Origin of the sequence: Bacillus sp. FSL H8-0547 (assembly GCA_038002745.1) — a bacterium.
Taxonomy (GTDB): Bacteria; Bacillota; Bacilli; order Bacillales; family Bacillaceae; genus Bacillus_P.
The window spans coordinates 1441786-1499456 of sequence record JBBODD010000001.1 but is presented as its reverse complement, the minus strand read 5'-3'; the positions used below and the strand labels follow the sequence as shown (position 1 = coordinate 1499456).

Genomic DNA, 57671 nt, shown 5'->3' with positions numbered 1-57671 from the left:
GACATTAGAGATAACATTGCTCTTATGATGAATGCGGAATGGATGGACATAACATCGCCATTCAGGACGCTGCTGTTCTTTGTCCTGCTTTGGCTGCTTGTGTATCTGATCAATTATTGGATCGTTGTCCAGAAGCGGATCATGTTCTTTTTTATCATCACGCTTGTGTATGTCACTGTTCTTGACACGTTCACAGAGTATGATGCAAGCATCGCCATTGTAAGAATTGTCGTGATCGGCTTTGTGCTGATTGGTCTTTTATATCTGGAAAGGCTGCGTATTCTTGAACGGATCAAGAGGGAGCGCTATATGACAGTCAAGTGGGTTCTGCCGCTTACTGCTTTGATCGGTTCTGCCGTATTTATCGGAATCCTTGCCCCGAAAGCGGAGCCGCAGTGGCCGGACCCCGTTCCTTATTTGACGGCTTACGGAAGTCAGGATGAAGGACCGAATGGAGGAGTAAATAAAATTGGCTACGGCCCGAATGATGAACAGCTCGGGGGATCCTTTGTAGCAGACAATACCCCTGTTTTCACCGCTGTTGCTGAAGACCGTCACTACTGGAAAGTGGAGACAAAAGATGTTTACACAGGGAAGGGATGGGAACTGTCAGATCCTGAAGCGGATAATGTGCAGATGGATCCGGATGAAATCACTGTCCTTTCAACAGAAGAAGGGACAGAGACCGTTCCGATGACAGCCAGTGTGGAAATTGACCGCAGGTACAGATATGATCACATTATTTACCCTGCAGGCGTGCAGTCTGTCAGCCTTCCTGAGAATGCCGTTCTTGATGTGAACCCGGTTTCTGAACAGATGAGACCGCGCATTTCAGAAGACAGAGGCTACTTCCCGCCCGGCTCCTACGAAACGGCATACAATTTTCCTAACTTTAAAATTGACGAACTGCGGAAAGTCACAGCAAATGCAGGACTCTCAGAAGAGGAGATTGCCCGGTATACACAGCTGCCTGAAGAGCTTCCGCAGCGTGTCCGCGATCTTGCGCTTAATCTGACGGAGAGCAACGGCAATTACTATGATAAGGCAAAATCAATTGAGACGTACTTGGGCGGTTCGCAGTTTTCCTATGAAACAACGGATGTTGCGGTTCCGAGAGGAGAAGAGGATTACGTTGACCAGTTCCTTTTTGAGACGTTTAAAGGCTACTGTGATAACTTCTCCACTTCCATGATCGTTCTGCTCCGTGCTGCGGATATTCCTGCCCGCTGGGTGAAAGGCTATTCAGACGGTTCCTTCGTCCAGAGTCTTGGAGGCAGCAAAAAAGAGTATACAGTGACAAACAATAATGCCCACTCCTGGGTTGAAGTTTATTTCAGCGGCATCGGCTGGGTGCCGTTTGAGCCGACGAAAAGCTTTACAAACCCCTATGATTTTACGTTTAACCTGAATACTTCCGAAACGCCTGAAGCCGAAACACCAGAACAAAGAGAACCTGAGCGGGAGCCGGTTCCTGAAGATAGCCGGACGGAAAATTCAGGAGGAACATCAGAAAACCCTCTTCCGTTCAACATTCAGATCGGCAGTACTGCTTTTTATCTCATTCTGGCAGCAGCTGCGGTCATTGCGTTTGTTCTATATAAAACAAGATTAAGATGGATGCCGTACGTTATCTTGTTCAGGTATAAGCACCGGAAGGACGAAAAGGTCTACGGTGAGGCCTACAATGCCCTTCTTAAACAGCTTGAACGATACGGTCTGAAGCGTCAGGACGGGCAGACCCTGCGTGATTATGCCCATTACATCGACTCGTTTTTTGATATGCGGGATATGACCCAGCTGACGGCCAGCTACGAAAAATCGCTGTACAGGGGAGACAGTTCGAAAGAAGAATGGATAAAATCCATGAAGTTGTGGGAAAATTTAATTAAAAAGATAGCATCTTGACCGAATTGCGGGAGATTGTTAGAATAGGGAAAAATTAATAGTGCTTACCCTTCATATATCCTCGATAATATGGTTCGAGAGTCTCTACCGGATTGCCGCAAATAATCTGACTATGAAGGCAGAATATACACCTGTAAAAGCTGGAATTCTGCCTTCTTTTCTTTTTGGATTGGAAGGTATAGTTCCAGCTTTTTTTATGCCCAGTTTCTGAATCCTATTTTTATAGGGTATCTTTTAAATGAGGTGAACATCCGTGAACAACTTGCAAGATGAAATGGTAGTCGTATTGGATTTCGGAAGTCAGTACAACCAGCTGATTACGCGCAGAATCCGTGAGCTTGGCGTATACAGTGAGCTTCATCCCCACACGCTGACAGCAGAAGAGATCAAGGAAATGAACCCTAAAGGAATTATCCTTTCAGGCGGACCGAACAGTGTATACGGCGAAAATGCTTTCCGCTGCGATGAGCGGATTTTCGACCTGGGCATCCCGGTTTTTGGGATTTGCTACGGTATGCAGCTGATGACTCACTACCTTGGCGGGAAAGTAGAAGCTGCCAATCACCGTGAGTATGGAAAAGCAACATTGAACGTTCAAACAGAAACAGCCCTTTTCGCAGATCTTCCTAAACAGCAGATCGTGTGGATGAGCCACGGCGATCTTGTAGCTGATATCCCGAATGACTTTATCGTTGATGCAACAAGCCCGTCATGCCCGTTTGCTGCAATCAGCAATGAGGAAAGACGTCTTTACGGCGTTCAGTTCCATCCGGAAGTGCGCCATTCAGAATTCGGAAACGATATGCTCCGCAATTTCGTATTCGGAGTGTGCGGATGCAGTGGTGAATGGTCCATCGAAAGCTTTATTGAGCTTGAACTTCAAAAGATCCGCGATGAAGTCGGCGACAAAAAAGTGCTTTGTGCACTGAGCGGCGGCGTAGATTCTTCTGTTGTAGCCGTACTTATTCATAAGGCGATCGGCGATCAGCTGACATGTATCTTTGTTGACCACGGACTTCTCCGTAAAGATGAAGCTGACGGCGTAATGAAGACGTTCAGCGAAGGCTTTAACATGAATGTCATTAAAGTGGATGCAAAAGACCGCTTCATGGAAAAACTCCGCGGAGTATCCGACCCTGAGCAGAAACGCAAAATCATCGGCAATGAGTTTATTTATGTATTTGATGATGAGGCAACAAAGCTTGAAGGCATCGAATTCCTTGCGCAGGGTACGCTTTACACAGATATTATCGAGAGCGGAACGGCAACAGCTCAAACAATTAAATCTCATCATAATGTAGGCGGACTGCCGGAGGACATGCAGTTCAAACTGATTGAGCCGCTTAACACTCTATTCAAGGATGAAGTGCGCGCGCTTGGTTCAGAGCTTGGCATTCCTGATGCAATCGTTTGGCGCCAGCCTTTCCCGGGTCCTGGACTTGGTATTCGCGTATTGGGTGAGATCTCAGAAGAAAAACTTGAGATTGTTCGTGAATCAGATGCAATCCTTCGTGAAGAAATCGCAAAAGCAGGTCTTGAGCGTGATGTATGGCAGTACTTCACCGTTCTCCCTGATATCCGCAGTGTAGGTGTTATGGGGGATGCAAGAACGTATGACTACACAATCGGCATCCGTGCCGTAACGTCAATCGACGGCATGACCTCTGACTGGGCACGTATTCCTTGGGAGGTTCTCGAGATCATCTCTACTCGCATTGTAAATGAAGTAAAACACATAAACCGCGTAGTTTATGACATCACGAGCAAGCCGCCAGCAACAATTGAGTGGGAATAAACGAACAAAAACGAACATTTTATATAAAATGTTCGTTTTTTTTGTTGACGACTTTATGCCTATGCTGATAAGATAGACCTATCAAAAATATTGTCTAAATACGTCGTATAAAGTTGGGGATATGGCCCAAAAGTTTCTACCAAGCTGCCGTAAAGAGCTTGACTACGAGGTGTTATATAGTTCGGTGCATTCGGATAACTCTAACATGTGCCAACCTGTCTAATATCCATGTCGTCAAGCGCTCCTCTGCAGCAGGAGCGCTTTTTTGCACTTATCTGTTTGTTTATACACGGGCCCCCGGCAAGGCGTTAAGATACAGGAGGATTTAACATGAAAAAGTATTTTCAGTTTGAAGAGCTTGGCACGAACTACCGCCGCGAGTTTATCGGCGGACTTACAACGTTCCTTTCTATGGCTTACATCCTGTTCGTCAATCCGCTGACACTTTCTCTGGCGTCAGTGCCTGATTTTCCGAATGAATTAAGAATGGATCAGGGAGCTGTGTTTACGGCAACTGCTCTTGCTGCGGCAATTGGATCCCTTTTAATGGGGCTCATAGCCAGGTATCCGATAGCGCTTGCTCCGGGAATGGGGCTGAACGCATTCTTCGCCTTTACAGTTGTTCTTACAATGGGCATCCCTTGGCAGACAGCATTGTCCGGCGTTCTTGTTTCGGGTCTGATCTTTATCGTTTTAACAACGTCAGGTCTCCGCGAAAAAATCATTAATTCAATCCCGGAGGAACTAAAGTACGCTGTTGGAGCCGGTATTGGATTGTTTATTACTTTCGTAGGTTTTCAGAATGCAGGAATCATAACAAATAATGACGCTGTGCTTGTAGGACTCGGCAATTTAAAAGACGGAAACGCATTGCTTGCGATTTTCGGAGTGTTTGTGACTGTGATCTTTATGGTTAAGCGAATCAACGGCGGAATTTTCTACGGAATGATCCTTACGGCGATTGTGGGAATGATCTTTCAATTAATCGACGTTCCAACACAGGTGGTTGGAGCTGTTCCGAGTCTTGAGCCGACATTCGGTGCTGCTTTTGCAAATCTGGATCAATTGTTCACTCTTCAAATGCTTGTAGTTATACTGACTTTCCTTTTTGCAGATTTCTTTGATACAGCCGGAACGCTTGTAGCAGTAGCTAACCAGGCTGGTCTTATTAAAGAAAACAAACTTCCTAGAGCAAGCAAAGCGCTTTTCGCGGACTCTGCTGCAACGGTTATTGGATCGATTTTAGGTACATCAACAACGACTTCCTACATTGAATCATCTGCAGGAGTTGCAGCAGGTGCGAGAACGGGATTTGCATCCGTCGTTACAGCCGGACTGTTCCTGCTCGCCTTGTTCTTCTCGCCGCTGCTCGGTGTCATCACAGCGCCGGTAACAGCACCTGCACTTATTATAGTAGGAATTCTCATGGTTTCATCTCTCGGAAAAATTGACTGGAACAAGTTTGAGATTGCTGTACCGGCATTCCTGACCATCATTGCCATGCCGCTCACGTACAGCATTGCAACAGGAATCGCGATTGGATTTATCTTCTATCCGGTAACAATGATCGTGAAAGGAAAGGCGAAAGAGATCCATCCGATCATGTATGGATTGTTCATCATCTTCATCCTCTACTTTGTCTTTTTGGCAGGATAATAGAATAGAAGTAAAAAAGAGGTGCTCCGGCATCTCTTTTTTTATTGACTTTACCTGCGGGTGTTGGTATATTAACTCTTGTGCTTTTTAAGAGAAAGGCGCGGAGCTGAAAAATACCACTAAAAAAACGTTGACGCATCAAAGTTATCGTGGTATATTAATATCTGTTGTCGCGAACGAATGACAACACAGCTTCTAAAAAAAGATGTTGACTTTATGAATCTAGTATAGTATGATTTAAAAGTTGCTCTTGAAGCAAAAAAATGATCTTTGAAAACTAAACAAAACCAAAAGCGTACCAAACGTTTTAAATTTTTTAAGTCAGCAACATTTATGAGTCACAAATTTTCTTCGGAGAGTTTGATCCTGGCTCAGGACGAACGCTGGCGGCGTGCCTAATACATGCAAGTCGAGCGGACCTCTTCGGAGGTCAGCGGCGGACGGGTGAGTAACACGTGGGCAACCTGCCTGTAAGACTGGGATAACTCCGGGAAACCGGAGCTAATACCGGATACTATGTCAAACCGCATGGTTTGACATTCAAAGACGGTTTCGGCTGTCACTTACAGATGGGCCCGCGGCGCATTAGCTAGTTGGTGAGGTAACGGCTCACCAAGGCGACGATGCGTAGCCGACCTGAGAGGGTGATCGGCCACACTGGGACTGAGACACGGCCCAGACTCCTACGGGAGGCAGCAGTAGGGAATCTTCCGCAATGGACGAAAGTCTGACGGAGCAACGCCGCGTGAGTGATGAAGGTTTTCGGATCGTAAAACTCTGTTGTCAGGGAAGAACAAGTGCCGGAGTAACTGCCGGCGCCTTGACGGTACCTGACCAGAAAGCCACGGCTAACTACGTGCCAGCAGCCGCGGTAATACGTAGGTGGCAAGCGTTGTCCGGAATTATTGGGCGTAAAGCGCGCGCAGGCGGTTTCTTAAGTCTGATGTGAAAGCCCCCGGCTCAACCGGGGAGGGTCATTGGAAACTGGGAAACTTGAGTGCAGAAGAGGAGAGTGGAATTCCACGTGTAGCGGTGAAATGCGTAGAGATGTGGAGGAACACCAGTGGCGAAGGCGACTCTCTGGTCTGTAACTGACGCTGAGGCGCGAAAGCGTGGGGAGCGAACAGGATTAGATACCCTGGTAGTCCACGCCGTAAACGATGAGTGCTAAGTGTTAGAGGGTTTCCGCCCTTTAGTGCTGCAGCTAACGCATTAAGCACTCCGCCTGGGGAGTACGGTCGCAAGACTGAAACTCAAAGGAATTGACGGGGGCCCGCACAAGCGGTGGAGCATGTGGTTTAATTCGAAGCAACGCGAAGAACCTTACCAGGTCTTGACATCCTTTGCCACTTCTAGAGATAGAAGGTTCCCCTTCGGGGGACAAAGTGACAGGTGGTGCATGGTTGTCGTCAGCTCGTGTCGTGAGATGTTGGGTTAAGTCCCGCAACGAGCGCAACCCTTGATCTTAGTTGCCAGCATTCAGTTGGGCACTCTAAGGTGACTGCCGGTGACAAACCGGAGGAAGGTGGGGATGACGTCAAATCATCATGCCCCTTATGACCTGGGCTACACACGTGCTACAATGGATGGTACAAAGGGCTGCGAGACCGCGAGGTTTAGCCAATCCCATAAAACCATTCTCAGTTCGGATTGCAGGCTGCAACTCGCCTGCATGAAGCTGGAATCGCTAGTAATCGCGGATCAGCATGCCGCGGTGAATACGTTCCCGGGCCTTGTACACACCGCCCGTCACACCACGAGAGTTTGCAACACCCGAAGTCGGTGGGGTAACCGCAAGGAGCCAGCCGCCTAAGGTGGGGTAGATGATTGGGGTGAAGTCGTAACAAGGTAGCCGTATCGGAAGGTGCGGCTGGATCACCTCCTTTCTAAGGATATGAGGTCGCTTTTGGTTTTTGTTTAGTTTTGAGAGATCATTCTCTCTATATGAAAGAAGGCAATCATTCTTGATTTGCCGGTTGTTCTTTGAAAACTGGATAACGTAATTGATAACAAGTAATTCACTGAGATTTACGCTTACCATAGTGATTTTCTTAGACTTTACAGTCTAAACAAACGATTGACCAATTTTGGTTAAGTTATGAAGGGCGCACGGTGGATGCCTTGGCACTAGGAGCCGATGAAGGACGGGACTAACACCGATATGCTTTGGGGAGCTGTAAGTAAGCTTTGATCCAGAGATTTCCGAATGGGGAAACCCACTGTTCGTAATGGAACAGTATCTTTACCTGAATACATAGGGTACTGAAGGCAGACCCGGGGAACTGAAACATCTAAGTACCCGGAGGAAGAGAAAGCAAATGCGATTTCCCAAGTAGCGGCGAGCGAAACGGAATCAGCCCAAACCAAGAGGCTTGCCTCTTGGGGTTGTAGGACACTCTATACGGAGTTACAAAGGAACGGGGTAGATGAAGCGGCCTGGAAAGGCCTGTCATAGAAGGTAAAAACCCTGTAGTCGAAACTTCGTTCCCTCCAGAGTGGATCCTGAGTACGGCGGGACACGTGAAATCCCGTCGGAATCCGGGAGGACCATCTCCCAAGGCTAAATACTACCTAGTGACCGATAGTGAACCAGTACCGTGAGGGAAAGGTGAAAAGCACCCCGGAAGGGGAGTGAAAAGATCCTGAAACCGTGTGCTTACAAGTAGTCAGAGCCCGTTAACGGGTGATGGCGTGCCTTTTGTAGAATGAACCGGCGAGTTACGATCCCGTGCAAGGTTAAGTTGATGAGACGGAGCCGCAGCGAAAGCGAGTCTGAATAGGGCGAATTAGTACGTGGTCGTAGACCCGAAACCAGGTGATCTACCCATGTCCAGGGTGAAGTTCAGGTAACACTGAATGGAGGCCCGAACCCACGCACGTTGAAAAGTGCGGGGATGAGGTGTGGGTAGCGGAGAAATTCCAATCGAACTTGGAGATAGCTGGTTCTCTCCGAAATAGCTTTAGGGCTAGCCTCGAGTATGAGAGTCTTGGAGGTAGAGCACTGATTGGACTAGGGGCCCTCATCGGGTTACCGAATTCAGTCAAACTCCGAATGCCAAAGACTTGCTCCTCGGGAGTCAGACTGCGAGTGATAAGATCCGTAGTCAAGAGGGAAACAGCCCAGACCGCCAGCTAAGGTCCCAAAGTATACGTTAAGTGGAAAAGGATGTGGAGTTGCTTAGACAACCAGGATGTTGGCTTAGAAGCAGCCACCATTTAAAGAGTGCGTAATAGCTCACTGGTCGAGTGACTCTGCGCCGAAAATGTACCGGGGCTAAACGTATCACCGAAGCTGCGGACTGTTCTTACGAACAGTGGTAGGAGAGCGTTCTAAGGGCGTCGAAGCCAGACCGGAAGGACTGGTGGAGCGCTTAGAAGTGAGAATGCCGGTATGAGTAGCGAAAGAGGGGTGAGAATCCCCTCCACCGAATGCCTAAGGTTTCCTGAGGAAGGCTCGTCCGCTCAGGGTTAGTCGGGACCTAAGCCGAGGCCGAAAGGCGTAGGCGATGGACAACAGGTTGATATTCCTGTACCACCTCCTCACCATTTGAGCAATGGGGGGACGCAGGAGGATAGGGCAAGCGCGCTGTTGGATATGCGCGTCCAAGCAGTTAGGCCGGGAAGTAGGCAAATCCGCTTCCCATATAAGGCTGAGCTGTGATGGCGAGGGAAATTTAGTACCGAAGTTCCTGATTCCACACTGCCAAGAAAAGCCTCTAGCGAGGTGAGAGGTGCCCGTACCGCAAACCGACACAGGTAGGCGAGGAGAGAATCCTAAGGTGAGCGAGAGAACTCTCGTTAAGGAACTCGGCAAAATGACCCCGTAACTTCGGGAGAAGGGGTGCTTTTTAGGGTGAATAGCCCTGAAAAGCCGCAGTGAATAGGCCCAGGCGACTGTTTAGCAAAAACACAGGTCTCTGCGAAGCCGCAAGGCGAAGTATAGGGGCTGACGCCTGCCCGGTGCTGGAAGGTTAAGGGGAGAGGTTAGCGCAAGCGAAGCTTTGAACCGAAGCCCCAGTAAACGGCGGCCGTAACTATAACGGTCCTAAGGTAGCGAAATTCCTTGTCGGGTAAGTTCCGACCCGCACGAAAGGCGTAACGATCTGGGCACTGTCTCAACGAGAGACTCGGTGAAATTATAGTACCTGTGAAGATGCAGGTTACCCGCGACAGGACGGAAAGACCCCGTGGAGCTTTACTGCAGCCTGATATTGAATTTTGGTACAGCTTGTACAGGATAGGTAGGAGCCTTGGAAACCGGAGCGCCAGCTTCGGTGGAGGCATTGGTGGGATACTACCCTTGCTGTATTGAAATTCTAACCCGCAGCCCTTACCGGGCTGGGAGACAGTGTCAGGCGGGCAGTTTGACTGGGGCGGTCGCCTCCTAAAATGTAACGGAGGCGCCCAAAGGTTCCCTCAGAATGGTTGGAAATCATTCGCAGAGTGTAAAGGCACAAGGGAGCTTGACTGCGAGACCTACAAGTCGAGCAGGGACGAAAGTCGGGCTTAGTGATCCGGTGGTTCCGCATGGAAGGGCCATCGCTCAACGGATAAAAGCTACCCCGGGGATAACAGGCTTATCTCCCCCAAGAGTCCACATCGACGGGGAGGTTTGGCACCTCGATGTCGGCTCATCGCATCCTGGGGCTGTAGTCGGTCCCAAGGGTTGGGCTGTTCGCCCATTAAAGCGGTACGCGAGCTGGGTTCAGAACGTCGTGAGACAGTTCGGTCCCTATCCGTCGTGGGCGCAGGAAATTTGAGAGGAGCTGTCCTTAGTACGAGAGGACCGGGATGGACGCACCGCTGGTGTACCAGTTGTCTTGCCAAAGGCATCGCTGGGTAGCTATGTGCGGAAGGGATAAGTGCTGAAAGCATCTAAGCATGAAGCCCCCCTCAAGATGAGATTTCCCATCACATTTGTGAGTAAGAACCCTGAAAGATGATCAGGTTGATAGGTCTGAGGTGGAAGCGCGGTGACGTGTGGAGCTGACAGATACTAATCGTTCGAGGACTTAACCACAGTCTAACTAAGCGTAAATTGCACGTGAATCTTGTTATCAAACGTTACTCAGTTTTGAAAGAATAACTTCTTTCAACCAATTGCATATTGTCTGGTGATGATGGCAAAGAGGTCACACCCGTTCCCATGCCGAACACGGAAGTTAAGCTCTTTAGCGCCGATGGTAGTTGGGGGTTTCCCCCTGTGAGAGTAGGACGTTGCCAGGCTGTAGCAATGATTCTGATCAGCTTATGCTGTGAAGCATCAGCGGTTTTATCCGCAAGCTATAAAACTTCAAAAAAGATGTTGACTTTATTAATCTAGTATAGTATGATTTAAAAGTTGCTCTTGAAGCAAAAAATGATCTTTGAAAACTAAACAAAACCAAAAGCGTACCAAACGTTTTAAATTTTTTAAGTCAGCAACATTTATGAGTCACAAATTTTCTTCGGAGAGTTTGATCCTGGCTCAGGACGAACGCTGGCGGCGTGCCTAATACATGCAAGTCGAGCGGACCTCTTCGGAGGTCAGCGGCGGACGGGTGAGTAACACGTGGGCAACCTGCCTGTAAGACTGGGATAACTCCGGGAAACCGGAGCTAATACCGGATACTATGTCAAACCGCATGGTTTGACATTCAAAGACGGTTTCGGCTGTCACTTACAGATGGGCCCGCGGCGCATTAGCTAGTTGGTGAGGTAACGGCTCACCAAGGCGACGATGCGTAGCCGACCTGAGAGGGTGATCGGCCACACTGGGACTGAGACACGGCCCAGACTCCTACGGGAGGCAGCAGTAGGGAATCTTCCGCAATGGACGAAAGTCTGACGGAGCAACGCCGCGTGAGTGATGAAGGTTTTCGGATCGTAAAACTCTGTTGTCAGGGAAGAACAAGTGCCGGAGTAACTGCCGGTGCCTTGACGGTACCTGACCAGAAAGCCACGGCTAACTACGTGCCAGCAGCCGCGGTAATACGTAGGTGGCAAGCGTTGTCCGGAATTATTGGGCGTAAAGCGCGCGCAGGCGGTTTCTTAAGTCTGATGTGAAAGCCCCCGGCTCAACCGGGGAGGGTCATTGGAAACTGGGAAACTTGAGTGCAGAAGAGGAGAGTGGAATTCCACGTGTAGCGGTGAAATGCGTAGAGATGTGGAGGAACACCAGTGGCGAAGGCGACTCTCTGGTCTGTAACTGACGCTGAGGCGCGAAAGCGTGGGGAGCGAACAGGATTAGATACCCTGGTAGTCCACGCCGTAAACGATGAGTGCTAAGTGTTAGAGGGTTTCCGCCCTTTAGTGCTGCAGCTAACGCATTAAGCACTCCGCCTGGGGAGTACGGTCGCAAGACTGAAACTCAAAGGAATTGACGGGGGCCCGCACAAGCGGTGGAGCATGTGGTTTAATTCGAAGCAACGCGAAGAACCTTACCAGGTCTTGACATCCTTTGCCACTTCTAGAGATAGAAGGTTCCCCTTCGGGGGACAAAGTGACAGGTGGTGCATGGTTGTCGTCAGCTCGTGTCGTGAGATGTTGGGTTAAGTCCCGCAACGAGCGCAACCCTTGATCTTAGTTGCCAGCATTCAGTTGGGCACTCTAAGGTGACTGCCGGTGACAAACCGGAGGAAGGTGGGGATGACGTCAAATCATCATGCCCCTTATGACCTGGGCTACACACGTGCTACAATGGATGGTACAAAGGGCTGCGAGACCGCGAGGTTTAGCCAATCCCATAAAACCATTCTCAGTTCGGATTGCAGGCTGCAACTCGCCTGCATGAAGCTGGAATCGCTAGTAATCGCGGATCAGCATGCCGCGGTGAATACGTTCCCGGGCCTTGTACACACCGCCCGTCACACCACGAGAGTTTGCAACACCCGAAGTCGGTGGGGTAACCGCAAGGAGCCAGCCGCCTAAGGTGGGGTAGATGATTGGGGTGAAGTCGTAACAAGGTAGCCGTATCGGAAGGTGCGGCTGGATCACCTCCTTTCTAAGGATATGAGGTCGCTTTTGGTTTTTGTTTAGTTTTGAGAGATCATTCTCTCTATATGAAGGAAGGCGATCATTCATGATCTGCCGGTTGTTCTTTGAAAACTGGATAACGTAATTGATAACAAGTAATTCACTGAGATTTACGCTTACCATAGTGATTTTCTTAGACTTTACAGTCTAAACAAACGATTGACCAATTTTGGTTAAGTTATGAAGGGCGCACGGTGGATGCCTTGGCACTAGGAGCCGATGAAGGACGGGACTAACACCGATATGCTTTGGGGAGCTGTAAGTAAGCTTTGATCCAGAGATTTCCGAATGGGGAAACCCACTGTTCGTAATGGAACAGTATCTTTACCTGAATACATAGGGTACTGAAGGCAGACCCGGGGAACTGAAACATCTAAGTACCCGGAGGAAGAGAAAGCAAATGCGATTTCCCAAGTAGCGGCGAGCGAAACGGAATCAGCCCAAACCAAGAGGCTTGCCTCTTGGGGTTGTAGGACACTCTATACGGAGTTACAAAGGAACGGGGTAGATGAAGCGGCCTGGAAAGGCCTGTCATAGAAGGTAAAAACCCTGTAGTCGAAACTTCGTTCCCTCCAGAGTGGATCCTGAGTACGGCGGGACACGTGAAATCCCGTCGGAATCCGGGAGGACCATCTCCCAAGGCTAAATACTACCTAGTGACCGATAGTGAACCAGTACCGTGAGGGAAAGGTGAAAAGCACCCCGGAAGGGGAGTGAAAAGATCCTGAAACCGTGTGCTTACAAGTAGTCAGAGCCCGTTAACGGGTGATGGCGTGCCTTTTGTAGAATGAACCGGCGAGTTACGATCCCGTGCAAGGTTAAGTTGATGAGACGGAGCCGCAGCGAAAGCGAGTCTGAATAGGGCGAATTAGTACGTGGTCGTAGACCCGAAACCAGGTGATCTACCCATGTCCAGGGTGAAGTTCAGGTAACACTGAATGGAGGCCCGAACCCACGCACGTTGAAAAGTGCGGGGATGAGGTGTGGGTAGCGGAGAAATTCCAATCGAACTTGGAGATAGCTGGTTCTCTCCGAAATAGCTTTAGGGCTAGCCTCGAGTATGAGAGTCTTGGAGGTAGAGCACTGATTGGACTAGGGGCCCTCATCGGGTTACCGAATTCAGTCAAACTCCGAATGCCAAAGACTTGCTCCTCGGGAGTCAGACTGCGAGTGATAAGATCCGTAGTCAAGAGGGAAACAGCCCAGACCGCCAGCTAAGGTCCCAAAGTATACGTTAAGTGGAAAAGGATGTGGAGTTGCTTAGACAACCAGGATGTTGGCTTAGAAGCAGCCACCATTTAAAGAGTGCGTAATAGCTCACTGGTCGAGTGACTCTGCGCCGAAAATGTACCGGGGCTAAACGTATCACCGAAGCTGCGGACTGTTCTTACGAACAGTGGTAGGAGAGCGTTCTAAGGGCGTCGAAGCCAGACCGGAAGGACTGGTGGAGCGCTTAGAAGTGAGAATGCCGGTATGAGTAGCGAAAGAGGGGTGAGAATCCCCTCCACCGAATGCCTAAGGTTTCCTGAGGAAGGCTCGTCCGCTCAGGGTTAGTCGGGACCTAAGCCGAGGCCGAAAGGCGTAGGCGATGGACAACAGGTTGATATTCCTGTACCACCTCCTCACCATTTGAGCAATGGGGGGACGCAGGAGGATAGGGCAAGCGCGCTGTTGGATATGCGCGTCCAAGCAGTTAGGCCGGGAAGTAGGCAAATCCGCTTCCCATATAAGGCTGAGCTGTGATGGCGAGGGAAATTTAGTACCGAAGTTCCTGATTCCACACTGCCAAGAAAAGCCTCTAGCGAGGTGAGAGGTGCCCGTACCGCAAACCGACACAGGTAGGCGAGGAGAGAATCCTAAGGTGAGCGAGAGAACTCTCGTTAAGGAACTCGGCAAAATGACCCCGTAACTTCGGGAGAAGGGGTGCTTTTTAGGGTGAATAGCCCTGAAAAGCCGCAGTGAATAGGCCCAGGCGACTGTTTAGCAAAAACACAGGTCTCTGCGAAGCCGCAAGGCGAAGTATAGGGGCTGACGCCTGCCCGGTGCTGGAAGGTTAAGGGGAGAGGTTAGCGCAAGCGAAGCTTTGAACCGAAGCCCCAGTAAACGGCGGCCGTAACTATAACGGTCCTAAGGTAGCGAAATTCCTTGTCGGGTAAGTTCCGACCCGCACGAAAGGCGTAACGATCTGGGCACTGTCTCAACGAGAGACTCGGTGAAATTATAGTACCTGTGAAGATGCAGGTTACCCGCGACAGGACGGAAAGACCCCGTGGAGCTTTACTGCAGCCTGATATTGAATTTTGGTACAGCTTGTACAGGATAGGTAGGAGCCTTGGAAACCGGAGCGCCAGCTTCGGTGGAGGCATTGGTGGGATACTACCCTTGCTGTATTGAAATTCTAACCCGCAGCCCTTACCGGGCTGGGAGACAGTGTCAGGCGGGCAGTTTGACTGGGGCGGTCGCCTCCTAAAATGTAACGGAGGCGCCCAAAGGTTCCCTCAGAATGGTTGGAAATCATTCGCAGAGTGTAAAGGCACAAGGGAGCTTGACTGCGAGACCTACAAGTCGAGCAGGGACGAAAGTCGGGCTTAGTGATCCGGTGGTTCCGCATGGAAGGGCCATCGCTCAACGGATAAAAGCTACCCCGGGGATAACAGGCTTATCTCCCCCAAGAGTCCACATCGACGGGGAGGTTTGGCACCTCGATGTCGGCTCATCGCATCCTGGGGCTGTAGTCGGTCCCAAGGGTTGGGCTGTTCGCCCATTAAAGCGGTACGCGAGCTGGGTTCAGAACGTCGTGAGACAGTTCGGTCCCTATCCGTCGTGGGCGCAGGAAATTTGAGAGGAGCTGTCCTTAGTACGAGAGGACCGGGATGGACGCACCGCTGGTGTACCAGTTGTCTTGCCAAAGGCATCGCTGGGTAGCTATGTGCGGAAGGGATAAGTGCTGAAAGCATCTAAGCATGAAGCCCCCCTCAAGATGAGATTTCCCATCACATTTGTGAGTAAGAACCCTGAAAGATGATCAGGTTGATAGGTCTGAGGTGGAAGCGCGGTGACGTGTGGAGCTGACAGATACTAATCGTTCGAGGACTTAACCACAGTCTAACTAAGCGTAAATTGCACGTGAATCTTGTTATCAAACGTTACTCAGTTTTGAAAGAATAACTCTTTCAACCAATTGCATATTGTCTGGTGATGATGGCAAAGAGGTCACACCCGTTCCCATGCCGAACACGGAAGTTAAGCTCTTTAGCGCCGATGGTAGTTGGGGGTTTCCCCCTGTGAGAGTAGGACGTTGCCAGGCACGCAGAAAAAAAGGACAGCAGAGATGCTGTTCTTTTTTTCGTTTTCATAAAAAGAGAATCCTGAAACCCGGGAGGGTTTGGGAAGGGTGAGCAGGAATGCTGTTCGACTTCCATCCGGAGGGTTGGGAGGAGCGAGCAGGTCGAGGAAGCGAGGGAGAGAAGACCGGAGCGTACGAATGTACGTGAGGATCTGAACGAGTGAAGCTGACGAAGAGATGCGAAGCTCATCGCAGGCCGGATGCCGAAGCACGGAAGTTAAGCTCTTAGCGCCGATGGTAGTTGGGGGTTTCCCCCTGTGAGAGTAGGACGTTGCCAGGCACGCAGAAAAAAGGACAGCAGAGATGCTGTTCTTTTTTGTTGTTCAGAAGGAAATCATGGGTACTTAGTATAAACAAACGCCTGAATCGTACCCTCTAAATCTGTAAAACGATATTAGAGGGTAAGCAAAGTCTCGAATCGTACCCTGTAAAACCGTAAAACGATATCAGAGGGTAAGCAAAGTCTCGAATCGTACCCTCTAAAACTGTAAATCGATATCCGAGGGTAAGCAAACGCCTGAATCGCACCCTACCAAACCGTAAAGCGATATCGGAGGGTAAGCAAAAAGCTAAAACACTTTAATCTGCCCGCCGGTTTTGACCAAAGCCCTCTCACTTTTGTTCTTCTTTGCTGAATCGTCCGACAGCTATCTCGCCACCTTCATAGTAGCAAAACAAAACACCCACTATCCGCTCCTGTTCCATTGTGTCTTTCCCAAATCTTTAGTAACATATGACCTGTTACCTTTAATATGAGCAGTTTGCAGCTCGCAGAATGAGGGTTATCATGTTAGGAGGAAAATTCATTGCTGTCCAATAGTTTGATGATGATTTTAATCATCTTGGTAATTAATATTGTTTATGTATCTTTTTTTACGATACGAATGATCTTGACGCTGAAGGGCCAGCGGTATCTTGCGGCTTTTATCAGTACGATAGAAGTTGTGATTTATGTCATCGGTCTTGGTCTAGTGCTTGATAATTTAAATGAGATTCAGAATTTGATTGCGTATGCGGTCGGGTACGGAATTGGCGTTATTGTAGGGATGAAGATTGAGGAAAAGCTTGCTCTAGGGTATATTACGGTTAACGTGATTTCGACTGAAAGCGAGAAGGACCTGCCCGGTATTTTGAGGGACAAAGGGTATGGGGTAACGGACTGGATGGCAAATGGCCGTGAGGGTGACCGGCTGGCGATGCAGATCCTCACTCCGAGAAAATATGAACTGAATTTATATGCAGCAATAAAAGAGCTGGATCCTAAGGCGTTTATTATTGCGTTTGAGCCGAAGACAATCCACGGCGGCTTCTGGGTGAAGGCGGTAAGAAGGGGTAAGATTGAGGTATGACGGACAAGCCTAAAAAGCGAAAGTTTGAGGTTGGAGAAGGCGAAAGCATCGACAGCTGCCTTTCCCGCATGCAGAGTGAGGGCTATATGCCTGTAAGAAGAATGGAAGAGCCAATTTTTAAAGAAGAAAAGATAAATGGTTCAATTGAAGTGGTACCTTATGGGAAAAAGATTGTTTTTGAAGGAAAGTTAATCTAAATACGAACGTTTTAGACGGAAGTTATTACATTGTTCGATTTTTCGTTGACAACTTCCGAACCAGGCTGTTATGATTATGTTGGATATGAAAACGAATGAATGACCTCATATAAAGTCGGGAATATGGCCCGAAAGTTTCTACCCGATAACCGTAAATTATTGGACTATGAGGGAAAGTGATCGTTGACCAGACATGGAACAGCTTTTTTTATTAATGTTCTTATGACCGGTTTGCAGTGCTTTCTCTTGTAGAGAAGGTTTGCAGACCGGTTTTTTTCATGGAGAAAAAATGCAGGGTGTCTTGCTTTAAGACGCTAATACAGCTGGATAAGAGGCGGGGGATATAGATGGAACCATTGGTTGGAATTATAATGGGCAGCACGTCAGACTGGGAGACGATGAAGCACGCCTGCGAAGTTCTCGATGAGCTTCAGGTGCCTTATGAGAAAAAAGTGGTTTCCGCTCATCGCACTCCTGATTATATGTTTGCTTATGCAGAAGATGCAAGAAATAGAGGGTTGAAAGTGATTGTGGCCGGAGCAGGAGGAGCTGCTCATTTGCCTGGCATGGTTGCAGCCAAAACAACACTCCCTGTAATTGGAGTACCTGTTCAATCAAAAGCGCTGAACGGCATGGACTCGCTGCTGTCTATCGTGCAGATGCCTGGCGGTGTTCCGGTAGCAACGGTTGCCATCGGCAAAGCCGGTGCAGTCAATGCAGGCCTGCTTGCAGCCCAGATTCTCTCAATTTCAGACAGTTTACTTGCCGGAAAACTTGACGCAAGACGGGAAAAAACACGGAACACCGTGCTGGAAAGCAGTGATGACCTTGTCTAAGCAAACGATTATGCCAGGTTCAACAATCGGAATTATCGGCGGCGGCCAGCTCGGCAGGATGATGACAGTGGCTGCAAAAAGCATGGGGTATGACGTTGCAGTCCTTGATCCCACTCCGAACTCACCCTGCGGTCAGCTCGCAGACTATGAAATAACGGCTTCCTACAACGATTTGGAAGCTATTAAGAAACTTGCAGAACTTAGCGATGTGATTACGTATGAGTTCGAAAACATAGATTACGAGGCTTTAAAGTGGATTGAAGCGAATGCCTATTTGCCTCAGGGTTCTGCACTTCTGTCATTGACACAGGATCGCGGCACAGAGAAAAAAGCGATCACTGATGCCGGATGCACTGTTGCAGACTACCGGATTGTCGAAACAGAAACGGAGCTTGCATCGGCAGCTGAGGAACTTGAGCTTCCTTGTGTATTGAAAACGTGCCGCGGTGGCTACGATGGTAAGGGGCAGGCGGTCATCAGACAGGACGAAGACCTTAAAGCCGCTGTAGAGCTTCTGAAAAACGGAACCTGTATCCTTGAAAAGTGGGTGCCGTTTGTAAAAGAAATCTCGGTTATTGTCGCCAGAAACTCAGATGGCGAAATCCGTTCTTTCCCGATTGCGGAGAACGTTCATGTCAACAATATTCTTCACCAGAGCATTGTACCTGCAAGAATTGGGGAAGGCACAGCCCGTGAAGCAGAGAAACAGGCTGGTAAGCTCGCTGCTGCTTTTAACCTTGTAGGCACGCTTGCAGTTGAAATGTTTGTCACAGAAGAGGGAAGCATTTTAATTAACGAGCTTGCGCCAAGACCTCATAATTCAGGTCATTACACCATCGACCTCTGCGAAACAGATCAGTTTGAGCAGCATATCCGTGCGGTGTGCAATCTGCCGCTCGGGAAGCCAGTTTTGCTGCATCCAGGCATCATGGTGAACGTTTTAGGCGAACATATGCCTCTGATTTCAAATAATCTTTCGTTATTCAGTGAAGGTAAGATATACTTGTACGGTAAAAAAGAGGCAAAGCACAGACGGAAGATGGGGCATGTCACTTTTTTAACAGAGAGCATTGACCAAAAAGAAAAAGAAATCAATTACTTATGGGGTCAACAATAGAACGGAGGATTTATCAATGATTGAACGATACACAAGACCTGAAATGGGTGCGATCTGGACGGAGGAAAACCGTTTCCAGGCATGGCTTGAAGTAGAGATACTGGCTTGCGAGGCATGGGCTGAGCTTGGACATATTCCAAAGGAAGACGTAAAACTGCTCCGCCAGAATGCATCTTTTGATATGAACCGCATTAAGGAAATTGAAGAAGAGACGCGCCATGACGTTGTAGCCTTCACAAGAGCCGTTTCTGAAACGCTTGGCGAGGAGCGCAAGTGGGTTCATTACGGATTAACGTCTACTGACGTAGTTGACACTGCATTATCCTATCTTCTGAAACAGGCAAATGCGATTCTCTTAAAAGACATCGAAAACTTTGTTGAGATTCTGAAAAACAAAGCGATTGAGCACAAATATACAGTCATGATGGGACGCACACACGGTGTGCACGCTGAGCCTACTACCTTCGGCCTGAAGCTTGGCTTATGGTATGAGGAAATGAAACGGAACCTAGAGCGCTTCAAGCGTGCAGCAGAAGGCATTGAGTTTGGAAAAATGTCAGGTGCTGTCGGTACATATGCAAACATTGATCCTTTTGTTGAAGCATATGTGTGTGAAAAATTAGGGCTTCAAGCTGCGCCAATCTCGACTCAGACTCTTCAGCGTGACCGCCATGCCGATTATATGAGCACACTTGCTCTAATCGCGACATCCATTGAAAAGTTTGCGACGGAAGTGCGCGGTCTGCAAAAGAGTGAAACGCGTGAAGTGGAAGAATTTTTCGCAAAAGGCCAAAAAGGTTCTTCTGCTATGCCGCATAAGCGCAACCCAATTGGTTCTGAGAATATGACAGGTCTTGCGAGAGTCATTCGCGGACATATGCTGACAGCCTATGAGAACGTACCTCTTTGGCATGAGCGTGATATTTCTCATTCATCTGCGGAGCGCATTATTCTTCCTGATGCAACGATTGCCCTTAACTACATGCTGAACCGTTTCGGCAATATTGTGAAGAACTTGACGGTGTTCCCTGAAAACATGAAGCGTAACATGGACCGCACACTTGGGCTGATTTACTCGCAGCGCGTTCTTCTTGCCCTGATTGATTCCGGCATGACTCGCGAGCAGGCTTACGATATCGTTCAGCCAAAAGCGATGGAAGCATGGGAAAGACAAGTGCCGTTCCGCGAGCTGGTAGAAGCAGACGGAACGATCACAGACCGTCTGTCAGCTGAAGTGATTGCTGACTGCTTTGACTATAACTATCACTTAAAAGGTGTCGATACGATTTTTGAACGCTTAGGTCTGTAAGCTTACATTTTAACGGAAGAGGTAAATAGAGATATTTGCCTCTTTTTTAAAAATACCGGGCGATTCCGCACTTCGATAATTCCCAATATTCAGTCGTTACAAGGAGGATAAGGCATGACAACCGAAAAATTGAACCTGCTTTATGAAGGAAAGGCAAAGAGAATTTACCGCACGAATGAAGAATCCGTTTTGCTTGTTTCATATAAGAATTCCGCAACCGCGTTTAATGGCGGGAAGAAGGCAGAGATTGAAGGGAAAGGCCGCCTGAACAATGAAATTTCATCGCTGCTCTTTGAGAAGCTTGCTGAGAAAGGGATTGAGAGCCATTTTATTAAAAAGCTTTCAGAAACAGAGCAGCTTGTCAAAGAGGTAACCATTGTTCCCCTTGAGGTTGTTGTGCGCAACATTATGGCAGGAAGCCTCTCTAAGCGGCTGGGGATTGAGGAAGGAACACCGCTTCAAAAGCCGATTGTTGAATTTTACTATAAAGATGATGCACTTGGGGATCCCCTCATAACAGAAGATCATATCGACGTGCTTGAAGCAGCGACGAAAGAGCAGGTACAGGAGCTTAAAACCGCTGCGTTAAAAGTAAATGATGTCCTCATTTCTCACTTTAAGCAGTGCGGTATCCGCTTAGTCGATTTTAAACTTGAATTTGGATTGACGAGTGAAGGAAAACTTCTTCTCGCAGATGAGATTTCGCCGGATACGTGCCGCCTGTGGGATGAAGAAACGAATGAGAAGTTTGACAAAGATGTATTCCGCCGCGATATTGGCAGTTTAACAGATGCATATACAGTGATTTTAAACCGTTTAGGAGGAGAAGCAGCATGTACAAAGTAAAGGTATTCGTTACACTCAGAGAGAGCGTTTTAGATCCGCAGGGAAGCGCGGTGCAGCATGCATTGCACAGCATGAACTACAAAGAGGTCAGCGATGTCCGGATCGGAAAGTACATGGAGCTTGCCATTGAAAAAACGGAGCGTGACCTGGATGCGACGGTCCGCGAAATGTGTGAAAAGCTTCTGGCCAACACGGTGATTGAAGACTACCGCTACGAGGTGGAGGAGGTTGTGGCACAGTGAAATTCGCCGTTATCGTTTTTCCGGGGTCAAACTGTGACATCGATATGTTCCACGCCATCAAGGATGAGCTTGGGGAAGAAGCTGAATACGTATGGCATGATGAGACCGACTTAAGCCGTTTTGACGGCATTCTGCTTCCGGGGGGATTCTCTTACGGAGATTACCTTCGTTCCGGTGCGATTGCCCGTTTTGCAAACGTTATGAAAGAAGTTGTGAAAGCAGCCGAAGCCGGCAAGCCGGTGCTGGGTGTCTGCAATGGTTTTCAGATCCTGCTTGAAGCGGGTCTTCTTCCGGGTGCGATGAAACGGAACGAGAACCTGAAGTTCATTTGCCGCCCGACAAATCTTGTCGTTCAAAATGACAAGACCATGTTTACTTCTGCTTATGAACAAGATCAGGTCATTTCAGTGCCGATTGCCCACGGAGAAGGAAACTACTACTGTGATGAACTCACATTAGCGAGATTAAAAGAAAACAATCAAATCGTCTTCACCTATGAAAATAATCCGAATGGAAGTTTAGTAGATATCGCCGGGATTGTGAATGAAAAGGGTAATGTTCTTGGCATGATGCCGCATCCTGAGCGCGCAGTGGATGAACTGCTCGGCAGCGCAGACGGACTGAAGCTGTTTAAATCGATCGTGAAAAACTGGAGGGAATCTCATGTCACTACTGCTTGAACCAACTCAGCAAATGATCAAAGAAGAGAAAATCTACCGCCAATTCGGCGTCAGTGATGATGAGTTCAGCATGATTGAAGGCATCATGGGCCGTTTGCCGAACTATACAGAGCTTGGTATTTTCTCTGTTATGTGGTCAGAGCACTGCAGCTATAAAAACTCAAAGCCGGTACTGAAGAAGTTTCCGACTTCAGGCGAACATGTTCTTCAGGGTCCGGGAGAAGGCGCAGGAATTGTTGATATCGGAGACGGTCAGGCTGTTGTGTTTAAGATCGAGAGCCACAATCACCCTTCTGCGATTGAACCCTATCAGGGTGCTGCAACAGGCGTAGGCGGCATCATTCGTGACGTCTTTTCAATGGGAGCGCGCCCTATTGCTCTATTAAACTCTTTGCGCTTTGGAGAATTAACCTCACCGCGTGTGCGCTACTTGTTTGAAGAGGTTGTAGCAGGAATCGCAGGCTACGGAAACTGTATCGGTATTCCGACTGTAGGCGGCGAAATCCAGTTCGATCCTTCCTATGACGGCAATCCGCTTGTAAACGCCATGTGCGTTGGCTTAATCAACCATGAGGATATTAAAAAAGGCGTGGCAAAAGGAATCGGCAACACCGTCATGTATGTGGGAGCGAAAACAGGTCGCGACGGCATTCACGGCGCTACTTTTGCCTCAGAGGAACTGACGGATTCATCTGATGAAAACCGTCCGGCCGTACAAGTCGGAGATCCTTTTATGGAAAAGCTTTTGCTTGAAGCTTGTCTAGAGGTTATTAAATGTGATGCCCTTGTCGGCATTCAGGATATGGGAGCAGCCGGACTGACGAGCTCGACAGCTGAAATGGCGAGCAAAGCGGGTTCAGGCATTGAGCTCAACTTAGATTTAGTGCCTCAGCGCGAAGCGGGCATGACACCTTATGAAATGATGCTCTCCGAATCACAGGAGCGGATGGTTCTCGTTGTAGAACGCGGACGCGAGCAGGAGATCACCGACATTTTTGACAAATATGAGCTTGAAGCAAAAGCGATCGGAACTGTAACAGATGATAAAATGCTCCGCCTTCTTCATAAAGGAGAAGTTGTGGCGGAAATTCCAGTTGATGCGCTTGCAGAAGAAGCACCTGTTTACCACAAGCCTTCAGCTGAGCCAGCCTACTATAAAGAATTTCAGGCTATGGAACAAACCGCACCTGAAACGGGCGATTTAAAAGAAACGCTGATCAGCCTTTTAAAGCAGCCGACGATTGCAAGCAAAGAATGGGTGTACGATCAATACGACTATATGGTCCGCACAAATACAGTTGTGGCACCGGGATCAGATGCTGCTGTTCTCCGCATCCGCGATACGAACAAAGCACTTGCCATGACGACGGACTGTAATTCAAGATATCTTTACCTTGATCCTGAAACAGGCGGTATGATTGCTGTTGCAGAAGCAGCGCGCAACATTGTCTGCTCAGGAGGAAAACCGCTTGCTGTGACAGACTGCCTGAACTTCGGCAATCCTGAAAAGCCGGAGATTTTCTGGCAGATTGAAAAAGCAGCTGACGGCATGAGTGAAGCGTGCCGCGTGCTGAATTCACCTGTTATCGGCGGAAACGTTTCTCTTTACAATGAAACGAACGGAACGGCTGTTTATCCAACACCGGTCATCGGCATGGTCGGTCTGATAGAGGATACGAAGTACATCACGACTCAATCATTTAAAGCAGCGGGAGACCTGATTTATGTGCTTGGCGAAACGAAGAATGAGTTCGGAGGAAGCGAGCTGCAAAAGCTGACATACGGCAGAATCTTCGGGAAAGCTCCTGAGCTTGATCTTGCGGTAGAAGCAGACCGCCAGGCAAAAGTAGCAGCAGCCATCCGCGCAGGACTTGTTGCATCTGCACACGATGTCGCAGAAGGCGGTTTGGCAGTAGCTGCAGCCGAAAGCACATTCGGCACGAACGGACTTGGCGCAAGTTTGACAATTGGCGGAGAAGCGGTGACTGCACTGTTCAGCGAAACCCAGTCCCGTTTTATCCTGACAGTAAAACCTGAGCACATGACGGCTTTTGAGGAATTGACAGGTGCCGCACTGATTGGACGTGTGACAGGAGATGGCATCTTCACGGTGAAAAGCGATGCAGGTGACCTTCTTGTTCAGGCTGAGGCAGCTGAGCTTGAAGCGGCCTGGAGAGGAGCGATTCCATGCTTGCTGAGATCAGAGGACTAAACGAAGAGTGCGGAGTGTTTGGTATTTGGGGACACTCCGAAGCTCCCCAAATTACGTATTACGGCCTGCACAGTCTTCAGCACCGCGGCCAGGAGGGTGCCGGAATTGTTTCAACAGACGGCAGCAAGCTGACTTGCGTCAAAGGCCAGGGACTGATTACGGAAGTATTCAGCGGCGGGCGCCTGAATGACATTAAGGGAAAAGGCGCAATCGGCCACGTCCGCTATGCAACGGCAGGCGGCGGAGGATTTGAAAATGTTCAGCCTCTTTTGTTCCGTTCAGAAAGCGGCGGACTTGCCCTTGCCCATAATGGAAACCTTGTAAATGCAAACGGGCTTAAGCATCAGCTTGAGCATCAGGGCAGTATTTTTCAGTCCACTTCCGATACAGAAGTGCTTGCCCATCTCATCAAACGAAGCGGATACAGTTCGCTTAAGGATAAAATTAAAAATGCCCTGACCATGATCAAAGGTGCCTACGCATTCCTGATCATGACGGAAACAGAAATGATGGTTGCCCTTGATCCGAACGGACTGCGTCCGCTTTCGATCGGCATGCTCGGCGACGCTTATGTTGTGGCTTCTGAAACATGTGCTTTTGATATTATCGGTGCTGAATATTTGCGTGAGGTTCAGCCTGGGGAACTGCTCATCATCAATGATGACGGGCTTCAGTCGGAGCGCTTTTCGGTGAACGTCAACCGCGCCATCTGCAGCATGGAATACATTTATTTTTCAAGACCTGACAGCAACATCGACGGCATCAATGTGCACACTGCCCGGAAAAACCTCGGCAAGCGCATGGCTATTGAAGCGCCGTTTGAAGCTGATGTTGTTACAGGCGTTCCGGATTCAAGTATTTCAGCTGCCATTGGCTATGCGGAGGCATCAGGCATACCGTATGAGCTTGGCCTGATCAAAAACCGTTACGTCGGCAGAACGTTCATTCAGCCGTCCCAGTCACTCAGGGAACAGGGCGTGAAAATGAAATTGTCTGCTGTCCGCGGAGTAGTCGAAGGCAAGCGAGTTGTCATGGTCGATGACTCCATCGTCCGCGGAACAACAAGCCGCAGAATCGTGAACATGCTTAGAGAAGCAGGAGCAACTGAAGTGCACGTCTGCATTACGTCTCCGCCAATCAGCAACCCGTGCTTTTACGGAATTGATACATCCTCTACAGAAGAGCTGATCGCAGCGACGCATTCAGTGGAAGAAATCAAAGAAATCATCGGTGCAGACACCCTGACATTCTTAAGCGTCGAAGGGCTGCTCGAAGGTATTGGACGTCAGTATGAAGGCGAGCGTCGCGGACAATGTCTTGCTTGTTTTACAGGGAAATATCCGACAGAGATCTATCCGGATACAGAATTGCCTCATGAAAAGGAAGAAGTGCTGACGAAATAAGAGCGGGAGGAATAAAGGATGTCAAACGCATATAAGCAGGCAGGCGTAGATATCGAAGCAGGGTATGAAGCTGTTTCGCGAATGAAAAAGCATGTCGCAAAAACAATGAGAAAAGGCGTCATGGGAAGCCTCGGCGGCTTCGGCGGCATGTTCGACCTTTCTGAGCTGAAACTTAAACAGCCTGTCCTTGTTTCAGGAACAGACGGGGTCGGCACAAAGCTCAAGCTTGCTTTTCAGATGAACCGGCATGATACCATCGGGGTGGATGCGGTTGCCATGTGTGTGAACGATATTCTTGCACAGGGCGCAGAGCCCCTTTTTTTCCTGGACTATCTTGCTCTTGGAAAGGCGGAGCCTGCAAAGATTGAACAGATCGTCAAAGGCGTTGCAGACGGGTGCGAGCAGGCAGGCTGCGCGCTTGTCGGCGGTGAAACGGCTGAGATGCCGGGCCTTTATGACGGTGAAGAGTATGATATCGCGGGCTTTTCAGTTGGCGCAGCGGAAAAGGAAGACATTGTTACCGGTGAGAAGATCCGTGCCGGCCATGTGCTGATTGGCCTTGCTTCAAGCGGCCTTCACAGCAACGGCTTCTCTCTTGTGCGTAAAATCTTGCTTGAAGACGGCGGCTTATCTCTTGATGAGAACGTTCAGCCGCTTGATAAACCTCTCGGCCAAGAGCTTCTCACTCCAACAAAAATTTATGTAAAGCCGGTCCTTAACGTGCTGAAAAAATATAAAGTGGACGGCATGGCCCACATTACGGGCGGCGGTTTTATTGAAAATATCCCAAGAATGCTTCCTGAGGGACTCAGCGCTGAAATCGACTTTGGCTCATGGCCGATACCGGCTGTGTTCGGGCTGCTTCAGGAAAAAGGATCGCTCAGCCAGGAAGAAATGTTTAACATTTTCAATATGGGCATCGGGTTTGTGCTTGCAGTAGACTACAGCCAAATGCACGCAGTCATCAGCGAGATTGAGAAGAACGGCGAAAAAGCCTTTATCATCGGCCGTGTAAAAGAGGGCCATGGGGTCACGTTCGGCGGAGGCGCTCTCTCATGATGAAAATCGCCGTATTTGCTTCAGGATCGGGCTCGAATTTTCAGGCGATCCTGAATGAAATCAAGAGTGGAAAGCTTGAGGCGGAGGTTGTCCTTCTAGTATGCGACAGACCGGGAGCAAGGGTTGTTGAACGTGCGCAGAAGGAAAACATTCCGGTGTTTGAGTTTTCACCGAAGGAATTCAGCAGCAAAGCAGCCTTTGAGACGCTGATTCTTCGCCAGCTTGAACAGTATGGTGTAAACTATGTGATACTTGCAGGGTATATGAGACTGATTGGTGAGACGCTTCTTTCTGCCTGCCCTGATCGCATCATAAATCTTCATCCGTCGCTTCTGCCTGCTTTTCCGGGCAAGGATGCCATCGGCCAGGCTTTTCGCGCAGGCGTAAAAGTCACCGGCATTACGGTACACTTTGTAGATGCAGGCATGGACACGGGACCTATTATTGCGCAGAAGGCCGTTGAGGTGGAAGATGCAGATACGATTGAAACGCTATCAGAAAAAATCCATCAGCTTGAACATGCCTATTTTCCGCATGTTCTGCAGTCTCTTTTCCAAAAACGAAAACTAGAGGTGTAACTATGACAATCAAACGGGCACTTGTCAGTGTTTCAGATAAAGAAGGCATTATTCCGTTCGCAGCCGGACTTGTTGAGCAGGGCATTGAAGTGATTTCAACCGGCGGCACGAAAAAACTGCTTCAGGAGAACAACGTGAAGGTGACAGGCATTTCCGAAGTGACCGGATTTCCTGAAATCATGGATGGCCGCGTCAAAACGCTTCATCCAAACATTCACGGCGGCTTGCTTGCCGTCCGCAGCAATCCGGATCATATGAAGCAGCTTGAAGAAAACAGCATTCTTCCAATCGATCTTGTAGTCGTAAACCTTTATCCTTTTAAAGAAACGATCTCCAAAAAGGATGTAACGTTCGATGATGCGATTGAAAATATCGATATTGGCGGACCGACCATGCTGCGCTCGGCTGCGAAAAATCACCAGGACGTAACGGTTGTTGTTGATCCAGCAGATTATGCAGACGTTCTTGAGCAAATCAAAGCGGAGAAGGCAGTCTCTCTTGCATCCAAGCAAAAGCTTGCTGCGAAAGTCTTTCGCCACACAGCTTCCTATGATGCGCTGATTGCAGAGTTTTTAACAAACGCAGTAGGCGAGGAAGATCCTGAAACGGTCACATACACATACGAGAAAAAACAGTCGCTCCGCTACGGCGAAAATCCGCATCAAAAAGCGACGTTCTATAAAAAGCCGCTTGCAGGCACCGTTTCGATTGCAGAAGCGGTTCAGCTTCACGGCAAGGAGCTATCTTACAACAATATTAAAGATGCGGATGCCGCTCTTCAAATCGTAAGAGAATTCACGCAGCCTGCAGCTGTTGCTGTTAAGCATATGAACCCTTGCGGCGTCGGTACAGGAGGAACAATCTTTGAAGCGTTCACGCGCGCATACGAAGCAGATCCGACATCGATTTTCGGAGGCATCATTGCTCTGAATCATGAGGTTGATGCGGATACGGCGCACAAACTTCATGAAATTTTCCTTGAAATCGTCATCGCGCCTTCCTTTAGCGAGGAAGCTCTTGAGATTTTAACATCCAAGAAAAACCTTCGCCTTCTGACTTTGGATGTACTTGGTGCAGAAGCGCAGGATCAGCAGGTTACCTCTATTCATGGCGGACTTCTTGTACAGGATGAGGACACGCTGTCATTTGACGATGCCAAAATCACCATTCCTACAAAGCGCGAGCCGTCTGAGCAGGAGTGGGAAGACCTCAAGCTTGCCTGGAAGGTCGTTAAGCATGTGAAGTCGAACGCGATCGTTCTTGCTAAAAATCAGATGACAATCGGTGTTGGCGCAGGCCAGATGAACCGTGTCGGCGCAGCAAATATTGCTATTGAGCAGGCGGGTGCACTTGCAAAAGGCAGTGCGATGGGCTCTGACGCGTTCTTCCCTATGAGCGACACAGTGGAAGCGGCAGCAAAAGCGGGTGTTACGGCGATCATTCAGCCGGGCGGATCCATTAAAGATGAGGATTCAATCAAAAAAGCAGATGAATACGGCATTGCCATGGTGTTTACAGGTGTAAGACATTTTAAACATTAATCTTTGGGCGTGCGGCATATGGCCCGCACGCTTACTTTAGCGAGGTGGAACAATGAACATTCTGATCATTGGCCGCGGAGGCCGTGAACATGCAATCGCCTGGAAGGCATCGCAAAGCAAGCTTGCAGACAAAGTGTTCGCTGCACCTGGAAACGACGGGATGAGCACGGTTGCCGAGCTTGTTGCGATTGAGGAAACGAATACGCGGGAGCTCGTTGCTTTTGCGCTTGAAAATCAAGTGGGCCTTACCATTGTCGGTCCGGAAGTACCGCTTTTAAATGGCGTTGTCGATGCTTTTCAGGAAGCGGGATTGAAGGTTTTCGGCCCGACAAAAGCGGCTGCGCTTATTGAAGGCAGCAAGAAATTCGCCAAGGAACTTATGCAAAAAAACAGCATTCCGACAGCAGCGTATCAGTCCTTTACCTCATTTGAGGAAGCAAAGCAGTATGTCCTTGAAAAAGGAGCGCCAATCGTTATTAAAGCAGATGGTCTCGCGGCAGGAAAAGGCGTGACCGTTGCTCTGACAGTGGAGGAAGCGGTCAATTGTCTCCGGGAATTTCTTGAGGATGCTAAATTCGGAGAGGCGAGCAGCTCGGTCGTCATTGAGGAATTCCTTGAAGGGGAAGAGTTTTCACTAATGGCGTTTGTAAACGGTGAGGACGTTTATCCAATGGTCATCGCCCAGGATCACAAGCGGGCATACGACCACGATGAAGGTCCGAACACAGGCGGCATGGGGGCATATTCACCTGTTCCCCAAATACCGGATGCTTCTGTTTTGCAGGCAGTTGAAACCGTGCTGAAGCCGGCTGCCTGCGGAATGATTGCAAACGGCACCCCATTTACAGGGATTTTGTATGCCGGTCTGATTTTAACGGCTGAAGGTCCCAAGGTGATTGAATTCAACGCACGCTTCGGCGACCCGGAAACACAGGTGGTCCTTCCGCGTCTTGAATCCGATTTGATTGAAGTGCTGCTTGATATTCTCGACGGAAAAAAAGCAGAACTGAAGTGGCGCGATGAAGCGGTGATCGGAGTCGTTCTTGCTTCAAAAGGCTACCCGGATGCGTACATCAAGGGCGAAGCAATCGGTTCGCTTCTGCCGGGGTTTGAGCAGGGGGCGTTGTTCCATGCAGGCACAAAAAAAGAAGACCAGCAGTATGTAACAGACGGCGGCAGAGTCCTTGCAGTCGTCGCATACGGAAGCGATCTGCTTGAAGCGCAGACACAAGTGTATGAATACGTGTCTGAGGTAGCTTCAGATGCCCTGTTCTACCGCAAGGACATCGGAGCAAAAGCGACTAAGCACGTCTTTTCTTAACATACACAAACAGCAGCGCCACAATGCTGCCGATCAGAAGGGCCAGTACAAACGACATGTCAGTCAGGTATTCCATAATCAAGATGTTCACCTCTTTTGATTGATGATCTATTTAAGCAAACCCCCAAATGATGATTTGGGGGTTATTTGTTCTTAGGAAGGGTTATAAGTCTTATCCTCAAACTCCAAATCCTCTTTTTTATACTCCTGATACATAAACGTGAGCGGACAGAAACGCAGGATACCTTCCCCGACTTTCATGGCGCCGAGCAGCATGACAAGCAGGGCAGATTCTTTCCATGGCTTCTTTGAATATTTGGCAGATGCCCATGAGAGCAGGAAAAGTCCAATTGTGATGCGGACCAGGCCATTAACGATGCCGATGTTTGGTTTCATAAAGATCAGACTCCTTTTTTGGTAATTAGTGTCTAGTTCCATCGCTCAACTCCTCTGTCAGAACGGAATCGTCGGCAAAGGCAAAAAGCGCCTTTTCCGCCGCTTCCTTATCTGACTCCCGGAGCTAAACGAGCGATTCCTCTTTTCTTAATTACTGCGTTAATAAATTGAATATGTTACCATAATGAAAAGACCTTCAGGGAGGTGCTGTCATGCCAAAGCCAAATGCTCCGTGGAAGATACGGGAGATCAGAGGCCATATTGATGCAGCTTCCGGACAGAAGCAGCCGGATCTTTTGCTGAAAAATGGTACCTATCTGAACTCTTACTTAAAGAGATGGGTGAAGGCCCATATTTGGATTAAAGATGACCGGATTGTTTATATAGGAAACAATCTGCCTGCTTCCGCAAAAGAAACAGCGGAATGTGAAGGGCTGTTTATTGTACCCGGCTATATAGAGCCGCATGCACACCCGTTTCAACTTTATAATCCCCTTTCTTTCGGAGAGTATGTGTCGCAGTTCGGCACAACAAGCATGATCTGTGATAATTTATTTCTGCTTTTTCAGTCCGATAAAAAGAAAGCGTTTTCTTTTGTGGAGGAAATCAATCGCCGCCAAGTTCAGTATTACTGGTGGGCACGGTTTGACCTGCAAACGGAAGTACCGGATGAAACCGATATTTTATCGCTGGATTTTATGAAAAAATGGATGGATTCTGAATATGTTATTCAAGGCGGCGAATTAACCGGCTGGCCTAAGCTGTTGCAGGATGATGATCTCATGCTGTCGTGGATGAAGGAGATAAAAGGAAAGGGAAAGCGGATAGAGGGGCATTTTCCGGGTGCTTCTGCCGGTACGCTTACCAAAATGAAGCTTTTCGGTGCAGATTGTGACCACGAGGCGATGACAGGCGAAGATGTAGTTGAAAGACTTTCTCTCGGCTATACGGTAGCCCTGCGCCATTCATCCATCAGGCCGGATCTGCCAGAGCTGCTTAAAGGCATACGGGAGAAAGAAATCACTTCGTATGATCACTTCCTTTTTACAACAGACGGATCAACGCCGCATTTTTATAAGGACGGCATGATGGACAGTCTGATAAAAATGGCGATGGAAAGCGGAATTCCTGCAATTGATGCCTACCATATGGCAAGCTTCAATGCCGCCCGTTATTACAGGATGGAAGAAGTGACGGGGGCGGTCGCGCCTGGAAGAATGGCCAATCTGAATATCCTTTCAGCGATTGAACAGCCGCTTCCTGTCAGTGTGCTGGCAAAAGGAAAGTGGCTTAAAAAAGCTGGAGCAGCAGCTGAGTTTCCTCCTTATGACTGGAAACAGACAGGACTTGAACCTCTGCAGCTGAATTGGTCTCTCTCCCTTGATGATCTGCAATTTTCAATGGCTATGGGCCTGAAGATGAAAAATGACGTAATCATCGAGCCATACAGGATCACGGCTGATCATTCCTTGGATGAGCTCAGTGACAGCCACGATGAATGCTTTCTCGCTCTCATTGATAAAAGAGGGAAATGGAGAATCAACACCATGCTGAAAGGATTTGCCTCAAGTCTCGGGGGACTTGCAAGCTCATACTCAACAACAGGTGACATTATTCTCATCGGAAAAAGCAAGCACGATATAATTACTGCTTTTCAGAGGATGAAGGAGCTTGGCGGAGGGATTGTTCTAGCGGAAAAAGGAGACGTTCTGCACGAAATTCCGCTTGGAATATGCGGCGGAGCATCTTTGCAGCCGTTTGAAGAAGTGGTTCAGCAGGAAGAGACGTTCAGAAGGCTTTTGGCGGAAAGAGGCTATCTGTTCGGGGACCCTGTTTACTCCCTGTTTTTCCTCTTATCGACTCATTTGCCTTATATCAGAATAACGCCAGCGGGGATCTATGATGTGCTCAAAAAAATAATACTCTTTCCGCCGATAATGCGTTAAAATATAAAAGGAAGCAAAAGGGGTCAAACTTACGTGAAAACCATCAAGAAGAACTTACAGCGGCTGTTAGCGGCAGTTATGCTGCTCGCATTGTGCACAGCATGCGTTAAAGAAGAGAACAGTGTTCCAAATCCAAGCGTGAAAAAGCAGGAACCATCAGCTCCTGCTGAAGAAGTAAGCAGCTATCCTCTGACGGGTTTTCCTTCAGAGAACATGGGAAACCGTGCTTTTGCCGTGATGATCAACAATCACCCTGCAGCCCGGCCGCAGTCAGGACTCCATAAAGCGGACATTGTCTATGAAGTGCTTGCAGAAGGCAGCATCACAAGGTTTTTAGCCATCTATCAAAGCGAGCTTCCGGAGATGATCGGTCCGGTCCGGAGTGCAAGAGAATATTATGTTGATCTTGCCGACGGCTACAATGCTTTATTCATAAGCCACGGATGGAGCCCTCAGGCGCGCGAACTGCTTGAAGACGGAAACCATGACTTCTTAAACGGTATGTTTTACGACGGCACGCTTTTTGAAAGGGCAGATTTCAGGAAAGCCCCGCACAATTCTTATATCTCATCCGAAAATATAAAAAAAGGTGCAGAGCTGAATAAAGCGGATCTTTCGCAGAGGCCGGACCCGCTGCCGTTTATGAAAACGGCGGAAGGAAAGAAACTTCAGGGGAAATCCGCAACTGAGGCCGTCATCCGCTACGATAAATCTGACACTTTTGAATCGCAGTTTATTTATGACAAACAATCACAGACCTATTTCAGATATAGCACCGAACAGACTAAAGATCTTCAATCAGATGAAGCTGTAGCACCCAGTAATGTACTTATTGCTGAAATGACTCACGAAATTATGGATAAACAAGGAAGAAGGTCCATTAACCTTACGGAGGGCGGCAAAGCAATCCTCCTTCAGCATGGCGTCAGCCGCGAGGTAGAATGGCGCAATGCGGACGGAAGGATCCTTCCGTATCTGAACGGAGAGCAGGTGGAGCTTGTTCCGGGGAAAACATGGATCAGCATCGTGCCCCATCTCAATCAAGTGACCCTCCACTAAATCTTTTAAAAAGGAGAATCAACATGCAAATCGAAAAATTACGGGGAAAAGAACTTGACCAATTATTTGAATCTGTCCTCTCACTTAAAAATCTGGATGAATGCTATCGATTTTTCGATGATCTCTGCACAGTAAACGAAATTCAGTCACTAGCCCAGCGTCTAGAAGTGGCGCGCATGCTCCGCGAAGGCTTTACTTATCATAAAATTGAAACAGAGACAGGCGCAAGCACAGCAACGATCTCGCGTGTTAAACGCTGCCTGAACTACGGCAACGACGCCTATACGATGGCTCTTGAGCGCATCGGCGCACAGGAGCCGAAAGAATCTTAATAGCAAAAAGGCTGAACTTGTTCAGCCTTTTTATTTTGGATTACTTCATATAAAGTTTATTCTAATTACTTAGGCGGCTCTTCAAACCATCCATTTTCAATCATCAGCTTAATTCCTTCATTTGCATAAAAGTAAATATCCTTTCCAATCAAAGCTGTTTTCAGCGAAATGTCGCTGCGCAGACTGAAAATGGTCCCGAAACTGCTGCCGACGAGGCCGAATCCGTTCAGCAGGTAAACGCAGAACATCATCAGTTTTTCCGAAAACGGCGCAACGGCAGAGGAGGTCACGGTGCCGCCTGCTCCTGCTGAGAACTGCACATTGCTCTCCAGAAGCAGTTTTTCGAAGGTTTCAATTTGTTTTTTTGCAAGCTTTCTTCCTTTTAAAAAGTAGTCCTTAATCTCTGGAGTTGCTGAGCACTGCGCAAATCCTGTAACCAGAAGCATGCCGATATTGTTCGTTTCGATGCCGTGATGAAGATTTCCGATTTCAATGTCGTTCAGTGCGCGGCTGTCTTTGAAAAACGGAAAGCCGTCAAGATACGATTCATCTTTAATAAACTCAGCCGTTTTTGGCTTTTCCACCAAAGGCGGGAGGGTTAAAATCCCATTCTCCAAAAGATAATGTGTGGAAAGCTTGTAAACTTTTTGTGTAATTGTCGTAAGTCCTTCATAAATAGACATTACGTCATCGCGGTACGCCATGTTCATATTAAGGGTGTACATCCCCATGCTGACTTCTTTTAAAATGCGGAGAAACATAATGTCAAATCCGTTATCAAATAGCTTTGGGGCCTGCAGGTTTACATCTGTCGCCGTAAATCCCCGTGGAATTGCCACACCTTCCTGCTCAAAAATATCTTTCATTTTGATAACGTAAATACTCAGCTCCTGCCAGAGGCCGCCCATAATATTTTTGGCCTGCTGGTCATCTGATTTTTCCATGAAGTATTCCAATATGCGCAAAATCATTGTTTTTTCCTGGTATGTAAGCCACAGCGTCCCTATTTCGGACGAACTGAGCGGATAATTATTCTTCAAGTTCCATCCCTCCATAGAATTAGTTTCTTCATTGGAAGACAGAATTATGAACATATGAGGCAAAACGTAATCAGATTGTCAAAACCTTCATAGCACCTGTGCGTTTTTTGCAGGGCATTAATTTGATATAATGTTTGAATGGAACCTGATTGTTAGGAGGAACGGCTATGTATGATGTGAGCGAGTGGAAGCATGTATTCAAACTCGATCCCGATAAAGAAATAAGCGACGAGGCACTCGAGAGAATATGTGAGTCAGGAACAGACGCCATCATTGTCGGGGGAAGCGACAATGTGACGATGGATAATGTGTTAAACTTAATGTCCCGAATTAGAAGATACCTTGTGCCGTGTGTGCTAGAAGTATCAGAGATTGAGTCGATCATGCCCGGATTTGATTTGTATTTCATTCCGTCTGTCATGAACAGCAGGGATGCAAAGTGGGTTATGGGGCTGCATCATGAGGCGGTTAAAGAATATGGAGATCTTATGAACTGGGATGAGCTCCTCGTGGAAGGGTACTGCATTCTGAACGGGGACTGCAAAGCAGCAAAGCTCACAGATGCAAGGACTGAATTGACTGCTGATGATGTGGTCTCATACGCCAGACTGGCTGAAAACATGTTTCACATGCCGATTTTCTATCTGGAGTACAGCGGAACTTATGGCGATGTGAATGTTGTGGAAGCGGCAGGCAAAGTGCTTTCTGAGACAAAGCTGTTTTACGGAGGCGGTATTCAGACGCCTGAACAGGCAGCTGAAATGGCCGAGCATGCCGATACAGTTGTTGTCGGCAACATTATTTATGAGAACCTGGAAGCTGCAATGAAAACGGTAAAAGCAGTAAAACCATAATTGCATAACACGCAGGTGTTGAGATAAAATAAGAACATATGTTTGATATAAGGTGGTGTCCGGAACGTGCAATTTTTAACAGATCAATTATTAAATGGCTTGAATGACATGCAAAAGGAAGCGGTCAAGGCAACGGATGGACCGCTCTTAATCATGGCAGGCGCAGGGAGCGGAAAGACAAGCGTTCTCACAAGAAGAATCGCGTACCTGATGGTTGAAAAGGGAGTCGCTCCGTGGAATATCCTTGCGATTACTTTTACAAATAAAGCGGCAAGGGAAATGAAGGAGCGTATCGGAAAGCTGCTTGGACCCGGAGCAGATGATATCTGGATTTCTACCTTCCACTCGATGTGTGTAAGAATTTTAAGGCGTGACATCGACCGGATCGGCATCAGCAGAAACTTCTCGATTCTGGATACGACAGATCAGCTGTCCGTTATTAAGCAGATCTTGAAAGACCGGAATATTGACCCGAAGAAATTTGATCCCCGCAGCCTTCTTGGAAGCATCAGCAGTGCGAAGAATGAACTGATCACTCCCGAGGAATTTGAAAAAACAGCAGGCGGCATGTATGAGCAGGTTGCAAGCGATGTATACAAGGACTATCAGAAAAAACTGCTGAAAAACCAGTCGCTTGATTTTGATGACTTGATTATGACTACGATTCAGCTGTTTCAGCGTGTGCCTGAAGTACTTGAATTTTACCAGCGCAAATTTCAGTATATTCACGTGGATGAGTACCAGGATACGAACAGAGCGCAGTATCTTCTCGTTAAAATGCTTGCATCGCGCTTTCAGAATCTGTGCGTAGTCGGAGACTCTGACCAGTCGATTTACCGCTGGCGCGGAGCAGATATTGCGAATATCCTCTCTTTTGAAAAAGATTATCCGTCTGCCAGTGTGATTCTGCTTGAGCAGAACTACCGCTCGACACAGCGCATTCTTGAAGCGGCAAACGGCGTGATCAAAAACAACATGAACCGCAAGGCGAAAAATCTCTGGACAGAAAACGATGAAGGACAGAAAATCAGCTACTACCGCGCGGACAGCGAGTCGGCGGAAGGACAGTTTGTGGCGGGCAAAATCAATCAGCTTGTCTCCTCTCAGGGAAGAAAGCTTTCAGACTTTGCGATTCTTTACAGAACGAACGCCCAGTCCCGTGTCATCGAGGAAATTCTGCTGAAGTCGAACATCAATTACACGATTGTCGGCGGCATCAAGTTCTATGACAGAAAAGAGATTAAGGATATCCTCGCTTATATGAGACTGATTGCAAACCCGGATGATGACATCAGTCTGGCGCGCGTCATAAACGTGCCGAAACGCGGTGTTGGAGCGACTTCCGTTGACCGGATTGCCCAGTATGCAGCAGACAATGATCTGTCCCTCTTCGGGGCGATTGAACAGATTGAGTTTGCCGGCGTCAGTGCACGTGTAGTAAGTGCCATGGTTGATTTCCGTGAACTGATCCGGAACATGGCCAATATGCAGGACTACCTGTCTGTCACGGAGCTTGCAGAAGAAGTGATTGAGAAAACAGGCTACCGCGAGATGCTGAAAACGGAGAAAACGATTGAAGCGCAAAGCCGCCTTGAGAATATCGACGAGTTCCTGTCTGTTACGCAGAACTTTGAAAAGAACAGTGAGGATAAGAGCCTTGTTGCCTTCCTGACCGATCTTGCTTTAGTGGCGGATATTGATAAATTAGATGATGATGAGGAAGCCTCTAAAGAAGCGGTCGTGTTAATGACCCTTCATTCTGCCAAGGGCCTTGAGTTCCCGGTTGTCTTTCTGATGGGCGTTGAAGAAGGCGTCTTCCCTCACAGCCGTTCTCTTATGGAAGAAGCGGAAATGGAAGAGGAGCGCCGCCTTGCCTATGTAGGCATTACCCGTGCAGAAAAAGAGCTGTTTATTACAAATGCGAAAATGAGGACTCTCTTCGGCCGGACGAGCATGAACCCCGAATCAAGATTTATATCTGAAATTCCGTCTGCACTGATTGAAAATCTGAATGAAGTGAAAAAGAGCCCTTCGCCATTTGGTGCAAAAGCACGGCCTGAACGGAGACCTGCCGTTACAAGACCGATTGCAGCCTCTACAGGCGGAGATGAAATCGCCTGGAGCGTCGGCAGCAAGGCAGAACATAAAAAATGGGGCATCGGCACTGTTGTCAGCGTAAAAGGCGAAGGAGAGGGCAAGGAGCTTGATATTGCATTCCCAAGCCCTGTCGGCATCAAACGCCTGCTTGCTAAATTTGCTCCTATTAAAAAAGTACAGTAGTGAAAGGATTGGACCAAGGGATGGATATGAATACAGCCAAACAGCGTGCAGAAACCCTGCATGACTTATTAAACAAGTACAACTATGAATATCACGTGCTGGATAAACCGACTGTTCCGGATTCTGAATACGATCAGCTTTTGCATGAGCTGATTGACATTGAAGAACGTTTCCCTGAATTCAAGACTCCGGATTCCCCGACTCAGCGGGTTGGCGGCGAGATTCTTGAAGGCTTTAAAAAGGTTCAGCATCAGACACCTATGCTCAGTCTCGGAAATGCGTTCAATGAGCAGGATCTCCGCGATTTTGATCGCCGTGTGAGGCAGGCAGTCGGTGATGATGTTCACTATATGGTTGAGCTTAAAATTGACGGTCTGGCTGTTTCCCTTACTTATGAAAATGGAGCATTCGTGCGCGGTGCAACACGGGGGGACGGTACGACCGGCGAAGATATTACCGAAAACCTGAAAACCATCCGGTCCATTCCGCTGAAGCTTAAGAAAAACCTTTCCATCGAGGTGCGCGGCGAAGCCTATATGCCGAAATCCTCTTTTGAAAAATTAAACGAAGTGAAAATACAGCTCGAGGAAGAGCCGTTTGCCAACCCGCGAAATGCCGCGGCAGGCTCTCTCCGCCAGCTGGATCCTAAAATTGCAGCGAAACGAAATCTGAATATTTTCGTCTATAGTATTGCAGACCTCGGGGAAGAAACAGGCGCCAAAACCCAGAGTGCTGGCCTTGATGCGCTTGAAGAACTTGGTTTTAAGACCAATACCGAACGCCGGAGATGCGAATCAATTGATGAAGTCATCGAGCTGATTGCAGCCCATCAGGAAAAACGGACAAGTCTGCCGTATGAGATCGACGGGATTGTCATAAAAGTGGATTCCATTGAACAGCAGAAAGCTCTCGGATTTACGGCAAAAAGCCCGCGCTGGGCGATTGCGTACAAGTTTCCTGCCGAGGAAGTCATGACAAAGCTGCTTGATATTGAACTCAATGTGGGACGAACGGGCGTGGTGACGCCGACTGCGATTCTTGAGCCGGTCCGTGTTGCCGGCACGACAGTCAAACGTGCATCCCTGCACAATGAAGACCTGATCCGTGAAAAAGACATTCGCCTTGGCGACTATGTCATTGTGAAAAAAGCGGGGGACATTATTCCGGAAGTCGTAAACGTCCTGCCTGAGCACAGAACTGGGGACGAAACAGAATTTACTATGCCGACCCACTGTCCTGAGTGCGAAAGTGAGCTAGTGCGGATTGAAGGGGAGGTCGCACTCCGCTGCATCAATCCAAAATGTCCGGCTCAAATCCGCGAAGGACTTATTCACTTCGTCTCCCGAAACGCAATGAACATTGACGGTCTTGGAGAACGCGTCATTGCCCAGCTTTTCAAGGAAAACCTGATTGAAGATGTAGCGGATCTTTACCGCCTACAGAGAGAACAGCTTCTGGAGCTTGAGCGGATGGGCGAAAAATCAGCGGACAACCTTCTGCAGGCAATTGAAAACTCCAAAAAGAATTCCCTTGAGAGACTTCTGTTCGGGCTTGGCATCCGCTTTATCGGGGCAAAGGCAGCAAAGACGCTTGCGCAGCATTTTGAGACGATGGACCGGTTGCAATCTGCCTCAAGGGATGAGATTATTGCAGTTGATGAAATCGGGGACAAAATGGCGGACGCCGTTGTTACTTATTTTGACCAGGAAGAAATGAATGAACTGATTTCAGAGCTCAAATCCTGCGGCGTGAATATGTCATATCTCGGTCCAAAGCTTGTAAGACCTGAGGAATCCGATTCCTTCTTTGCAGGCAAGACTGTCGTGCTGACAGGGAAGCTTGAGCAGATGTCCCGCAATGAAGCGAAAGAGAAAATTGAAGCGCTAGGCGGCAAGGCAGCGGGAAGCGTAAGCAAGAAAACAGATCTGGTCGTAGCCGGGGAAGATGCAGGCAGCAAGCTTGCAAAAGCGCAGGAGCTGGGCATTGAGATTTGGGATGAAGAGCGCTTAATTGAAGAGCTGAAAAAATAGATTTCTTTCTGAGGAGAAACTAAAAGAGGTGTGTTCCAACTTGAAAAAAGGAATAGTTATACTGCTTGCAGGCTGCCTGTTTTTGTCAGCCTGCGCACCGAGCTTTGGTGAAGAGGAGGAGCTTGTACAGGAAACGGAAGATGATTCAACAGAAAAAGCGATCATTCCAAAGTACAACATTTCAGACTCCTACTATAAAATGATCCTGCCTTTTAAAGAGGGCAAAGCTAGAGGTCTTGTTGCAGAGAATATTAACACCCGTCTTGATATTGATGAGTTTGAAACAGGCCTCATGAGAATGGCTCAGGAAGAATTCCCGCCTGATAACCATCTGTATCAGGAAGGACAGTACCTGGATGAGAAAACAGTCCGTTCATGGCTTGGAAGAAAGCTTGAAGGAAAAGAGCTTGAAGATAAGAAAAAAAGTGACAAGAATTTTAAAAATGAAGGACTTAACCCGCCGAAATCATCAGAAGGCGATTATATCCAGCAGAACGAAAAAAGCCCGATTTATTTGGCTCATATGCTTGAGCATAACTACTTGGTCCGAAAAGGCGAAAATACGGTCGAGCTGGGGGGAGTCGTCATCGGACTTGCGATGAACTCAGTTCATTATTACCGTGAAGCCGTAGGAGAGCCTCAGCGTGAGTACAAAATTCCTGACAGCCAGTTAGAGGCAGAAGGCAAGAAAATGGCCGCAGAGGTCATCAAGCGCGTCAGAAGCCAAAAAGGCCTTGAAAGAGTGCCTGTGGTCATTGCCCTTTATAAACAGGCACCAAAATCCTCGATCGTGCCAGGCAGCTTTATTGCAAGCACTGTCGTTGACGGAGGAAGCAGTTCAATCGGCAAATGGGACAGCGTAAATGAAGAATACGTCTTCTTCCCGTCACCTGAAGGAACGGAAAACTACCGCGAGGATGCCAACTTGTTTGAACGCTTCAAACAGGACATTGACGACTTCTTCCCGAACTACACAGGTGTTATCGGCAAAGCCTTCTACAAAGGCGAAGAGATGCAGGAACTGAAAATTGACATTCCGATGCAGTTTTACGGAAAATCAGAAGTGATTGCATTTACGCAGTTTGCAACAGGTAAAGTCGTGGACTACTTCCCGGACTACGTTTCGGTTGAAGTAAACATTACCTCCACAAGCGGCCAGGAAGCCCTGATCGTCCGCAAGCCGGGCCAGGAAAAACCGACTGTGCATATTTATCAATAAGAGTAAAAGCCATCCTGCGGTATGCGGGGTGGCTTTTTTTTTATGTATCTGTTGCTTACTAAAAAGTCATTCGAACTCTGTCTAAAGCAGTGATCTCTGGTTAAAAACGATTAGAAAAGGCTGAAAACCATGCTGGGTGCGCCTGGCAGGATAATCTGCATGGCCGAATGGCATGGATTCGTGCCTTACAATCCAAACTGAACGTTCAACAATCCGAACTCTTTCTCTAACAATCCAAAAACACCTTCTAACAATCCAAATCAGCGCTTTAACAATCCAAACGCTTACAGACTGAGCAGCAGAGGGGTATAATACACTTAAACAAACGTTTAATTAATAGGTGATACTATGCAGCACAATGAACAGCGAACAAAGGCGTTTCTTTTATTGACCGGAATTCTATTTCTCTTCAGCATGCTGACATTCATGATCCCAATACCCGGTCTCCTGAAGGATGCCGTCTTCTTTGCCGGATTTGTCCTTGCCTGCATCATTCATTTCCACTTTAAAAGAAAACAAAAAGAAACCGCCTGAAAACAGGCGGTTTCTGCATACCTTATTTTGTTTCTTCTTCAAGCGTTTCTTCCATTTCCGTAAACACGTTCTGAACGCGTTTTGAAGGTCTGCTTGTAATCAAGCTGACAACATAGACAGCGATTAAGCTCAGGAAGAATCCAGGAATCATTTCGTATACCGTTTCTTTCAGTACCGGTACGTTTACCCAGATCAATACGGTTACGGCACCGACGATCATTCCGGCCAGTGCGCCCCACTTGGTCATGCGTTTCCAGTACAAGCTCAGGAGAACGGCTGGTCCAAATGCAGAACCGAATCCGGCCCATGCATATCCGACGAGTGACAGGATTGTGTCACTAGGTTTAAGTGATAAGAGTACACCTACAACGGCTACCAGAAGTACGGCAAGCCTTCCGATTAGAACGAGCTCTTTGTCAGATGCATTTTTCTTTAAAAACGTTTTGTAAAAATCTTCAGTCAGAGCACTTGCAGTAACAAGCAGCTGTGATGAAATGGTGCTCATAATGGCTGCAAGAATGGCTGCAAGCAAAAATCCGGTAATAAACGGATGGAAAAGAACCTGAGAAAATTTAATGAAGATGGTTTCAGGATCTGCAAGGCTTGTGCCTGTCTCAGCAATATATGCAATTCCGACGAGGCCTGTAAGCATTGCACCGATGATGGATATAATCATCCAGCCCATTCCGATTCTTCTGGCCGGCTTTAACTCTTTAATGGATGATATGGCCATAAAGCGTACAATAATGTGAGGCTGTCCAAAATAGCCTAAACCCCATGCGAGGAATCCAAGAATTCCAAGCACGGACGTTCCTTTAAAGATGTCCGTATATGTCGGATCAATTTCACGGACCACATCAAACGTAGGACCTACTCCGCCAAGCTCCATGAAAGCCACAACCGGCACAAGGATAAGGGCAAAGAACATGATAAGACCCTGAACAAAGTCTGTCAGGCTTACTGCAAGGAATCCTCCAAACAGGGTATAGACCATGACAACACCTGCTGTAAGCAGCATTCCAAACATGTAATCTGCTTTAAATGCCGATTCAAACAGCAGTCCTCCGGATACCAATCCTGCAGACGTGTAAAGGGTAAAGAAAATAACGATGACAATTGCAGAAACGAATCGTAGCATGCGTGATGTGTCTTTAAAGCGGTTTTCAAAGTAATCCGGTATTGTAATAGAGTCGTTTGCCACCTCTGTATAGGTGCGCAGGCGCGGAGCCACAAGGATATAGTTCAGGTATGCGCCGACAGTCAGACCGACTGCTAACCACATACTTGATAATCCAGTAGTATACATGGCACCCGGAAGACCCATCAGCATCCAGCCGCTCATATCAGATGCTCCTGCTGACAATGCTGTCACAGCCGGGCCAAGTCCCCGTCCTCCAAGCATGTAGCCTGATACATCATTTGTAGATTTTCTGAAGGCATAAAATCCAATCAGGAGCATGCCTGCAAAATAAATTCCCAGTGATAAAATTGTTGCTAGTTCCACCAAATCTCTCCTTTGACTTTAGTGATCGTGTAATAAAAAGAACCATAAATTTCTAACCGTTCAGCCCTACGGTTACTTAACCTAACAAACTATTTCCCGCGTTTCAAGGATTTGAAACAGAAACGGCGCGGGTTCAAACCCTTGAGACGTACACAGCTTGTACAGGTAAGCGCTTTCTCTATTTTATTAAAGTAAAACTTTTCAGAAAAATCAAACGAAGTCACTTTCCGTTTCATACACAGCTATTATGTGCATTCCGGCACAAAACAAATCCCATTTTTCATCATAGGCAATTTGCTCTTTTCCTACATATGATAAATAGACAAAACTGAGCGTATGAGAGGGATGAAAATGGAGAATAACCGAAAAGATCCAATGCGCATGATCAATGAATTTTTTGAGGCGCGTCCAAAACGGTCGCTTCTGGGAAATATAGACGAATACTTCAAACAATCATTTTCACCGAAGGGAATTCCGCTTTCAATGGAAGAAAAGGATGATTCGTTTCTAGTAAAAGCCGAGCTTCCGGGAGTTGAGAGGGAAAACATCAAGTTAACAATCGAGGACGGCCATCTGATCATTACAGTAAAAGGGGAAAAGGATGAAAAGGAATCACTTCAAATGCCGCCGTCTGCCTTAGTAAAAAAGTTAAAGGCAAATTACCGGAATGGTATGCTGAAAGTCGTCATTCCCAAAAAACCGCCCACTGACGTGAAAATTGATTAGGTATTTTACTTCAGTAAAAAATCTTTTAGTATAATTCAATTTTTACTTGCTTGAATGTGTAAAAACGTACTGGAACAAGGCAGAGAAGCAATTTTCTCTGTCATTTTTTTGTTTTTAGAATTATTTAAGTAAAATAAAAGGTAAAATAACTAAAATTTTTAGTTAAATTTTACTTGAAATGTTCAGTCAATTCATCTAAAATAAGTTTTGTAAACGATTTCATTTTGCGGTCAAAAAAGATGAATTAGGGGGTAAAGCATGAAAAAGGCAATAAGTTTGATCTGTATGGTTCTGATTATCGGCATGCTGTCAGCTTGTTCTGGAGGCAATTCCGAAAAGACAAGCAAAGATGACAACAAATTAACGGCATGGGCATGGAACATCAACGTCCCTGTTCTTGAAGCAGCGGCTGAGCGCTATAAAAAAGAAAACCCGGACTTCGAGCTTGAGATTGTAGAACTTGGGCGCGAAGATGTGTATCAGAAATTAACTACAGGCCTGCAAGCAGGCGGTCAGGGTCTTCCTGATATCGTACTGGTAGAGGACGACCGTATTCAAGGGTATGCAGAAGCGTATCCGAAAGCATTTCTTGATCTGAAAAAATACGGTTTTGAGGAACAAAAAGATAAGTTCCCGACAAGCAAAACCGATCTTCTGACTGTAAACGACAAGGTCGTCGGCTTCCCGTTTGACGGCGGTCCGACAGGTGTCTTCTACAGAACGGATATGTTTGAAGAAGCAGGCGTGAAAGCGGAAGACATTGAGACGTGGGATCAGTTCATTGAAGCAGGTAAAACCATTAAAGAAAAGACAGGCAAAGCAATGCTTGGTCTTGATCTGAACGGTGACGACGGTCTTTACCGGATGATGATGAACCAGCAGGGATCTTTGTACTTTGATGACAAAGGCGAGCTTGTTCTTACATCTGAACAGTCTATGAATGCAGCTAAAGTGATTAAACAACTTAAAGATGAAGGATTAGTTAAAAATACAGTTGGCTGGGATGCATGGATCAGTGCAATGGTCAGCGGTGAAGTAGCGACTGCTCCATCAGGCGCATGGCTATCCGGCTCGATTACCGGACAAGGCAAAGATACATCAGGCAAGTGGGGCGTGATTCCGCTTCCGGCATTTGAAGAAGGCGGCAACCGTGCATCCAACCTTGGCGGAAGCAACTACGTCATCATGGAAAACACAAACATGAAACAGGAGGCCTATGACTTCCTTGAGTTCTTCTCAACAGACGAAGAAACACAGCTTGAAGCGATGAAGGGCGGACTGTTCCCGACTCTGAACACAATCTATGACGAGCAGGTCTTCACTGAAGAGCAGGAGTTCTTTACAAATCAGCCGATCTGGCAGACATTCACACAGCAAATGGACAGCATTCCGTCTGTTAACTATACAGGCAACTACTCTGTTGCAATGGATGAGTCCATTAAAGCACAGTCAGAAGCTGTCAGCGGAAAAGTATCCATTGAGGATGCCTACAAAGCTGCAGAAGACAGACTGAAAAACAGAGTCAAATAATACTTTGAAAATGAAAAAAGAAAGGGCCGAATCTGATTCTGCCCTTTCGTAATTTAAGGTGGGATCTCGCATGAGTCAAACACGATTATTTCCTTATATGTTTATCGCCCCTGCAGTTATACTCTTTCTCGTTTTTACCGTTTATCCAATCTTTGCTTCACTGTTGCTGAGCTTTCAGACGTTTGAAGCAGGGGAATATATTTTTACCGGCCTTGATAACTACATTACGCTTTTTAATGACACGATTTTCAGAAAAGCCCTGATGAACACGTTCATAATCTTCATCGTGCAGGTGCCGATCATGCTGCTTCTTGCACTCATCTTATCGAATGTGCTGAACAGCGGGCTCCTTCGCCTGAAAGGATTTTTCAGAGTATCGTTTTTCCTTCCGGCGGTAACATCTCTTGTTGCGTATTCAATCCTTTTCTCCATCATGCTCCAGGAGGAAGGCATCATTAATACAGTCGTCGGTTTCTTCGGTCTGGAAGCGATTCCATGGCTGTCGGACAGTTTTTGGGCAAAAGCTTCCATCATCCTTGCGATGACATGGAGATGGACAGGATATAACATGGTCATTTTCCTTGCTGCTCTTCAAAACATTCCAAACGATATGTACGAGGCAGCTTCACTCGACGGCGCGGGGAAAATCAGACAGTTTTTCTACATTACAATCCCGCAGCTTAAGCCGGTTATTCTTTTCGCTGCAACCCTATCAACAATCGGAACGCTGCAGCTTTTTGATGAACCGTTCAACTTAACAAAAGGCGGACCGGCCGATTCAACGATGACTCTCGGTCTGTATATTTACCAGAATGGATTTGAGTTCTTCCAGTTCGGCTACGCATCGGCAGTCGCTTATGTTGTTGTTATTTTAGTGGGTATTCTCACATTTATTCAATTCAAATTGGCAGGTGATCGATGATGAATGCTGAAACAACCAACCAGATTCAATCAACGTTCGTAACAGGGACAAAGAAAAAGCGCAGCAGGTCGCTGCCGCAGAAAATTGGCATGTACGCCATTTTAATCCTGTTTATGATCATCTCGATTTTCCCGTTTTACTGGATGTTTATCGGGGCGACAAATGAATCGGGCAAGATGTTCACAAACCCGCCTACACTCACGCCCGGCGATCAGCTGATGACGAACTTCCAGAACCTGAATGCATCGATCAACATTCCTCAGGTGATGTTCAATTCGCTGTTTGTGTCTCTCTTATATGTAGTTGCGGCACTTGCTGTTTGTTCGCTTGCCGCCTATGCACTTGCAAAATTCGAATTTAAAGGCAGAAACTTTATTTTCACAGCGTTCCTTTTATCAATGATGATTCCGTATCAGGCAACGATGATTCCGCTGTTCCGCATGATGTCAGAGCTGAATCTTTTAAATACGTATTTTGCGGTCATCGCGCCGCAGCTTTGCTATCCGTTTGCAATCTTTCTTTTAAGACAGAACTTCCTTGCGTTCCCGACGGAGCTGATCGAAGCGGCAAGACTTGACGGTGCAGGAGAACTCAAGATTTTCTTCAAAGTTGTGGCTCCATCCATGCGCCCGGCGCTTGCTGCCGCATCCATCTTCCTGTTCATGACGCAATGGAACAACTTTATGTGGCCGCTTGTTATTCTGAACGATGCGGGCATGTACACGTTCCCTGTCGCACTATCGACACTGATGGGTCTTTCTTATATTGACTACGGCCAGGTGATGATGGGTGTATCCATTGCAACCGTTCCAATTATCGTTTTCTTCTTGGTGCTGCAGAAGCAGTTTATCTCAGGAATGCTTGGAAGCGCTGTTAAATAGGGGGAAAACAAAATGCTGACAACAAAGGGGAACCACTTTTATTTAAACGGAGAACCGTTTCAGATCCTATCGGGAAGCATTCATTATTTCCGCGTTGTTCCCGAGTACTGGGAGGACCGGCTGCTGAAACTGAAGCAGCTCGGTCTGAACACAGTCGAAACGTATATTCCGTGGAATGTCCATGAACCGAAAAAAGGCCAGTACTGCTTTGAAGCCATGGCAGATCTTGAAGGCTTTATTAAAAAAGCAGAAGAGCTTGGTCTGTATGTCATTCTCAGACCGGCACCTTACATTTGTGCCGAGTGGGAATTCGGAGGCTTTCCCGGCTGGCTTCTGAAAGAGCCTGGCATGGTGCTCCGAAGCTCAGATCCAGTGTTCTTTGATCATCTGGCATCGTACTTTGATGTGCTGCTGCCGAAAATTGTGCCGCATCTATCGTCAAACGGCGGCCCGGTCATTGCCGTACAGGTGGAAAATGAGTACGGCGCCTACGGAAATGACCTGCAGTATCTGAATGCATCAGCAGATCTTTTTAAAAAAGCAGGCATTGATGTTCTGCTCTTCACCTCGGACGGACCCGAATTCATTCAGCACGGCTCCATGCAGGATGCTGTGACAACCTTGAATTTCGGCTCCCGCTCGGGGGAAGCCTTTGCCGCACTCGAAACGTTTCGACCAAACTCCCCGAAAATGTGTGCCGAATTTTGGATTGGCTGGTTCGATCATTGGGGGGGAGAGCATCACACGCGGGAAGCCGCTGATGTTGCTGCAGAATATGAAAAAATGATCTCACAGGGTGCGTCCGTGAATTTCTATATGTTCCATGGCGGAACAAATTTCGGTTTTATGAACGGCGCCAACCATTATGAGTTCTACACGCCGACCATTACAAGCTATGACTATGATGCTCTTTTAACCGAATGGGGAGACCCTGGTGAAAAGTACTTTGCGGTAAAAAACGTTCTTTCAAAATACAGAGAAGTACCGGAGGAAAATCCGGCACCTTCTGTTAAGAAAAGCTACGGCAAAGTGAATCTGGACGCCAAGATGAGCGTGTTTGATTATATCAGCACACTGGAGCCTAAAACGGTTATCGCTCCGAAACCGATGGAGGAGCTCGACCAGAATTACGGCTATATTCTTTATAAAACAGTGATTACGAAACAGGGCGACCTTGAAATGGACACCGCGCCGATTCGCGACAGAGCGTTTATCTATATCAACGGAAAGCTTGAACGCACCATATACCGGAATGATCCGGAAAAAACGATTACCCTTTCGTTTCCACATGAGGAAAACATACTTGAGGTATTCGTGGAAAACATGGGCCGCGTAAACTACGGCAAGCACTTAAAGGACAAAAAAGGCATCACTGAAAATCTCTGGATCGGAAATCAGTACTGGTTCCACTGGGAGGTTTATCCGCTTGAGATGGATGATGCGGATTTTGCTTTTATAGAAGGAAAAGACGAACGCTATCCGCGCTTTTACAAAGGGGAGATGACGGCAGACGCGCCGGCAGATACCTTTATTGATCTTGAAGGATGGACAAAAGGAAATGTCTGGGTAAACGGGTTTAACCTCGGACGCTACTGGGTGACAGAAGGTCCGCAGCAGCGTCTGTACGTTCCGGGCCCGCTTTTGAAACAAGGAAAGAATGACATTCTCGTGATGGAGCTTGAGGGTAATGAAACCTGCTGCATCACGTTTACGGACGAACCAAAACTCGGCTAAAGGAGCATACTGCGATGCCTATATTCATGAATGAAGAACGCAACCAATTCCACCTTGCAAACAAAACGGTCAGCTATATCTTTCATGTGATGAAAAACGGGGAGCTTGGCCAGCTGTACTACGGAAAACGGCTGAATCACCAGCCTGACTTTTCCCATTTTGCCGCCTATCACATTCCGACAGCAGCAAGCTGCCACCCTGAAAAGGATGATCCGGCTTTTTCCCTTGAGACAGTATGCCAGGAATATCCGGTGTACGGCACGAGTGATTTCAGAGAACCGGCCATCTCCCTGAGGCATCCGGGCGGAAGTTCTGTAAGCAAGTTTGAATTTACATCTTTTGAAATAAAGGAAGGAAAAGAGCGGATTCCGGGACTTCCTGCAACATTTGCGAATGCGGGTGATGCCAGCACATTGATCATCTCGCTCACAGATAAACTGAGAAAGCTGACATTGAAGCTTTATTATACGATTTTTGAACATTCCGCATCCATTGCCCGTCACGCTAGTCTTGAAAATGAAGGGGAGCAGCCGGTCGACATTGAGAGGTTGATGAGTCTTTCCCTCGACCTTTCGGACAGTGATTTTACGATGGTGCATCTTGCCGGTACATGGTCAAGGGAACGCCATTTAAAAGAACGGAAGCTTCAGACGGGCATCCAGTCCATCTCTAGCATAAGAGGTGCAAGCTCGCATCACCACAATCCGTATATGGCGTTTAAACGTGCAAATACAACAGAAACTTCCGGAGAAGCGTACAGCTTCCAGTTCGTATACAGCGGCAACTTTTTAGCCCAGGCGGAAGTTGATCACTACGATGCAGCACGCATCCAGATGGGAATCCATCCGTTTCAGTTCAGCTGGCATCTGGCCCCGGGCGAAGTGTTTCATACACCTGAAGCCATTCTGACGTATTCAGATGAAGGACTGAACGGGCTCACGCAGTCCACGCACAACCTGTTCAGGGAGCACCTTATCGCACCAGTCTGGCAGAAGCGGGACCGTCCGGTTCTGATCAACAACTGGGAAGCCACGTATTTCGATTTTAACGCTGAAAAGATTACGGCGATTGCAAAGCAGGCTAAAGAGCTCGGTGTTGAGCTGTTTGTCCTTGATGATGGCTGGTTTGGAAAGCGCAATGATGATACAACTTCCCTCGGAGACTGGTTCGTCGACCTGAACAAGCTGCCTGAAGGCATCGATGCCCTGGCTGATGCGGTCCGCAGCGAAGGGCTGAAATTCGGTCTCTGGTTTGAGCCGGAAATGATTTCTGAGGAGAGCGATCTTTTCACGAGGCATCCTGAATGGGTGATTCATGACCCTGAGCGGCCGGTCACATACGGACGAAATCAGTGGGTGCTCGACTATACGCGAGGTGAAGTCGTTGATTATCTGTATGAGCGGATGTCCTCCATCATCGAGTCGGCAAAGCTCAGCTACATCAAATGGGATATGAACAGAAACATCACGGAGGCTTACTCCGCAGCGCTTGGACAGGACCGGCAGGGTGAATTTTTCCACCGCTACATTCTCGGAGTCTATGAATTATATGAAAGATTGACCGAGAAGTATCCGGACGTCCTGTTTGAATCGTGTGCCGGAGGCGGGGGACGGTTTGATGCCGGCATGCTCTACTATGCACCGCAGGCATGGGCAAGTGACGACACGGACGCCGTTGAGCGCCTCAAGATTCAATACGGCTCATCTTTTGTTTATCCAATCTACAGCATCGGCTCTCACGTATCCGACGTGCCAAACCATCAGACGCTGCGCAAAACCTCGCTGAAAATGCGCGGGGATGCCGCATACTTCGGTACATTCGGCTATGAGCTTGATCCGAACAAGATGACAGAGGAAGAGAAGGCAGATGTAAAAAAACAAATCGAGACATACAAGTCACACCGCACACTGGTCAGAAACGGCGATTTCCACCGCCTGATCAGTCCGTTTGAATCAAACGAAACCGCCTGGATGATTGTGTCCAAAGACCGTTCTGAAGCGCTTGTCGGCTGGTATCAGGTACTGGCGGAAGCAACTCCGAAAAAAATCCGGACGCTCAAGCTTGCGGGGCTCGAAGCAGACAGCACGTACAAGGTGGACGGCGCCGCATACGGCGGGGATGAGCTGATGCAAAGAGGTATACCGCTTCCTGTACAGTACAACGGCGTCAACAAACAGATGGCAGAACGCGGCGGAGATTTTCAGTCACACGTATTTTACCTTACGAAAAATGGGGGATGAGACATGTATTTAGGCGTTGATTACTATCCAGAGCATTGGGATCCATCCCTGTTCGGCGAAGATATTGAAAAAATGAAGGAAATGGGCGTCAATATGGTGCGCATCGGCGAGTTCGCCTGGCACTTGATGGAGCCTGAAGAAGGAAAGTACGACTTCTCTTTTTTTGACGGAGTCATCAAAAGGTTTAAAGAAGAGGGCATCGCCGTTATGTTCGGCACACCAACGGCTACGTTTCCTGCCTGGCTTGTGAAAAAGCATCCGGATATCCTACTTGAAGATGAACACGGCCATCCGAAATCATTCGGTGGCAGAAGACAGTACTGCTATAATTCCAAAACCTATCAGACTTACTCTCTTGCGATTGCCCGAAAACTGGTTTCACACTATCAGAATGAGAGCGGAATTGTCGCCTGGCAGATTGATAACGAGCTTGGCCACGAAGGCAGTGACATGTGCTACTGCGGCGAGTGCAAAGAAGCCTTTCACCGGTTTCTTGAGAAAAAATATGAAACTGCTGAAGAGCTGAACAAACGCTGGGGCACGATTTTCTGGGGGCAGACGTACAACGCATTTGATGAAGTCCCTGTCCCGAAACCGACCATAACGGTTCATAATCCGGCTATGATGCTTGACTGGGCAAGATTCAGAAGCGAATCTCTCAGCAGCTTCGCGAAAATGCACTTAAATCTCGTAAAAAAACTGAAAGGCCCGCATCAGGAAGTCACGACGAATCTACCGGGCGGCTTTTTCGGAAAATGGTTTGACCATAACGAGTTTTCAAGAGAACTTGATTTCGTTTCCTATGACAATTACCCGGTATGGGGCGGACTGACAAAACCGGTATCACCGGCCTTTCTGTCATTTACTCTCGGGTTTGTCCGCGGCATCAAGCGTGAAAACTTCTGGATCGTTGAGCAGCTGATGGGCGCACAGGGCCATGATATCATCGGCTACCTGCCAAGACCCGGCCAGGCTCAGCTTTGGTCCTATCATGCATTTGCACACGGCTGCAGCAACATGCTTTACTTCCGTTTCCGCGGCATGAACAGGGGAGCTGAGCAGTACTGCCTCGGCATACTTGACGCAGACAACACGCGTTCCCGCAAATTCTACGAGGTGCAGGAAGTATTCAAAGAAGTACGGAAGCATGAAGAGGTATTCCAGGCGCCGATACAGGCAGATGTTGCCGTCCTTTATGATTTTGACAATGTCTGGTCAATGCGCATCCAGCAGCAGAGCTCGCAGCTTGAATTCACAAACGAACTGATGAGGCTCTACCAGCCTTTCCATGATGTGAATGTGCCGGTTGACGTCCTGCGGTACGACCATGATTTTTCATCCTATAAAGTTGTGCTCGTCCCGGTGCTCACACTGGTTGACGACGAACTTGCCGCAAGACTGAAAGCTTTTGCTGAAAACGGCGGAACGGTGATTTTCTCCTTCCGTGCAGGCATGAAAAACAAAGACAATAATATTCCTTTCGGTGAAAAGACACCTTATCAGCTGAAGGATCTGCTCGGAATTGAAATCGATGAGGCTGAATCGCTTCACGGCGGCCAGCACGTCTCCATCCTTTCAAACGACGGCAAAAACGAAGCATCCGGCAGCGTGTGGAGAGACCTTGTCCGTCCGGCAGCAGCGGAAACCCTGTATACCTACAGCGACCGTTTTTATAAAAACTATGCCGCTGTTACGGTGAACGGATACGGGAAAGGAAAAGCCTATTACGTCGGAACCGGTGCAGAAGAAAAGGTGCTCAGAGAGCTAGCGTTATCTGTTTTGAACGGGGCCGGCATCACCTATATCGAATCAGACCCGGGTGTAGAAGTCGTCATCAGAGGAGAGCATGCGATCGTCATGAACCACAATGATGAGGATGCGGTCTTTGAAGGAGAAGTGCTGCAGCCGTTTGAGACGAAAATTCTGGCACGGTCAAAAGGGGGACACACACAATGAATGCGGCGGAACTGGAAACATTATTTCAATCAACGTTCGGAAGCGGGAGCTACCGCAGTTTTTTCGCTCCGGGACGCATTAACCTGATCGGGGAACATACGGATTACAACGGCGGACACGTCTTTCCATGTGCGATCACGTATGGAACGTATGCCCTTGCAGCTAAGCGGCCGGACCGGATGATTCGCATGTACTCCGTAAATTTTCCTGACAAAGGCATTGTGGAGTGCCCGCTTGACGATTTAACTTACAGGTCCGAAGACGACTGGGCGAACTATCCGAAAGGCATGATAGCGGCGCTGAAGGAACGCGGATACGTCATTGAGGAAGGGCTTGACCTTTTAATCTACGGAAACATTCCGAACGGGGCAGGGCTTTCTTCATCAGCTTCAATTGAAATGGTGACAGGCGTCATGCTGGAAGCGCTGTTCAATTTGAAAATCGACCGGATTGAAATGGTGAAGCTTGGCCAGGTGGTTGAAAATCAGTATATCGGAGTCAACAGCGGCATCATGGACCAGTTTGCAATCGGCATGGGGAAAAAAGCGTGCGGGATGCTGCTTGACTGCCAGACGCTGAACTACCGCTATGCACCGATCGAACTTGATCACCACGTGATTGTCATCATGAATACGAACAAACGAAGAGAGCTCGCAGGTTCAAAGTACAATGAACGCCGCGGGGAATGCGAGGAGGCGCTGAGCATTCTGCAGGAAAAAGTGCCTGCGCAGTCCCTTGGCGAACTATCAGCTGAAACGTTTGAACGCTATGCATCAGCGATCAGCAGTGAAACCGTCCGTAAGCGCGCGCGTCATGCTGTAACGGAAAACGAGCGGACGATTCAGGCGCTCGAAGCGCTTGAAAGGAACGACCTGTATACATTCGGCGAGCTCATGAACGCATCCCACCGCTCCCTGCGCGATGATTACGAAGTAACGGGAAAAGAGCTTGATGCATTAGTAGAAGCTGCCTGGAAACAAAACGGCGTCATCGGGGCGCGGATGACGGGAGCAGGCTTCGGCGGCTGCGCCATTGCGATCGTTGAAAAAACGGCTGCTGAAGACTTCTTAAGAGAAGTCGGCAGCGTATATCTCAATGAAATCGGGCACGAAGCGTCCTTTTACATCGCAAGCATCGGGGACGGAGCATGCGAAATCGAATTGGGGGTTCACATATGAGCGTATTAGTTCTTGGCGGGGCCGGCTACATCGGCTCCCATGCCGTCTATCAACTCATTGACCGGGGGATTGACACGGTTGTTGTCGACAACCTGCAGACCGGACACAGAAAAGCCGTTCACCCTGAAGCACGCTTTTACGAAGGGGACTTAAGAGACGAAGCCTTTTTAAACAGCGTCTTTGAAAAAGAGGCCATCACCCAGGTGCTGCATTTTGCTGCAAGCAGTTTAGTGGGCGAATCAGTGGAAAAGCCGCTGGAGTATTTCCGCAACAACGTATACGGGCTGCAGGTCCTGCTTGAAGTGATGCAAAAGCACGGTGTGAAAGAGATCGTCTTTTCATCTACGGCAGCTGTTTACGGGGAACCGGAGACCGTTCCGATTACCGAAAACGAACCGGCAAACCCGACCAACCCGTACGGCGAATCCAAGCTGATGATGGAGAAAATGATGCGCTGGTGCGAAGAGGCATACGGCATCCGCTATGTATCACTCCGCTATTTCAATGTGGCTGGCGCGCGTGCAGATGCTGAAATCGGCGAGGATCACACACCTGAAACACACCTTGTGCCAATCATCCTGCAGGTGGCGCTCGGACAAAGAGAGCATATCTCGATCTACGGCGATGATTATCCAACGCCTGACGGCACTTGCATCCGCGATTACGTTCATGTCGAAGACCTGATTGATGCACACCTTCTTGCCCTGAACTATTTGAGCAGACAAGGTGAGAGCACCATTATCAACCTCGGCAGCAGCCGCGGCTTCTCAGTGAGCGAGATGATTCGGGAGGCGCGCGAAGTGACGGGCCATCCGATTCCTGCTGCTGCCGCACCCCGCAGAGCAGGCGACCCGAGCACGCTCGTCGCTTCATCCGAAAAAGCAAAAGCCATTCTCGGCTGGGAGCCGGCGCGGACAAACATCAAAACGATTTTGCAGGATGCGTGGAACTGGCATCAAACAAAACCACACGGATATGGAGAGGATTCCAGATGAACATGTCTTCATTCGTCAATCAATTAACAGAGCAAGCCATCCAGAAAAAATTCATCACAGACAGAGACCGCGTTTACGCACGGAATCAGCTGATCGGTCTGCTTGGGATTGATGCCTATGAAGAATGCGGTCTGCCTGAAACTCTTCTGACAGTTCCGGATCTCTTGGACGTTCTGGTTGAAGACGCAGCACGCCGCGGAGTGATTGAAGGAACCTTTGATGAAAAAGAAAAATTGTCTGCAGGTCTGATGAATGTCTTTTTAGACAAACCTTCCCACATTCAGCAGACATTCGAAGAATACTACAGCCTGTCGCCTGAAATTGCGACCGATTACTTTTATAAATTCAGTCAGAACAGCAACTACATCCAGACAAAGCGGATTGCGAAAAACATCCATTACAAAACCCCTACTGAGTACGGGGAGATTGATATCACCATCAATCTCTCCAAACCGGAAAAAGATCCGCGCGACATTGCAAGAGAGCGGGCTGTCAAAAACGATGCAGCCTATCCGAAATGTCTCCTTTGCGCAGAAAATGAAGGGTACGCGGGGCGCATCGGCCATCCTGCACGCGCCAATCACCGGATTATCGAACTGTCGCTTGAAAGCGAGAAGTGGTATTTCCAGTACTCTCCGTACATTTATTACAACGAACATTCCATTGTTTTATCAGGAGAGCACAGGGACATGAAAATCAACGGGGACGCCTTCAGGAGGCTGATTGCGTTCGTTGAGCAGTTCCCGCACTATTTCATCGGTTCAAACGCAGATCTGCCGATTGTCGGCGGCTCCATTCTCTCGCACGACCACTATCAGGCAGGGCGCTACTCATTTGCGATGGCGGAGGCACCGGATGAAGCAGTATTTGAAATTCCTTATTTTCCTGATGTGTCGTTCGCAAGAGTAAAGTGGCCAATGTCTGTGCTGCGTCTGCGTTCGGCGGACAAAGCGGCACTTGTAGAGGCAGCAGAGCACGTGCTGAATACGTGGAAAACGTACTCCAACCCTGAGGCGGATATTCTGGCCTTTACAGGAGATGAACCGCACCAGACGGTCACGCCGATCGCCAGAATGCGCGGCGGCGAGTTTGAGCTTGATCTTGTTCTGCGCAACAACCGAACAAGCGAGGAGCACCCGATGGGCATTTTCCATCCACATGCGGACCTCCACCACATCAAAAAAGAAAACATCGGCCTGATTGAAGTCATGGGCCTTGCGGTGCTTCCGGAGCGGCTGAAAAACGAACTTCAGCAGATCGAAGCCAACCTGCTTGGCGAAGGCAGTTCTGTTCCTGAACATCACCTTGAATGGGTCAACCAGCTGCAGGCCAAATACGGCACTTTTGAAAAGAAAACCATCGATGCTGTCCTGAAAAAAGAAGTTGGCATAAAATTCAGCAGGGTTCTGGAGGATGCAGGCGTTTTTAAACGAACTATTGAAGGGAATAAGCATTTTAACCACTTTATAGAGTGTTTAAAAACAGAGAGGAACGATACGCATGAACATCCTTCACGAAACGATTCTCAAGCATCCGCAGCAAAACATTGAGAAATACACCCTTGAAAACAGCCAGGGCTATTCAGTCAGCTTCCTGAACCTCGGCGGGGCCATCACATCCATCATGGCACCTGACAAAAACGGAACCTTTGAAAATGTTGTTCTCGCATATGACCATGCGGAGCAGTACCTTGAAAATCCGTATTACCTCGGCGCTCTTATCGGACGCGTTGCCGGCCGCATTCAGGATGCGCAGCTTGGACCTTACAAGCTTGAGGCAAACGAGGGAGAGCATCAGCTGCACGGCGGTACTCATGGATTCCACAGTGTTTACTGGAACGTCAGGACAGAAAAACGCGATGATGCGGCTGTTGCCGTCCTTACACACTTCAGCAGGGACGGAGAGGGCG

General features: G+C 48.1%; 40 protein-coding genes, 6 rRNA genes and 3 riboswitches (2 of these 49 only partly in view). Of the genes, 41 read left to right on the top strand and 5 right to left on the bottom strand.

The annotated features are described in order from the left end of the window. The 23 genes from MHB63_07240 to purD all read left to right on the top strand — a co-directional run. Positions 1–1905, top strand: partial view of a transglutaminaseTgpA domain-containing protein gene (locus MHB63_07240; protein ID MEK3806372.1) — the 3' portion only. It extends 279 nt beyond the left edge of the window; the window shows 1905 of its 2184 coding nt (coding positions 280–2184); its start codon lies off the left edge, out of view; the stop codon is at positions 1903–1905. Positions 1906–1936: 31 nt separating this feature from the next. Then, positions 1937–2038, top strand: a riboswitch (purine riboswitch). 120 nt (positions 2039–2158) lie between these two features. Next, the gene (gene guaA, locus MHB63_07235) at positions 2159–3700 is read left to right on the top strand and encodes a glutamine-hydrolyzing GMP synthase (protein MEK3806371.1); all 1542 of its coding nucleotides are present in this window, start codon (positions 2159–2161) and stop codon (positions 3698–3700) included. A gap of 83 nt (positions 3701–3783) precedes the next feature. Further along, positions 3784–3885: riboswitch (purine riboswitch) on the top strand. Between the two features lie 145 nt (positions 3886–4030). Then, complete coding sequence (locus tag MHB63_07230; protein ID MEK3806370.1) at positions 4031–5356, top strand: NCS2 family permease; 1326 nt, start codon at positions 4031–4033, stop codon at positions 5354–5356. A gap of 348 nt (positions 5357–5704) precedes the next feature. Further along, a 16S ribosomal RNA gene (locus MHB63_07225) occupies positions 5705–7242 on the top strand. Positions 7243–7445: 203 nt separating this feature from the next. Further along, positions 7446–10376: ribosomal RNA gene (locus MHB63_07220) — 23S ribosomal RNA — on the top strand. A 90-nt stretch (positions 10377–10466) separates the two neighbouring features. Continuing rightward, positions 10467–10582, top strand: a 5S ribosomal RNA gene (rrf, locus tag MHB63_07215). Positions 10583–10800: 218 nt separating this feature from the next. After that, positions 10801–12338: ribosomal RNA gene (locus MHB63_07210) — 16S ribosomal RNA — on the top strand. Positions 12339–12541: 203 nt separating this feature from the next. Then, positions 12542–15472 (top strand): 23S ribosomal RNA (locus MHB63_07205). A gap of 89 nt (positions 15473–15561) precedes the next feature. Beyond that, a 5S ribosomal RNA gene (gene rrf / locus MHB63_07200) occupies positions 15562–15677 on the top strand. Together the 16S, 23S and 5S rRNA genes form the textbook arrangement of a ribosomal RNA operon. 863 nt (positions 15678–16540) lie before the next feature. Continuing rightward, a complete protein-coding gene (locus MHB63_07195; protein ID MEK3806369.1) occupies positions 16541–17065 on the top strand; it encodes a DUF5698 domain-containing protein in 525 nt (174 codons plus the stop codon). Next, positions 17062–17262, top strand: coding sequence for an NETI motif-containing protein (locus tag MHB63_07190; protein ID MEK3806368.1), 201 nt, complete (start codon positions 17062–17064; stop codon positions 17260–17262). Before MHB63_07195 ends, MHB63_07190 begins: the two co-directional genes overlap by 4 nt. Before the next feature lie 85 nt (positions 17263–17347). Further along, a riboswitch (purine riboswitch) is annotated at positions 17348–17449 on the top strand. Positions 17450–17609: 160 nt separating this feature from the next. Next, entirely contained in the window at positions 17610–18098 is a 489-nt protein-coding gene (gene purE, locus MHB63_07185; protein ID MEK3806367.1) for a 5-(carboxyamino)imidazole ribonucleotide mutase, read from the top strand. Next, positions 18091–19215: a 5-(carboxyamino)imidazole ribonucleotide synthase gene (gene purK, locus MHB63_07180; protein ID MEK3806366.1), complete on the top strand. Its 1125-nt coding sequence runs from the start codon at positions 18091–18093 to the stop codon at positions 19213–19215. Before purE ends, purK begins: the two co-directional genes overlap by 8 nt. 16 nt (positions 19216–19231) lie before the next feature. After that, positions 19232–20524, top strand: coding sequence for an adenylosuccinate lyase (gene purB, locus MHB63_07175; GenBank protein ID MEK3806365.1), 1293 nt, complete (start codon positions 19232–19234; stop codon positions 20522–20524). A gap of 114 nt (positions 20525–20638) precedes the next feature. Next, the gene (purC, locus tag MHB63_07170; GenBank protein ID MEK3806364.1) at positions 20639–21370 is read left to right on the top strand and encodes a phosphoribosylaminoimidazolesuccinocarboxamide synthase; all 732 of its coding nucleotides are present in this window, start codon (positions 20639–20641) and stop codon (positions 21368–21370) included. After that, positions 21358–21612 (top strand): phosphoribosylformylglycinamidine synthase subunit PurS, encoded by a 255-nt coding sequence (purS, locus tag MHB63_07165; protein MEK3806363.1) that lies wholly within the window; start codon positions 21358–21360, stop codon positions 21610–21612. The genes purC and purS overlap by 13 nt, the downstream gene beginning before the upstream one ends. Beyond that, positions 21609–22292 carry a phosphoribosylformylglycinamidine synthase subunit PurQ gene (gene purQ / locus MHB63_07160; GenBank protein MEK3806362.1) on the top strand — a complete coding sequence of 228 codons (684 nt, stop codon included), beginning with the start codon at positions 21609–21611 and terminating at the stop codon, positions 22290–22292. Before purS ends, purQ begins: the two co-directional genes overlap by 4 nt. After that, the gene (purL, locus tag MHB63_07155) at positions 22276–24504 is read left to right on the top strand and encodes a phosphoribosylformylglycinamidine synthase subunit PurL (protein ID MEK3806361.1); all 2229 of its coding nucleotides are present in this window, start codon (positions 22276–22278) and stop codon (positions 24502–24504) included. The genes purQ and purL overlap by 17 nt, the downstream gene beginning before the upstream one ends. Beyond that, positions 24480–25907, top strand: a complete 1428-nt coding sequence (purF, locus tag MHB63_07150) for an amidophosphoribosyltransferase (protein MEK3806360.1) — start codon at positions 24480–24482, stop codon at positions 25905–25907. The genes purL and purF overlap by 25 nt, the downstream gene beginning before the upstream one ends. Before the next feature lie 18 nt (positions 25908–25925). Further along, positions 25926–26966 (top strand): phosphoribosylformylglycinamidine cyclo-ligase, encoded by a 1041-nt coding sequence (gene purM, locus MHB63_07145; protein ID MEK3806359.1) that lies wholly within the window; start codon positions 25926–25928, stop codon positions 26964–26966. Further along, complete coding sequence (gene purN, locus MHB63_07140) at positions 26963–27544, top strand: phosphoribosylglycinamide formyltransferase (GenBank protein MEK3806358.1); 582 nt, start codon at positions 26963–26965, stop codon at positions 27542–27544. Before purM ends, purN begins: the two co-directional genes overlap by 4 nt. 2 nt (positions 27545–27546) lie before the next feature. Next, positions 27547–29085 (top strand): bifunctional phosphoribosylaminoimidazolecarboxamide formyltransferase/IMP cyclohydrolase, encoded by a 1539-nt coding sequence (gene purH, locus MHB63_07135; protein ID MEK3806357.1) that lies wholly within the window; start codon positions 27547–27549, stop codon positions 29083–29085. Positions 29086–29137: 52 nt separating this feature from the next. Next, positions 29138–30406 carry a phosphoribosylamine--glycine ligase gene (gene purD / locus MHB63_07130; protein ID MEK3806356.1) on the top strand — a complete coding sequence of 423 codons (1269 nt, stop codon included), beginning with the start codon at positions 29138–29140 and terminating at the stop codon, positions 30404–30406. On the opposite strand, the gene MHB63_07125 is transcribed toward purD, so the two are convergent. Beyond that, positions 30387–30482, bottom strand: coding sequence for an EYxxD motif small membrane protein (locus MHB63_07125; protein ID MEK3806355.1), 96 nt, complete (start codon positions 30480–30482; stop codon positions 30387–30389). The genes purD and MHB63_07125 overlap by 20 nt on opposite strands. A 77-nt stretch (positions 30483–30559) precedes the next feature. Further along, positions 30560–30802 (bottom strand): DUF2892 domain-containing protein, encoded by a 243-nt coding sequence (locus MHB63_07120; protein ID MEK3806354.1) that lies wholly within the window; start codon positions 30800–30802, stop codon positions 30560–30562. Positions 30803–31014: 212 nt separating this feature from the next. Here MHB63_07120 and MHB63_07115 point away from each other — a divergent pair, with 212 nt between their 5' ends. Genes MHB63_07115 through MHB63_07105 form a run of 3 tightly spaced genes read left to right on the top strand, consistent with a single transcriptional unit; the run spans position 31015 to position 34139 of the window. Beyond that, entirely contained in the window at positions 31015–32748 is a 1734-nt protein-coding gene (locus tag MHB63_07115) for an adenine deaminase C-terminal domain-containing protein (GenBank protein ID MEK3806353.1), read from the top strand. 33 nt (positions 32749–32781) lie between these two features. After that, entirely contained in the window at positions 32782–33807 is a 1026-nt protein-coding gene (locus MHB63_07110) for a DUF3048 domain-containing protein (protein MEK3806352.1), read from the top strand. 23 nt (positions 33808–33830) lie between these two features. Then, the gene (locus MHB63_07105; protein ID MEK3806351.1) at positions 33831–34139 is read left to right on the top strand and encodes a YerC/YecD family TrpR-related protein; all 309 of its coding nucleotides are present in this window, start codon (positions 33831–33833) and stop codon (positions 34137–34139) included. A gap of 65 nt (positions 34140–34204) precedes the next feature. Here the strand turns inward: MHB63_07105 and MHB63_07100 are convergent, their stop codons facing one another. Further along, positions 34205–35179: a DUF3231 family protein gene (locus MHB63_07100; protein ID MEK3806350.1), complete on the bottom strand. Its 975-nt coding sequence runs from the start codon at positions 35177–35179 to the stop codon at positions 34205–34207. A gap of 167 nt (positions 35180–35346) precedes the next feature. Between MHB63_07100 and MHB63_07095 the strand changes: the two genes are divergently transcribed. From MHB63_07095 to MHB63_07080, 4 genes are all read left to right on the top strand, one after another. Beyond that, complete coding sequence (locus MHB63_07095) at positions 35347–36033, top strand: heptaprenylglyceryl phosphate synthase (protein MEK3806349.1); 687 nt, start codon at positions 35347–35349, stop codon at positions 36031–36033. A 66-nt stretch (positions 36034–36099) separates the two neighbouring features. After that, a complete protein-coding gene (gene pcrA, locus MHB63_07090; GenBank protein MEK3806348.1) occupies positions 36100–38313 on the top strand; it encodes a DNA helicase PcrA in 2214 nt (737 codons plus the stop codon). A 20-nt stretch (positions 38314–38333) separates the two neighbouring features. Further along, positions 38334–40343, top strand: coding sequence for an NAD-dependent DNA ligase LigA (gene ligA / locus MHB63_07085; GenBank protein ID MEK3806347.1), 2010 nt, complete (start codon positions 38334–38336; stop codon positions 40341–40343). Positions 40344–40383: 40 nt separating this feature from the next. Beyond that, positions 40384–41562 carry a CamS family sex pheromone protein gene (locus MHB63_07080; protein ID MEK3806346.1) on the top strand — a complete coding sequence of 393 codons (1179 nt, stop codon included), beginning with the start codon at positions 40384–40386 and terminating at the stop codon, positions 41560–41562. A gap of 399 nt (positions 41563–41961) precedes the next feature. Here the strand turns inward: MHB63_07080 and MHB63_07075 are convergent, their stop codons facing one another. Both MHB63_07075 and putP read right to left on the bottom strand, forming a co-directional pair. Then, on the bottom strand, positions 41962–42138 hold the full coding sequence (locus MHB63_07075) for a hypothetical protein (GenBank protein ID MEK3806345.1): 177 nt from the start codon (positions 42136–42138) through the stop codon (positions 41962–41964). Continuing rightward, positions 42119–43600, bottom strand: a complete 1482-nt coding sequence (putP, locus tag MHB63_07070) for a sodium/proline symporter PutP (GenBank protein ID MEK3806344.1) — start codon at positions 43598–43600, stop codon at positions 42119–42121. Before putP ends, MHB63_07075 begins: the two co-directional genes overlap by 20 nt. A 351-nt stretch (positions 43601–43951) precedes the next feature. Here putP and MHB63_07065 point away from each other — a divergent pair, with 351 nt between their 5' ends. The 11 genes from MHB63_07065 to MHB63_07015 form a co-directional block, all read left to right on the top strand. Continuing rightward, on the top strand, positions 43952–44326 hold the full coding sequence (locus MHB63_07065; protein ID MEK3806343.1) for an Hsp20/alpha crystallin family protein: 375 nt from the start codon (positions 43952–43954) through the stop codon (positions 44324–44326). A gap of 258 nt (positions 44327–44584) precedes the next feature. Continuing rightward, on the top strand, positions 44585–45856 hold the full coding sequence (locus MHB63_07060) for a sugar ABC transporter substrate-binding protein (GenBank protein ID MEK3806342.1): 1272 nt from the start codon (positions 44585–44587) through the stop codon (positions 45854–45856). Between the two features lie 70 nt (positions 45857–45926). Continuing rightward, positions 45927–46778, top strand: a complete 852-nt coding sequence (locus MHB63_07055) for a sugar ABC transporter permease (GenBank protein MEK3806341.1) — start codon at positions 45927–45929, stop codon at positions 46776–46778. 89 nt (positions 46779–46867) lie between these two features. Then, positions 46868–47659 (top strand): carbohydrate ABC transporter permease, encoded by a 792-nt coding sequence (locus MHB63_07050; protein ID MEK3806340.1) that lies wholly within the window; start codon positions 46868–46870, stop codon positions 47657–47659. A 12-nt stretch (positions 47660–47671) separates the two neighbouring features. Then, the gene (locus MHB63_07045; GenBank protein ID MEK3806339.1) at positions 47672–49393 is read left to right on the top strand and encodes a beta-galactosidase; all 1722 of its coding nucleotides are present in this window, start codon (positions 47672–47674) and stop codon (positions 49391–49393) included. A gap of 14 nt (positions 49394–49407) precedes the next feature. Further along, a complete protein-coding gene (locus tag MHB63_07040) occupies positions 49408–51633 on the top strand; it encodes an alpha-galactosidase (GenBank protein ID MEK3806338.1) in 2226 nt (741 codons plus the stop codon). Between the two features lie 3 nt (positions 51634–51636). After that, positions 51637–53589, top strand: coding sequence for a beta-galactosidase (locus tag MHB63_07035; protein ID MEK3806337.1), 1953 nt, complete (start codon positions 51637–51639; stop codon positions 53587–53589). Continuing rightward, the gene (locus MHB63_07030) at positions 53586–54767 is read left to right on the top strand and encodes a galactokinase (GenBank protein MEK3806336.1); all 1182 of its coding nucleotides are present in this window, start codon (positions 53586–53588) and stop codon (positions 54765–54767) included. The genes MHB63_07035 and MHB63_07030 overlap by 4 nt, the downstream gene beginning before the upstream one ends. Continuing rightward, positions 54764–55762 (top strand): UDP-glucose 4-epimerase GalE, encoded by a 999-nt coding sequence (galE, locus tag MHB63_07025; protein ID MEK3806335.1) that lies wholly within the window; start codon positions 54764–54766, stop codon positions 55760–55762. The genes MHB63_07030 and galE overlap by 4 nt, the downstream gene beginning before the upstream one ends. Further along, entirely contained in the window at positions 55759–57312 is a 1554-nt protein-coding gene (gene galT / locus MHB63_07020) for a UDP-glucose--hexose-1-phosphate uridylyltransferase (protein MEK3806334.1), read from the top strand. The genes galE and galT overlap by 4 nt, the downstream gene beginning before the upstream one ends. Continuing rightward, on the top strand, positions 57263–57671 hold the 5' end (the start) of the coding sequence (locus MHB63_07015) for an aldose epimerase family protein (GenBank protein MEK3806333.1). It continues 629 nt past the right edge of the window; the window shows 409 of its 1038 coding nt (coding positions 1–409); it begins with the start codon at positions 57263–57265; its stop codon lies off the right edge, out of view. Before galT ends, MHB63_07015 begins: the two co-directional genes overlap by 50 nt.

Excerpts from the sequence above, each read along its gene's own strand:
- MHB63_07230 (MEK3806370.1), top strand. The coding sequence starts at position 4,031 with ATGAAAAAGTATTTTCAGTTTGAAGAGCTTGGCACGAACTACCGCCGC.
- MHB63_07195 (MEK3806369.1), top strand. The coding sequence starts at position 16,541 with ATGATGATTTTAATCATCTTGGTAATTAATATTGTTTATGTATCTTTT.
- MHB63_07190 (MEK3806368.1), top strand. The coding sequence starts at position 17,062 with ATGACGGACAAGCCTAAAAAGCGAAAGTTTGAGGTTGGAGAAGGCGAA.
- purE (MEK3806367.1), top strand. The coding sequence starts at position 17,610 with ATGGAACCATTGGTTGGAATTATAATGGGCAGCACGTCAGACTGGGAG.
- purB (MEK3806365.1), top strand. The coding sequence starts at position 19,232 with ATGATTGAACGATACACAAGACCTGAAATGGGTGCGATCTGGACGGAG.
- purC (MEK3806364.1), top strand. The coding sequence starts at position 20,639 with ATGACAACCGAAAAATTGAACCTGCTTTATGAAGGAAAGGCAAAGAGA.
- purS (MEK3806363.1), top strand. The coding sequence starts at position 21,358 with ATGTACAAAGTAAAGGTATTCGTTACACTCAGAGAGAGCGTTTTAGAT.
- purL (MEK3806361.1), top strand. The coding sequence starts at position 22,276 with ATGTCACTACTGCTTGAACCAACTCAGCAAATGATCAAAGAAGAGAAA.
- purF (MEK3806360.1), top strand. The coding sequence starts at position 24,480 with ATGCTTGCTGAGATCAGAGGACTAAACGAAGAGTGCGGAGTGTTTGGT.
- purM (MEK3806359.1), top strand. The coding sequence starts at position 25,926 with ATGTCAAACGCATATAAGCAGGCAGGCGTAGATATCGAAGCAGGGTAT.
- purN (MEK3806358.1), top strand. The coding sequence starts at position 26,963 with ATGATGAAAATCGCCGTATTTGCTTCAGGATCGGGCTCGAATTTTCAG.
- purH (MEK3806357.1), top strand. The coding sequence starts at position 27,547 with ATGACAATCAAACGGGCACTTGTCAGTGTTTCAGATAAAGAAGGCATT.
- purD (MEK3806356.1), top strand. The coding sequence starts at position 29,138 with ATGAACATTCTGATCATTGGCCGCGGAGGCCGTGAACATGCAATCGCC.
- MHB63_07125 (MEK3806355.1), bottom strand. The coding sequence starts at position 30,482 with ATGGAATACCTGACTGACATGTCGTTTGTACTGGCCCTTCTGATCGGC.
- MHB63_07120 (MEK3806354.1), bottom strand. The coding sequence starts at position 30,802 with ATGAAACCAAACATCGGCATCGTTAATGGCCTGGTCCGCATCACAATT.
- MHB63_07115 (MEK3806353.1), top strand. The coding sequence starts at position 31,015 with ATGCCAAAGCCAAATGCTCCGTGGAAGATACGGGAGATCAGAGGCCAT.
- MHB63_07105 (MEK3806351.1), top strand. The coding sequence starts at position 33,831 with ATGCAAATCGAAAAATTACGGGGAAAAGAACTTGACCAATTATTTGAA.
- MHB63_07095 (MEK3806349.1), top strand. The coding sequence starts at position 35,347 with ATGTATGATGTGAGCGAGTGGAAGCATGTATTCAAACTCGATCCCGAT.
- ligA (MEK3806347.1), top strand. The coding sequence starts at position 38,334 with ATGGATATGAATACAGCCAAACAGCGTGCAGAAACCCTGCATGACTTA.
- MHB63_07065 (MEK3806343.1), top strand. The coding sequence starts at position 43,952 with ATGGAGAATAACCGAAAAGATCCAATGCGCATGATCAATGAATTTTTT.
- MHB63_07060 (MEK3806342.1), top strand. The coding sequence starts at position 44,585 with ATGAAAAAGGCAATAAGTTTGATCTGTATGGTTCTGATTATCGGCATG.
- MHB63_07055 (MEK3806341.1), top strand. The coding sequence starts at position 45,927 with ATGAGTCAAACACGATTATTTCCTTATATGTTTATCGCCCCTGCAGTT.
- MHB63_07050 (MEK3806340.1), top strand. The coding sequence starts at position 46,868 with ATGTACGCCATTTTAATCCTGTTTATGATCATCTCGATTTTCCCGTTT.
- MHB63_07045 (MEK3806339.1), top strand. The coding sequence starts at position 47,672 with ATGCTGACAACAAAGGGGAACCACTTTTATTTAAACGGAGAACCGTTT.
- MHB63_07040 (MEK3806338.1), top strand. The coding sequence starts at position 49,408 with ATGCCTATATTCATGAATGAAGAACGCAACCAATTCCACCTTGCAAAC.
- MHB63_07035 (MEK3806337.1), top strand. The coding sequence starts at position 51,637 with ATGTATTTAGGCGTTGATTACTATCCAGAGCATTGGGATCCATCCCTG.
- MHB63_07030 (MEK3806336.1), top strand. The coding sequence starts at position 53,586 with ATGAATGCGGCGGAACTGGAAACATTATTTCAATCAACGTTCGGAAGC.
- galE (MEK3806335.1), top strand. The coding sequence starts at position 54,764 with ATGAGCGTATTAGTTCTTGGCGGGGCCGGCTACATCGGCTCCCATGCC.
- galT (MEK3806334.1), top strand. The coding sequence starts at position 55,759 with ATGAACATGTCTTCATTCGTCAATCAATTAACAGAGCAAGCCATCCAG.